Below are 46,023 nucleotides of genomic sequence, written 5' to 3'. Positions count from 1 at the left end.
GGATTCCGATGCGCGCGTATCCGCAGAACGAAGCGGTGGACTTCGCGATCGTCGGCACGGGCGCGGGCGGCGGCACCCTTGCCTGCCGTCTTGCGGAGAAAGGGTTTAAGGTCGTCGCGTTCGATGCCGGCGCGTGGTGGCGTCCGCTCGAAGAGTTCGCATCGGACGAGACGCATCAGGGCAAGCTCTTCTGGACCGACGAGCGCATTTGCGACGGCGATAATCCGCTCAAGCTCGGCAACAACAACAGCGGCAAGTCCGTGGGCGGCAGCACCGTGCACTTCGCGATGGTCTCGCTGCGCTTCCGGCCGCAATGGTTCAAGTCGCGCACGCTGCTCGGCTACGGCGCGGACTGGCCGATCGACTGGCGCGAGATGTGGCGTTATTACGGCGAAGTCGAGGAGGCGCTGAAGATCGCCGGGCCGGTAAGCTACCCGTGGGGACCGAAGCGGCCGCGCTATCCGTATCGCGCGCATGAGCTGAACGCGGCGGCGCTCGTGCTGGCGCGCGGCTGCGAAGCGCTCGGCATCGACTGGGCGCCGACGCCGCTCGCCACGGTCTCCGCGCCGCGCGGCGAGGCGCATCCGTGCGTCTATCGCGGATTTTGCGTGTCGGGTTGCGCGACGAACGCGAAGCAAAGCGCGCTCGTCACGTGGATACCGCGCGCGGTGCGCGCCGGCGCGGAGATTCGCGATCTCGCGATGGTCGGCCGCATCGTCATGGGCGACAACGGGCGCGCGACCGGCGTCGAATATTTCCGCGAAGGACGCTGGCAGTTTCAGCGCGCACGCAACGTCGTGGTCGCGGGATACGCGATCGAAACGCCGCGCCTGTTGCTCAACTCGGCAACGGACCGTCATCCCGATGGCCTCGCCAACCGTTCCGGTCTCGTCGGCAAGAACCTGATGGTGCAGACCAATCAGGCCGCGTGGGGCACGATGGATGAAGAAGTGCGCTGGTACAAGGGGCCGCCCTCGCTTGCGCTGACCGAGCACTGGAATTACGAGGACAAGGGCAAGGACTTCTTCGGCGGCTATTGCTACATGAGCCAGGGACCGCTGCCGGTGGCGTGGGCATCGACGCAGAACGGGCGAGGTCTCTGGGGCCAGCAGCTACTCGACGAGATGCAGAAGTACAACCATCAGGCGGGGTTAAAGATAGTGGGCGAGACAATGCCGCAGGAGCGCAACCGCGTGACGCTCGCCGACGAGAAGGATCAGTACGGCCTGCCCGTCGCGCGCGTGACCTATTCGCTGTGCGATAACGACAAGCGGCTCGTGGCGCATTCGCTTGATTTCATGAGCCTCGCACTCGAAGCGGCCGGCGCGCGCGATGTCTGGCGCGAAACCGACGACACCTGCCACCTCAACGGCACCGCGCGCATGGGCGGCGACCCCGCAACGAGCGTGGTCAATGCCGATTGCCGAAGCTGGGACATCGACAACTTGTGGATCTGCGATGGCTCCGTCTTTCCGACCGTCGGCGGCGTGAACCCGTCGCTGACCATCCAGGCGATTGCGCTGCGCACCGCCGACCGGATCGAGGCGCTCGCCGCGCGGGGAGATCTTTGATGTGTGAGACACGGAAAATCGTCGTCATCACCGGCGCGGGCGCAGGTGTCGGGCGTGCGGCGGCCGACGAGTTCGCCCGCCACGGCTATGACGTCGCACTGTTGTCGCGCGATGCTGAACGACTCGCGCGAGCCACCGCGCAGATCGAGGCGCGCTTCGGCGTGCGTGCGCTCGCCATACCCACTGACGTCGCCGATGCGCGCGCCGTCGATGCGGCGGCATCGCAAGTAGAGGACACGCTCGGCCCGATCGATGTGTGGGTCAACGTCGCGATGGCGACCGCGTTTGCGCCCGTCTCCGCGCTCACAGCCGAAGAAATCGAGCGCGGCACACGCGTCACATATCTCGGTCAGGTCCACGGCATGATGGCGGCGCTCTCGCGCATGCGCACACGCAATCGCGGAACGATCGTCAATGTCGGCTCAGCGCTGGCGTACCGCTCCGTGCCGCTGCAATCGGTGTATTGCGGTGCGAAGTTCGCCATTCGCGGCTTCACGGATTCGCTGCGCTCCGAGATCATCCACGACAAGCTTGACGTTCACCTGACAGTAGTCGAGCTTCCGGCGATGAACACGCCGCAGTTCGACTGGGCGATGAACAAGACCGGCAAACGCGCCCGGCCAGTCGCGCCGATCTTCCAGCCGGAGGTCGCCGCGCGCGCAATCTTCTTCGCGGCGACGCATCGCCGGCGCGAGGTGTGGCTTGGCTTCTCAACCGTGAAGGCGATTCTCGCCAATCGCATCGCGCCCGCGCTCATCGACCGGTATCTAGCACGCGCGGGCTATGCAGGCCAACTCACCGAGGAGCCGCCTGAAGGCAATGCCGCAGGCAATCTTTTCGATCCCGTGCCCGGCGACTATGGTGCGCATGGCCGGTTCGATGATGAAGCGCGGAGTCATAGCTGGGAGATGTTCACCGACCGCCATCGCTCGGTTTTCTGGGGACTCGCGGGCCTTGGCGCGGTGGGCCTGCTGCGCTTCGTCTCTAAAAAACGGAGCTGAGCCAAATGAGCCGGCCCATCGACGACTATGCGCTCTTAGGCGACGGCCAGACCGCCGCGCTGCTCAGCCGCAACGGCTCTATCGACTGGCTGTGCTGGCCGCGCTTCGACGACGACGCGTGCTTCGCCGCACTTCTCGGCACGTCGGACAACGGCTGCTGGACGCTGACACCGGTCATGCACATCGAACGCAACGTGCGTCGTTACCAGCCCGACACGCTGATCATCGAAAGTGACTTCGAGGTCGGCGAAGGCGCGGTACGCGTGACCGACTTTATGCCCGTCGGCGACGGCCCGAGTTCGGTCGTGCGCATCGTGACAGGCTTGCGCGGCCTCGTCGAGATGCGCTCGGATTTGCGGCTGCGCTTCAACTACGGCGAACTCAAGCCGCTGATCGAATGCGTGGACGGCGCAATGCAGGTGCGTATTGGGACTGACCGCGTCGTGCTTCGCGCGAACGTCGAGATGACGGTTCACGATGGAGCGATTCTCGCCACGTTCACCGTCGCAGCGGGCGAATCCGTGACGTTCGCGATGAGCTATGGCCATGCGCACGAACCGCTACCCCAAGCGTTCGACGTCGACATCGCGCTGCGTTCGACGCAACGTTTCTGGCGAGACTGGATTAGCACGTTCGACGACAACCGCACGGCCTGGCCGGTGCAGACCCGTCGTTCGCTTCTGACTCTCAAGGCGCTTATCCATCGCCGCACCGGCGCGATCGTCGCAGCACCGACGACATCCCTACCTGAAGCGCCCGGCGGAAGGCTCAATTGGGACTACCGCTACGCGTGGCTGCGCGACACCAGTTTTGCGATGGTTGCGCTGCTCAACGCCGGCTACTACGAAGAAGCCGGCGCGTGGCGCGACTGGCTGCTGCGCGCCATCGCGTGCTCGCCGGAGCGCAGCCGAATCATGTACCGTGTGGACGGCGGACGTCATTTACGCGAATGGAACGTCGACTGGCTACCGGGTCATCGTTATGCGAAGCCCGTGCGAGTCGGTAATGCAGCGGCACATCAGCATCAGCTCGACGTGTTGGGGGAAGTGATCGATTGCCTCGATGTCGCGCGACGCGGGGGCCTCGAATCGTCCGACAAGGAAGAAGTTATTGAGACGCACATTGTCGAACATCTCGAAAAGATATGGCACTTGCCCGGCGCGGGCATCTGGGAATCGCGCGGTGAACCCCGTCACTACACCTATTCGCGCGTAATGGTCTGGGTGGCGCTCGATCGATTCGTAAAGCATTGCACAGCGGAGAGCGCCCTTTCGCCACTCGTGGAACGCATGGCTTCGTTGCGCGAACACATTCGTGAAGAAGTGCTTCGCGAAGGCTGGAACGAAGGGTTCGGCAGCTTCACGCAGTACTACGGCAGCGACGCGTTGGACGCGAGCCTCTTGTTGTTGCCGCTGGTCGGCTTCCTGCGCGCCGATGATCCGCGCATGGCCTCGACGATTGCACGCATCCGCCGCGACCTCTGCGAGGACGGCTTGATTCGACGCAACGAGCGGCAAGCCGGGAACGCTAACGAAGGCGCTTTCCTCGCATGCTCATGCTGGATGGCCGATTGCCTGAACCTTCAGGGACGCACAGAAGAAGCGCGGCAGCAGTTCGAACGCGTGCTCGCCACGGCAAACGATGTTGGGCTGATGTCCGAACAGTACAATGCCCAGCGCCATGAACTCGCCGGTAATTTCCCGCAGGCGCTTAGCCATCTTGCCCTCGTCAATACGGCGCTCGGCTTATGCGGGCCGACGTTGCAACGAGGCGGCGGCTAAGCGCATCGTTAAACTCCCACAGAAGGCGATTCGACGAGAGAATGCAACATGTCGATCAATGATGCATTGTGGACGCTCGCTTTGCCTTGGGCACTGCGTCCTTGCGCACGCTTGGTTTAGTGCTCGACACGGTTCAGGATTTTTGCGCCGCTGCTCGACAACCGCAAGTCGCTGCGCGCTTCTTTTGCAAGTCTCTCGTAATGCTTCCGAAACTCAGCGAGTTCTTTCTGATCCAGTTGATCGAAATCGAGCAGCGCGTTGTGCGCGGTATCTATCGCTCGGATGATCTCATCGAGCTTGATCTGCATGGCCGCCGTGTCTCGGTTCTGAGCATCGTGAATCAGAAATACCATGAGAAACGAAACAATCGTGGTCGACGTATTGATCACCAGTTGCCAAGTATCGCTGAAGTGAAACAGCGGGCCTGATGCTGCCCAACCAAACACGAGGCTTGCAGCAGTGACGAACGTCCAGGAGCGCCCGGCAAGTCGAGCGAGTTTAATTCGAGGAGCAAAGGAACCAGGAAGTCTTCATCTCGAGTCCCCACCAACCTGTAGACCAAGAACCGTGCATTGGCGTTCAACGTTCCGCGCCGTCAAGTGTCAGTCGCTGCCAAATGCGACCGTGGTCAACAAAGCCAGCTCCGATTGCCGCGAATCGAGGCGAGCGTGCTGAATGACCACAGGTACATCCGATTCGAAGTAGCTCGCGTACTCAGTCCCAGTTGGTATTCTCTCGGGTTCGCAGAGATCATTGAAGCGCATATGCCACGTCCGCCTGGCTGGCACGGTGATGCGATATGGCCCGGCGGGTGCGCGATCCTTGAAGAAGATCGTAACTTCGATATGCGCGTCTTCCTCACCCGCGTTGAGGATGCACGCCGCCTCGTGGCTCTGCAGATCCGCACCGTCGCCATTGCTATACGGCGGCAGATAGCCTTCAGCGATCGCCCATCTGCTTTTTCCTATCGCGCTCATGCAGCCTCCTCATTCATCGCCGTACGTCAACGATGATTAAGCAAAAACCGCTCCCTTCGTCGCTTGCATACATCACATTATGATATATATTTCACAATAGCACGACGCGGGAGGAGCCATGTTGATCAACAACGACTTCGAGATCGGATATGTCATCGCCGTCTTCTCGCTGCTGGGGATCATCTTCGTCGGAGCGCTGTTCGCGAGGCTGCACCTTGAGCGCTGGCATCCGCGGATAGTCGGCGCGGTGCTGGGCGCGCTGATCGGCTTTGCGCTGATTGAAGCTGTGCCGATCATTTCTTAGTGTTGGTCACTTTCGATGACGCTTTGGCGCCAGGCGGCACCAAAGATGCGGTTGGTTTACTCCGCACGAGGCGCCACTAGTCTCGATTTTCCGGCGCTGCAGATGATGTCCGCGTCATTGCGCCCAGCCTCCCGCAACATATCGAGGAACGGAAGCGCCCGCGATTGGAGACCCAACCCGGTCCGCGCGGCAGCATGCGACAGCGGATGATAAATTGCACCATGCTCGTAAGCGATGCATTCGTCTTCCTTCAGGACCTTCTCAAAGCGATCATTCGCGGTGTCAAACTCGCTCGGCAGTATGACGTCTCGAGACCGATACGCTTATCAATCACGCCAAAGCCTGCGAGGTCGCGCAACATGAGGACATCGGGCGTGGCCTTCGAACGAAATTTGACTATCTTCGTCATACTCCTTTGCACGAGCGTTTGAGTTCGGACGAACGGCGCGGGCCTTTCTAATGCGTCTTCAGCTCCTGCGGCTCCATAATCACAAGTACGCTGCAGGACACTTGATCGAGCAACCGGCTCTCGTCTTGACCGGTCCACCAACGGTAGAACCGACCGCTCCGGTGATGTCCGATGACGATTAGATCGATGTCGAGCGCTTTCGCGAAAGCGGAAATTTCCATCATCGGATTCCCGACCGCCAGATGGCGCTGCGCCACGACGCCGAGATCCGCCAGCTCGTCCACGCCTTCATGCAGCAAGTCCTTGGCGGTTCGCTCTTGAAGTTCAAACGACACTGCAGGAATGACGGGAACGCCGCGCGTCCACTCCGTGTCATCGACGACCGCTAGCAGATGCGTTTCCCCGTGAAGATCGCGGGCGAGATGAGCGCCAAGACGAAGCGTGCGACGCCCCACGGCCGTGGCGTCATAGCACAACAGAATTCGCTGATAGCTGCTCACGGGTCCTCCGCATCGTCAGCGCCGTTAGCTCATATTGTGATATATTTTTCAGGACGTAGCCAGCGGACTCGCGAATAGCTCCTATCGCCGGGTCGGAATCGTCCACTTCGAACGCGATCGAGCTAAGCGAGCGTGTCGACGACCGCGCCATTCGCGCGCTATGTCGATGTCTTTCGGATTAAACGCCTTCATGCCTGATTCGCGGTGCAACGTTTGCAGGCGAGCTCGAATCCTGAGGCCTTTGATGGACAAAATGATGTTCTCGGAAAAGAAGTTGGTCCCGTTGGCCGACAACGTGCGCAAGCAAACCAACGTTCCGACTCGCATGACGCTGGACAATGGTGAGACGCGCGATCTGGCTACGTTCCAGCGGCCGGGCGTCACGCTGCATCCGAAGTCAGCCGCGGCCGTAGTGCTTTTGCTGTCGCGCTCACCGCATGGCGGCTCCATCGCGGCGTGTCTCTCGCGCCCTCGGGGCGCTAAACAGTACGAGGCCCGGCAATATCAAGCAGACGGAGGAAGCGTTGCAAATGCGCAGCCGGACGATCGACCATGCGTCCGAGCTCGACGTGCGCAAGCGGGGCAGCTTCTACGGCCCGTCAGCTTACCTCCACCCGCGCAACGGCGGCGGGCCGCACTGGCATGACCGCCATGAACGCCCGCTATGATCTTATTACCGTTGATCACTATGTCTGCGTGATCGACCGTGACGAAGTGGGCTGTCGGTCAGTGAAAAATGACATCGAGCGGATCATCGTCGAGGACGTCGCTTCACTGCTCACGCCTGAGCAACGCCTCGTGTATCGCGACAGCCAAGGGGACTGGGGCGAGGTGCTGCTGACCTTTGGCGATGGTATGCCGCACTTCGGCGGCTTTCGCCCACTGTCGCCTGAGGAAAATTTGCGCCAAGCGCTCGACATGCTGACCCCTGCGTTTGTCGGCGATCCGACCGACCATCACCTTCTCAAGATGGGATACCGCCGACCGTTCAAGCTGCTGGACGATGGCCGAATCGCAGCGATCCTAACGCATCACAGCAGGCAGCATGCGCTCGCCGCAGGCATCCACGCCTTCGGGCATGACGATACGTTCTACTATGAGACCTATGACTCCGCGGCGAGCGCCCTGAAACAATGGAACGGTGTCGGCGATCCGGACGGCTGGTTTTTTCATCCGCGGTCGGGACGGCGCCGCGAGGACGGCGACTCGGCCAAAGAATAGTCTGAACGTTAAGCCCGTTCGCGAAGTCGAAGCAGAACGAAGCGCAGTGCCACAGCAGTACCACTTCGCACCGCAACCGTTCATGGGCTCGCCGACAACCTGCGCGGCGACACCGACGAATCGTCGATCGGTTTACTGACCGCACCGGCCCTCGCGCAGACCGTCGTCGCAGATGCGGCGCTGGCGTTGCATCCGAACGTGAAGCGCTCGGTGCGCTCTGCTTGCTCGGCGACCGCGATCTCCGATATCGCGCTGACGAAGCCGCGCGCCGTTCAACTGAACTCCCGACTCCCGAGCGATGACTTTTCCGACCTTCGACCCTTCGCGCGGCATGGCGGTTGTGCCGCACTCGAGGCCTCGCAGGGCGTGCTCGCCGTGCTGCGGGAAGGCGGCCATGCCGTCGAAGCGATGATTGCCGCCACCATCGCGGTCGGCTATCGACGACGGCTTCTGACTGATCTTGCCGCCGGGCGCCGAACCCGTCGGAATGGAGGCGTGCAGCGCGGCTGCGTCGACGGCGACGATCAAGCGGTATTGCTCGCTCGGGCCTAATCACATTCTGCACCGCGGGCCGCTTGCCGCGAATCTGGTCGTGGGCACGGCGTTGGGCTGGCATGCGGCGTTCGAGTGGCCGCGCACGACGTCACGCCTTCCATTGGCCACTCGAGGCCTTCGCCGTCACACTCGCCTCCGCAGCTTAATCCCATGGCTATAACCAGCAAAACCGCTGTTGCGCTCAAGCTTGAAACCGCCTCGGGATCTTTCAGACCACCTTCCGGCAAACCCGCCGAGCTCATTTGTTGGAGGCGGTCCCAGTTCCTCTTTGCCAAGAATAGGCAGTTGCGCCAACGCAAGGGGATTCGCCCTAGTAGCAGGGCGGAGCGCGGCGGGTAAATATGGAGTGCTCCCTACACGGACTCGATTATGCGCGGCTTCTATCAAGAAACCCTCAGTCAATTGGCCGACCGCTGGACTGTTTTGATGACCGAGTTAAATCGATACAGCGCGGGGCCTTATCCGGAGTTGCTTTGCATAGACGTGCTTCGATTCATCCGCGAGGTCGAACGGGTCGTGATTCCCGATCCGTTCGAAGAGGAGATTCTTATCACGGCCCGTAGGTTAGCTGAACACGCGGACCCCAAGATAGCGATGTTCAAAGTGCAGGAGGTTCTGAGCGGGCGATTGCGGTGAATCGGCGAGTAGCGACGAAGCAAAGCCCGCTGACAGGAGCGGGCGAATAGCAGATACGAGGGAATAGAACTACGCAACAACACACGTCACCCCGGACGTATTTCTTGCTTAGTCCTTGTCTTGCGGTTTCAATCTGAACAAAGCCCCCGCAAGAAAATATGTTGCGCTGGTTAGATGGCTGACAGTTCTTTGCCGTGCTGCGCCCAGCCAAGCATCAGTAGCGTGGTGCCTCCTCGCCCATTCGTTGGTGCCTGAATCCTCCAGTGGCCCGCACTGCCCCGCCTAACGCTATCAAGTGCCACGCCTGACCGGAGGAACGTCATTGGGTGGCCGACATTGCTGGAGAAAGAGCGACTTGAAGCGCTCGACGAGGCATTAGTCGCGGTGTATGGCCCGTGACATTGCGCAGCCGAAGTCCGACACTCGTGGCGCAGCGACTCGTCAACATGTCGCATCTCTTGGTGGACTGCCGACCGTCAGCAAGAACTTCTGCTAACGCATACTGTCACAAAGCGGATGCGTTTCCATAGGCCGCCATAGGCCGGAAGGCGTCGGGGAACGAATTGGACGCACGGCCGACGATCGATCTTTGTACCCGCTCGATGATGGGATGCCAACATGACTCCGCAGTGCAAGAAGTTCTACACCCGCGACGTCTTTCAGGGAACGCTGTGGTCCGGTCTGGCAGCGGGCATTCTTGCCGCCTCGCTCGAAGAAGTTCATCGCATTTTTTCCGCGGGCGTTTCTCGACTTCCCGCTTGGGCGATCCCCGTCCGCATGACCCACCCTGGAAAAACCTCATGTCATTGGAGAACCATGGAGGCGAACCATCAATCCGATCCGGAACACTAAAGGAGAACGGCGATAACGAAGATCAGGTCGAGGACGTCAGCGAAAAAGTCAAATGCAAAGCATAAACGCAGGCGTTGGCAAAGCGACGGACGTGGTCGTTCGCTAGTCCTCGACACTCCGTCACCCGGTTTCTATCTTTAGATCCTCGAACTCGTCTGGCGGCATGTCGTCGGCAGCGACGTGCAACCTGCGCCGGTTGTAACACTGCGCGCCGACTCGCGCGATACTTCGTTTTTGCTGGCCATCGGCAAGAGGCACCGGAACACTGCACTGCGGCGCTCAGCGAGCTTGAGCTTCTCTGCAGTGCAGTCGCCGCGACCGGTTCGATAGGCGAATCGAAGGACGAAGCTATCGCCCGAGACAAAGCTATTCGCCCCACGTTGGCGGTCATGCGTTCATGCGCCGACGTCCTGGTCTCCGCTCCTCTTGTGAAACGAAAAGTGCCAGTGACCAGCGGTGTCTTTTACCGCGAGCGCGCCGTGGTCGCACATCACTGCGATCGCGACATCGTGCGTCATCGTGTCGGATAACTTGGCCACCAACAAGGTTCGCTCGCGGGGATAAGCTCGTAGTTGGCCGGCGGCGAAGTCGGGCGTAGCGAGTTGCCAATTCGGCCCGCTAAACCGCCGCGCACCGCTCACGACCCCAAGGTGCTCTCCGTGAGCTGCGTACTCGGCCCGATCACGGGCCCGCATTTCGGGAAGCGGTCCGACGCGATGTGCACCGGTGCGACCGTGACCCGCCCGCGCATACAGTTGACCGTCGTCGCAGCGAAGACCCCGTACCTGGAGCTCTCGAAGCGCTTCATCTGCGTCGCCGTATGACGAGAACAACCCGATAATGACGTGTGCGCCTTCCATGTTGCGGTGCGTCCGTAAGTCCATGGACTTTCCATGCGGCGATCGCGCGCGGTCAATGCTGCGCCAGCAGGGCAGAGCCGCTTTTCCCGTGGCCCCGCTCACTCTGAGATGCCGATTAGTTGCTCGATATCATTCTCGATGCGTCGGCGCGCTTCCGATATTGCGTCGTCGAAGTGGGTCGAGACGAGAGGTAACACAATTCCCTTCCCTTTGAAAGATCCTTCGTGGTGCACCCACGATTCGTAGGCGTATATGCCCGACGGCAGCCTTGTAACATTTAACGTCACTTTGTAGGTTCGTCTCAGACCTTGGTTGCGTTGATATCGAAAGTCAATCACGTGCGATGTGTTCATGCCTTGCTCCGGGCCGACCACGATCGAAGCGCCCCAACTCCGGCGCTCACTGCGTTGCTTACCGTTGATCTTTTTTGATCTCTTCCTTGGCGTCGCCGATTTGCTTCCGGGCGTCTCCCGCCCCCTGTTGCACTTGGCCCTTCACCTGTTGATTCGCCGCTCATCTTGCCGACGCCCGCATTCAGCTTGCATTTTGCCTTCTCGGCTGTGCCCTTCACCTGGTCTCGTTCATAGTCAGCCTCCGTCTGCTGTGTGAACAATTCCCAGCCTCACTGACGCAAACAGCGGACCAGAAAAAAAGGAGGGTCTATGCTAGTCTGCCGAGCCAGCTGCGCGTGTAGAGGTCTATAGCGCCAGCAACTCGAACCCCGTTGAGGCTTGAGCTCAGCCGTGCCGCGGCGAGCCGCTTCACACGTGCAGTCGGCCGAGCCAGCGAGACGCCTCCTCGTGAAGCGAGCGCGTCGCGGCCGCAATGATGTTCCCTTCGAAGCTTTCGTCGACAGGCTCGCCTGCCCATGTCGTAACGATGCCACCGGCACCCTGGATCACGGGAACGATTGCCATGACATCGTGGATCTGCAGACCGTCTTCGACGATGAGGTCGACATGACCGGAAGCGAGCATTGCATACCCGTAGCAATCCGTACCGAACCGGGTGACGCGCACTTCGCGCGCGATCCTCGCGAATGCTCGTTCCGCTTCGCCAGAAAACATCCGAGGATCGGTCGAGCACAGCCGCGCGTCGCGCAGATGGGCGCACGCGCTGACCGTGCACGGCTCGCCGTTACGCGACGCATGACCGACGCCGCCGATCCATCGCTCGCTCATGGCCGGCACCTCGATCATGCCGCACACCGGCCGTCGATTCTCGACCATCGCGACGAGCGTCCCGAAGAGAGGCAGGCCCGTCACGAAGCTCTTCGTGCCATCGATCGGATCGATGATCCAACTTACGCCATCGGCGACGCGCCCGCCCCCTTCCTCGCCTACGAGCACATGCGATGGAAAACGCGATGCAATCAGTTCCCGCATCCGTTGCTCGATCGCGCGATCCGCAGTCGTAACAGGCGTCGCATCGGGCTTCGTTTCGACGTCGATCCGCGTGCGGAAGTACTGCATTGCAATCGCGCGCGCTTCGTCGCCGAGTTGATCCAGGAATCGTTCGATGTCGGTGAGCGTCATGGCAATTCTCCGGTTGCTTGCACGAAACCCACGCGCAAAATCCTCGCCACGCCGAACGGCGAGCGGTCTGGACGAAGTCAGCGGACGGGCGCAAGGGATGTCGCTTGAACCGTCGCAAGCGCGCGGCGCAGGGCTCCCAATCGACAGGAACGATGAAGCAGTCACCCAGCCGTTGAACACTGGTCGGACCGAATCGCGCGGCATAGTCCGACCTCAACTCAATGTTTTCGACGTCCCCGCCGCTTGGACAGATCGTTTCTTGCCATTAACGGGGGGCATAGCCATTCATGCGCCACGCCTTCTGCGCGCCGATAGGCTCCCTCGCAGCATCCTGGTGCTTCCTGCGGGGTGACGGTCGTGCCACTCTTCAACGGTCCAGTCCGGCGCGGACAGCGGCTGATGATCGATCTGTGCCATACCGTACTGAAAGGCAAACCGCAGCGCCTCTATTGGGCAGGGGAAATCGCCAAGGATGCCGGTGGTCTGCTGTTTGCCATCGGGCGAGCGGATGGTGAGCTCGGGGGCATACATCCCGTCGTCTTCGGCAAGTCCCGGCGTAAAGACGAATCCCTTATAGCGCATCTCGGGCCATTGCATGATGCGATTCCTGAGCGAACGGTACGGCAGCTGCCACAAGCTCAATATTAGGCGTCGCACGCTCCGTTCGCCGGAATTGTGGTCCCTCGTCAGCGGCTAATCAACGCGAAGAACAAGCCATGATACGCAGGCCGGATCCTGCCGCTCCGGAAGCGCGCTGCGTTGCCGCAAGATCCGGGAAATCGGCACGACAGTTGCGTAGACGAAAGGAGACAGTCTGCCATCTACCGCCATGCCTCACAGCGTTACTTCGATATCCGGCGTATGGGCCACTCGTGACTTCGATGCCGTCATGCCCCCTGTCGCGGTGCTGCTTGTCGATGACGACGCAGCCGTGGCAGAGGCGCTTGCTGCGGCCTTGATAGCCTATGGCTGTCGCGCACTTGTTGCCCCCGGTGGTTGGGCAGCTCTTGCCATTACAGAATCATGGGTACCGCAGGTGGTCGTCCTAGACATTGAAATGCCGGACATTGACGGCTTCGCCGTGGCGAGAGCCATGCGCGGCTCGACCCGGTTTGCAACGGTGCCCATCCTCGCGCACAGTTCGCTTGCCGAAGCGGAAATTGTGGAGCGCGGCGTCGATGTCGGAATCGATGCCTTCTACCGGAAAGGTGAATCGTTGCACGGCCTGTTCCAAATGATTGAGTACTTGGCGCCCGTGCGGTACTTGTGACAGCCCCAGGCCCGGCTGCCGAGCGAGATTCTAGACCTGTTGACATATGCGACCTACCGGCGACACCGGCGAAGTCGAAGGTGGTTGTCGGCGGCCGACTTTCTCCGAGGCTCGACAAACTCAACCTACGTTATAGAACTTAGCTGAAACGGCGCGAGAGTTATGCACGCGCTTCTCCAAGAAATCTGCCAATAAAAATAAGGCCGCCGCCGACCGGGGGCGCGTCCACTCAAGCAGCGCATGAAACGGGCTTCGTTGCACAGCCGAATTCCTGAGTCGCCGAGAACGCGTCTGGAGCCACAACCACCCGTTGCGCCGGGTTCGGCTCGGTGCGATTGGATGCGCCGAAGAAACACAATGCCTCGCGCTTCTCGACTACAGCGAAAAGAGAAGGTAGGCGGGTCCCACACTCTCCTTCAACAACGTTCATCGACTTCAAAAAGGAGCAAACAATACTTCAGTATCCCGGCTATTTCGTTTGCCAGATTCCGTCCCTCGCGCGCCAACGTGCAAGCCTTTCTCGTGCAGAGCATCACCGATTACGCCATCTACATGCTCAATGTCGACGGCGTTATCACGAGCTGGAATGCCGGCGTGCAGAAGGTCATAGGCTATGCGGCCAATGACATTATCGGCCGTACCTTCTCGTGCTTCTATTCGGTCGAGGAACGTCTCGACGACCACCGTGCGCGCGACGAGCAGGTTCGAAGTCGAAGGTCGGCGTCTGCGCAAGGACCGTACGCGCTTCTGGGCGCATGTCGTCATCGGCGCGTTGCGCGACGATCGCGGCAATCTCTTCGGCTTCGCCAAGATCCCGCGATTACACCGAGCACCGGCGCGTACGTGAAGGCGTGCGGCGCTGGACCTGGACAACGGTCTGCTCGCACTCGCTGAACAGGCTGAAACGCCCCGGTCCGATTAAGACCGTCCTTCAACACTACGTGGATTCGAACCGTTGAAAACAGAGCCAATCACACATCGAGAACACGACATCCGTATTTAGCCGGCGGTACGACATTTTAATTTTGCTTTGACAATGCAAACATCGACACGACGGTGTTATGTAAAGCAGGGGCGGTAAGCGACCGATCCAATTTTTGCCTGCTCGTTGACCTGCCGACCGCCACACGCTCATTGAGCTCACATACGCAAGTCATATAACAACGCCTTTCGGTGTTAAAGTTTAATAATCTCGTCCCAAAGCAAAGGTGTTCTCGGTCCTCCGTGTCGCAGGTGTGCCGATTATTACCAACTTCAACGACGAGGGCGCTCAGATGATCCACGTACACCAGTGCGTTAATCCTGTGGGGCACGGTACATTTTTGACCGGCATGGTCTACGACGATGACTGCCCCGAAAAAAGCTTCAGCTGGGTTTACGACTGCGGTTCCAAGCGCACCAAGAGAATCAAGGAGGGAATCAATGACTTGCACCGCTGGGAGATGTGGCCCGAAAGAGTTGATCTTCTTATCCTTTCCCATTTCGATGATGATCACGTCAACGGCGTTGAGCAGTTCTTAAACAAGCACCCGGTGGCGGTAGCCGCGGACCTGCGCCGTGGCCGGGAACCAACTACGAATGGGTCTTCACGACCCGAATCAGCCACTCACGAACGTCTCAAGCGGTCGTTCAATGCAGCGAACAAATCGGTGGCATGCCTCGCGATTCTTGTTGAAACCTTGACCTGCACGACCGCCTCCCGGTCAAGCAAGATAGTAACTGACACGATAGTCAAAGCAGAAAGCCCCAACCCAGCGAGTACGTCTGCGAGATAATGTCCTCCCTGCGTCGGCGTGGAAGCAATCATGAGCACATCAAGAATGACCGCCGGCCAGAACAAGAACCGGATTCGGCGGAGCGAGTAAGCGAAAATGACAGCCAACGCCGTGTGAAACGACGGCAGCGACACAAGCCCCTGTGTTCGTTGCAAGTCAAATGTTCTCATCGATCCATTTCGCAGCACCGGGAAGTCTGATACGCTCGACAACGCATCAGTATCTGAAACTCTGAAATGCTCAAATGCGCTTGTGGCCGGGAACGGCGTGGAAACTACGAGAAGGTAGATGCTCGAAAGGGCTAGCAAGAAGAAAAACATTGACAAGTCTTCGCGGCGCCCCGATAGACCCAAAGCCGCCGGAATCGCAACCAATTGCCAAAATCCGCTGGCGTATGCGAACCCGAGGATCTGGCGCACGGCGGGGTGCGATTGAACCCAACCATACACTGCTGGCCAATCGAAACCGACTATCTGATCGAAACGAAGTAGATTGTTTTCTACGAGTGGCATATCCGTAGTAATGCACAGGTAAAACAAAATGCTCGTCGCTCGGATAAAAACAATCAAAAGGACGAACCATGCCACCGTGTTTGCGACTTCGTAATAGCGCAGCTTAAGGCAGATCTGCCTGTAGCGCGGGATATGCTGAATTCCGTACAAAACCGCGCAACCACACATTACTGCCAGGAGGACATTGCCTTTTACTTTCAGTTCGTCTGGAAACACTACCGAGTAGCGTCCCAGTTGAAGCCAGAGAACATCGACGAGCAGGACGATGCCAACGATTGCCCATCCATAAAAGTATCGTTTGCGGTTGGACGATTGTGGTTTTCCAGTGCTCAGCGTTGGTTTTTCAAACATAACGAAGCCCCGACGATCCGACTTTATCAAAGGATAAATCCCATCAGCGCGACGTCGATCCGTGATGTGGACGAAGTTGCCGTGTCGCTATTTATAACGGCAAAAAGACATGGAACTGTAGGGCGATCGAGTAAAGGGGAGAATGAAGCGATTGTCAACGATGTCGTCTGCTGTACTGATTGGCCGCTTCTGGCCGTCATCGACCTTAGTTGACGCGTTTCGGATACTTGGGCTCGCCCGTCGTAGGCTCGCGCAGCCACCAACGCCGAATCGTGTTTCTCGAGAGCCCCGTCTGTCTCGCGATGTCCCGAATCGGGAAGCCGTCGCGGAAATGCATCCGCCGAATCTTGGCCAATATGCTCACGGTAATCACTCCGCTCTCCTGCTTGGCGACCACGCAGGAAGTCGAACATGTGGGTCAATTTTCGATGCAAATTTGTAGCGGAAGTGAGGGTGCAGACGAGAATTTGGACTACCTAGAGGTAGTTCATGTACTCATACGAGGACCGTCTGCGAGCGGTTCAGCTCTATTTGAAGCTGGGCAAGCGCATCAGGGCGACGATCCGGAAACTCGGCTACCCGACGAAGAATTCCCTCATTTCCTAGCATCGAAAGTATCAGCGGTGTCATGATTTACGGGCCGGGTATGTGCGTCGCACAGGTGCTCAAGGCGGATCACCCGCCGCTGGCCGACAAGTTGCGCGCGGAACCCCCCCACTGGATGCGACACTCCCACGCATCGCTCGCGCTGTCCAAGGGTGCCGAACTCAAGTCGGTTCGAGGCAATCTTAGGCATGCCTCGGTGGCGACGACGTCGATTCACTTGCACTCGGACGATGTGAAACGTGCGCGTCAAAACGGGCGAAGCCTTTGGCGCGAAGTCGTCAATCGAGAAGTAGTGCATAACCCGAGAGCCACGCGAGAGCGGAAGGTCGCAAACTCATAGCCGAATCGCTTTGCCTCTCAAGAATTAAGCTTTCGCTGTGCATCCTTTTGTAAAGCACATTCGCCTTCTTAGTAAAAAACTCATTCGGCAACGACGCTGGTCAATGTACCGCGACATGTCTTTTGCTGGCCTGATGTGGCATAGTGCGACGATGACCAATAAGGGGAAATCGATGGCTACGCTCAAAGCACTGCAAGATAAGATCGCCAAGCTTCAGGCTCAAGCCGAAGCGATCGCGAAGAAAGAGTCGTCGGCCGTCATCGGAAAAATCCGTGACTTGATGGAGAAGCACGGCCTGACGCCGGACGATATCGCCGCGCATTTCCGTAAGCCGGCCGCGAGTCGCAAATCCTCGGCCGCAACGAAATCCGCGAAGCCGGGGGCGGCTAAATACCTTGACCCGAAGACCGGAGCGACATGGACCGGACATGGTCGCGCGCCGGCATGGATCGCCAATTCGAAGAATCGCGACAAGTTTCTCGCCACGGGAAACAGTACGCCGACGGCAGTCGCTGACAAGAGGCCGAAAGCGGGCAACTACGTGCGCGGCCCGCAAGCGCCGAAGTATCGCGATCCGATGAGCGGCGAGACATGGAGCGGTCGCGGTCGTGCGCCGGCCTGGTTAGCGACGGCCAAGGATCGGACGCAATTTCTGATCGAAAAGCCAGAGGTTGCGTCAGCAAGATCTGAATCGGCACCGGCCAAAAAAGCGACGAAGAACGTTGCCGTGAAGAAAGCGGCGAAGAAGACAGCAACCAAGGCGGCGGCAGTGAAGAAAGCGCCAACCGCCAAGTCAGCAAAAGAGGCAGTGAGCAAAGCATCCTCGGCTGCAAAGAAGGCCAAGCCTGTCACAAAGAAGGCGGCTGCTAAAAAGGCTACCGTTAGGAAAGCGGCGACGAAACAGGTTTCGGCGAGAAAGTCGACGGTTGTCGAAGCGCCCTCTCCTGCGGTTGAACCGAATGTAACAAGCGCGGTGACGTCGGCGTAACCGACTACTGCAAATCTTCGTTCTCGACGAAATGCGGTGTCCTACTGAGCCCTGCTTTCACTCAGATGTGCTGGGTCGCGCAGGGTCTACTCGGGGTAAGACGACTATCCGCGCGAAATCTAGCGGTTGACGGGGCACCGAGCCACCTGCAGCAAGGCTCGGTCGCCGATGGTATCCCGCGCAATCTGTGAAAACGCCCGTCCACGATATCTCAGCCGTTTTCTGATCTAACCGCCATTTTTTTCACGGATCAAACGAAGCCCCAATCGTCACGCGGTGGCCTCGATCAATAACCAAAGCTCGCCGTTCAACGACGATCATCAAGCTTTGATTCGCGTGGGCGTACGGCATCCGTTCGGATCGGTCGAGCCAGCACGCGTCATGGCATGAAGCAGAGCACGTAATAGATGGGCGCGTGATCGGCGAGATCGCGCACCACCACATTGCCGGTTTTCCACGCGTAATGCAGCAGCTAATCCACACTCGCCGCAGAGCGATCGTCACGCACGAAGGCTTCATCGTTCGAGGAAGTCAGCACGCCTTCGCGCGTGAGGTAAGCGGCCTCGCCGGCGTGAACATAACCGCCGACTTCCGGCGGAAATCTGGTGACGACATCGCATCAATCGACCAGCCGCATCATGTCGATACCGGCAAGCGTCGCGCTGAACGCGGCATCGCCCACGCGCGGCGAGCCGATCGTGATGAGCCTGCCCGATGCGATCAGACTTGCATACAGCGTCGCGATGGCCGCGTCGAGGCGATGGCCGGTCACGATCAAGCGCTTGAGGGCGGCTTGCGTGTGCTCCAGCCACCGCTCGAGCTCGGGCAAGACGCTGCGCGCCGCGCCCGCGAATCCCTTATGCACGCGGCCCGCCTTTTCGGTCCTATCCGTCAGTGTGAAGGCCAGATCAGCACCGAGATCGGTAAGCTGAGTCGGTTCCGTGCCGCGAAACTCGAGCACGCACAGGCCGTCCGACGATCGCGATGCGCCGAAGCCTTGCGTGCCCGTGGCGGCGTCCTCGAAGATAGTGCGGTTATCGAAGCGTATGCGGCCGGGCACTTCTTTTCGGCGCGCAAGTCCGGCGTCGTGATCCTCCTAGTGCACCTAGGCGATTCGCGCGAGTTCGACGGACAACCCCACTTCGTTGTACTCCGCGCGAGGCACGAATGCAGTGTCCCGAAGTTGCGGCAAGTCGAGCGCGACGCGGCTAGGGTCATAAGGAATGCTCGACATGACGGCTTCCACGATCGACATGAACATCAGGACGCGGACGCTTCGCTCGCCGGGAGGATTCTCGCGCACACCTTGGATCCGTAGAGCATAACCAAGTGACCCGTGGTGGCCGAACACGGAAGTCAAATCGAGAGACGGGTCCAGAGCAGAGTGCGTCAGCGATTGCAAAAACAGCACCGCGAGATTCGCTCAAGCTCGACGATTTTCCTCACAGTCGTCCCAGTACCGCAGTGGGTCGCGATGGTCCGGATAACGTAAGTCAAGCCACGCTGCGAGCTTCGTCCAATCTGGATGGTGGGTTCCTGTTCGCGCCGACCAGTTCGACGATCGCTCGAGAATTCGACCCGTCCCGCGATCGCGAACAAGCACGCTGCCGAGACCGCTCGAAGTGTTTGCCTGTGATTCGATTAGGTAACGTGGCAGGAGCCTGAGTTCAGCATCCTTGGCCCATCCGTATAACCCGCGAACTACACCAGCAGCGTCTCGCAATTCGGTGGGGCCGCTTTCCGGGCGAACCGCTGTCCACCCTTCAGGAAACTCCGCGACAACCTCGTCCTTGCCTTCTCTCACCCATTTCACACGTAAAGCCCGCGTCATCGCTTCGCGCATTCGAGCCACCGATAGGTACCCCGGCGGCAGTTCGATCGACACCGGCAGCGCGATCAGGCTGTCTTTCCAGAGAGCGGATTCGCCCTCAACGCGCTTGACGACATCGGACACGTCTGGCCCGAACGGATTCTCGGGGCGGCTCGACACGCTCGCCTTTGCCGACGGCAACCCCTCGAAGAGGCGCTCAGCGTCCTGACGGGTCAGTTTCGACTTTCCTTTATTCATGCTCTCTCAGTGCCAAGTTTCGATCGGATCGAACGCGCAAGTGCCCTTCACTGCAAAGCGGTCTAGCCGAGGGACGACGATAGCGCATATGATCTCACGCTCTCAAGCTCGCGTTCTTCGTCGCCGCTAACCTGTTGACCCTGGGCCGACGCCGCGGGGCGCGAAGAAAACGACAGTCACAGTGTGTGGCGCTCGCTCGCTTGCAAATCTTGGCGCCAACCGGATCGGGCGAAAAAGTCGTCAGCAAGGGTGACGGTCACGATGCTTGGCCGCGTCCAAAGAACTGAACTTGCAGCAACAAGGGCATTCGTAAAACCTTACCGCAGGCGGCTCGGGAGTCGGCTGCCGCCAGATTCGCATGTCGTCGAGAGGACATGAATGCCATCAACCGGAGCGCCACTGGTCGCGATTGGCGCCTATCAGTTTCTCGGTGGTCTCGGCGGTCTCCGACGTGCCGCTCGATGCCTTTCGGCCCGCTGCTTGCGGGCGCCGCGCACCTAAACACCGCGGACATAAAAAAGCCCGGTGCGCTGCACCGGGCAAGCCATCGATTCGATCGGTGGCGGAGGTTCCAAAATGCAAACCGGCCGTCTATCGCTCCCGACAGCGGCCAGCATGTTTTACTTGAAGACTAGGCCTTCGCAGGGGAATTGATCCTCCCGGTGGCAACTGCCGCGCCAAACCACTTCAATCAGCCCCCGACCGAGATTAATGACCGAAGTAGACCGGGGCCACGCTATTGCCCGTGTGTGCCGGAGCACCGCCCGAGGCCGATGAGCCGTCTGCCACACCACCGTAGCTTTGGCCGTTTTGGGCGGCAACCTTAGCTTCCGCCGCTTGGATCTCGGCCGGATAAGTCGTCCGATCCATACTAGGGTTGTAGCCAGCGCGTTCAAGTTGCACGAGTTGCGCCTTCGCTTCAGCGCGGGTCACGGGTTGGTTCGATTGTGCGAACGAGGAAACTGCCGGGATTGCGAGCGCAGCGGCGACGATGATAGATGTGAGTTTCATAATGGTTACCTCCGGATCTTTGTTTTCGCAAACAGCCCTGTTTGCGTTTCAGTGATTCCAGTCTAAGCAAACCGACCTCTAGGGTTAACCACTAATGCGACAAAGCATTATTGTCGGTTTGCGCAATAAAGCCCCTACCGGCACCACGCTGTCGCGTACTTGGCACCCCCTTCAGGCAAATATCTCTGTCTGAGCGGCGCACCTCTCGGTCACGCGCCCAAGTACGCGACCGCCCCAGAGGCGGGACTTGCGCGAGATCGCGTACCCCCCCGCGGTCCCGCGCTCCGTGCATCCCAACGCTGAAAACTCGCGCGCCGAGCACTAACCGCGAACGGAGCCGCCGAGTACATTGCACACAGTCGCGACCCATTCCGTCCCGAAGCAACGCCTCGTTAGGTTGTTCGGACCGGCCACCTACGAACGGCTTGATTCCCGATCAAGGTGCTCAGTACGATGTCGTGGATGCGAGCTGATGTTCGACCAAACTGGAGAGGAAGAGTCATGACGCCATCCGATACGGCAAGCGAATGGCGACGAGCGAACGGCTATGTCGGCCGCGGCGGCGTGGTCATTGTGTTTCGGGGCAATGTGCAGAGCTGGGTGAACAGTCTTCGCCATCCCGAACACTGGCAGCCGGGATGCATCGCAGTCGATGAAGAGGGTTACACGTGGACGACCGTCGCTGGCGACGAACGCAAAGGCGCGCTGCTGTGGCTTCCGAATGATCCGCTGTGACGCTGCATCGCGCGTGAAAGACTTCTATGAAGCGAGTCGATTTCGTCACACGGTCGGTCGCGAGCATTGCGCCCAAAGCGAGTGCTTGCCAATGCCCGGCTATTCGTGATCGCGAAGGTTGGAGAGCGCATCTTCGGGGACTTCTGCTGCCTCGAAGTGAAGGTCGACGCCGGCGTCATCGAGCGGTTCACCGGACGGCATGCGCCGACATTCTGCCGAGTCGCGCAGAACGTTGATCGCCGCGCGTAGTGCAAGTGCGGTCGTCAGTTCGGTTATGCAAGTTCCTCGTTGTTTCGTTCTGTGCAACCGGAGCACGAACACCTTCCGCTCATGCGCGTCTATGCAGCAAGTCGATGCTCATAATATGGCCGGTCTCGATCATCGAGAATGGCGTACAAGGCATCGAGATTAAGTGCATCGGGGTTCAACCACGCTTCGACGTTCTCCGGCTTGATCGGAATGATGCATCGATCATGTCCCGCGGCCTCGATCTCTGGCGGAGGCTCGTCCGTGATTGCGGCGAAAGAAAGCAAGTCGGGTTGGCCCGGTGCGCTCCAGTGCGACCACAGACACGCGACGTACATCAGCTGACCGTTGCTCGGGCGAAACTCCAGGACGAGGTTTTCGTCTTGCTCGTGCGTCTCAAGAGGTGTGTTCTCGTACCGTGCTCGCTTGACATTCTCGTAGAAGACGTCGACCAGCATCAAACCATGCGACACGCCAAAGCATGGCTTCCAAAAGCCCTCGAGATTGTCGCGTCGCGCGTTGTAGGTGCCAGGAAACCGCGTGTCATAGTTGGCGGGCTTTCCTGCAATGCGGCACTGATAGCGCATCGGCTTCACCACGTACTTGCCACCTTCAACGACAAGCACCGGCGCGTAATGCCCAGGAAAGATCCGCGAGTCGCGATCCTTGGGTGCCGTTCGACGCAGATCGTCGAGTCGACGCATAGCGGAGTCGATCTTGTCGGTGGCGATGCGCCGACTTTCGGTCGCGGCTTTTGTCACCTTCGTCTGCAGCGCGCGCTCGGCGTCAGCGAGGCGCTTGCGCTGCTTAAAGAGATCCTGTTCGAGTGTGTTCGCCTGCTCGGCGTTGAACCGATCAGTGAATTCCTTGATCTGGCGATCGTCATCGTTTTGGGGCTCAAGGAACGGGGCGTCCATCGCCTTCGGAATCTTCGCCTTGCTGCCTTCTGCGCGCTCCCAGTACAGACGCGCGAATTCGCGAATGTCCATCTGTGCGCCGAACATCTTGACGTATTTCCGATAGTCCGCCTGGATCTGCGCCGAGTAACACACTGCCGCCCCCTTGCTTTGTGATCGTTCCGCTCAGTCGCCCGGATTTGTCACCCGAATCATCTCCGGTTTCAATCGCTTAGATCAGCAACTAGCTCGCCGTGCCGGTCGCCTCGCGACACAACTTCATCATCTTCTGGACCACCGTGCTCGCATGGTTCAGTCCCATCTCGCCAGTGAAGAGCACCTGCACGTCCGACTGGCGCACGGCGATGCCCGCGCCCTTCAGGTCGCGGCGCGCGATTTTGAGCGCCAACTGGCCGGTGAGAATGCGGTCCAGCCAGTTCATCGTCACGAGATTGCGCTTGAGCCATATGCGGCAGCTCTCAACGACGTGATCGACGCGCCACTCCTGCGTAAGCGCGTAAGACGCCGCCACCGTCGCCACCAGATAGCACAGTAGATCGGCCCGCGCACCTGTCAGTTCGTCGATATTCGGTTTCTCCATCTCGCTCCCTGCGTGTTTCTCTTCTGCACCGATTGCACCCAACATACTAACCACCTGCTGGGTAGGCGGCTTCAATGAAGGTGTGGACGCTCCCAGGACTTTCAACGTTAGAGGTTCAACGTTCGCTCGCTGCAGCGCAGCCCTCTGCCCACGCATGAACCGTCGCAGCCCGGGCAGTAGTGCCTATCGGGCACGCTCTTGTCAGCCTGCCAGCGATTGAACTCGTCCACGGACTTCGTGCCGACTGTCCGGCCATTTTCCTGGGCAAAGAACGTCGGCTCGCCCGCTTTTCCGCGCGCAACGGCTTCGTCGATCGTCACATCGCCAAACGCCTCACGCAACTTGGCGACGAAGGCGGCGAACTCAGGCATCGGGTGTCGTGCAAGCATATTGATCAGATATTTGAGTTGCCAGCTAAAAGGGAGCAATTCACTGGTTCAGTTTTGCGCTAAGATGAGTACTGTATATTTATACAGTGTTTGACGGAACCCCTTTCCCGGAATCTTTTCCCGACCATGGCCGCCCTGCCTCAACACATCGAGTCAATCCACCCGTCGCTGTGGCGAGGGTCGGCGTTGGCTCGCGCGTACGGCAAGACAATCGACACCGGCTACGCGGCCCTGTCCGCGGAGTTGCCCGGTGGCGGCTGGCCGATTGGCGCGCTGGTCGAGCTACTCGTTCAGCAACCAGGGATCGGTGAGATGCGGCTACTCAAACCCGCGCTTGTCGCGGCGAGCAAGCGGCCGGTTGCACTACTCCAGGCGCCGCACGTGCCGAACAGCCTGGCGTTCGCCTACCTGGGCGTACCGCTGGACAAACTGATGCTACTGCGGGCGTCGAAGACGGCGGATGCGCTCTGGTGCGCCGAGCGCGTGCTGAACGCCCGAAGTTGCGGCGCGCTGCTCTTCTGGCAGCAGCACATCCGCTCTGAGGCGCTACGGCGATTGCACCTGGCGGCTCAAGCGACCGAAACATTGCTGATTCTGGTTCGACCGCTCGCTGCCGCCCAGGATTCGTCGCCCGCAACGTTACGGCTGGGTGTGCGGCCCGCCGACGGCGGCATCGTCGTCGATGTCATCAAGCGACGAGGGCCCACCCGAACCGACCAACTATCCATCCACCTCCAACCGTCTCCGATTCTGCTCAGCCCTCATGGCCGTGTTCGTCGCCATCTTCCTGCCCCGGCTTTCGCTGGAGGTCTTCCGTCCGAGATGGTCATCTCCGACTGAACACGGCTGCGTGGTGCTCGAACGTGACAAGGTGATCGTGCTGGATCAGGCAGCAAGAGACGCAGGGGTGATGGTTGGCATGAGGCGCGGTGGCGTCACGACACTGACGGCCGACGCATTGATGTATGACCGCAGCCCCGCGCGCGAGCTCGATGTGCAACGCGAAGTCGCCTTCGCACTGCTGCGCTTCTCGCCTCAGGTCGCCGTGCGTGAGGAACAAACCATCGTCGTTGATGTAACGGCGAGTCTTCGACTGTTCGGCGGCATCGTGCATGTCTGTCGACAGATCTGCGAGACCGTCAAAGCCATCGGCGTCACCGCCCGCATGAGCGTCGCGCCCACGGGGCAAGGCGCATGGCTGCTTGCCAAACGCGGTCGCCGGCGCGTGCTGAAAATGACATCGCTCGAACGCTTGCTGGGCGAGCTGCCTTTCATGGTCGTCCCGGAAGTTCGCTCATTCGGCGACTGGTTCAACGGACTCGGTTGTCGAGTGCTCAACGATATTCGACGCCTGCCGCGTGCGGGTCTCAAAAAGAGGTGCGGTGTGGATTTACTGGATTCTCTTGACCGCGCCTACGGCCTGTCGCCCGAACTGTACGAATGGCTGGAGTTGCCGCCCTCTTTCAGCGCGCGCACGGAACTGCCCGATCGCGTCGAGCATGCTGAGGCGATCCTCTTTTCCGCGCGACGCCTGTTCGTGCAACTGTGCGGGTGGTTGAGTGCGCAGCAACTCGCACTAACGCAGGCGACCATCACGCTCGAGCACGAGCGCGGCCGCCAGGCGATCGAGCCGACGGTTATCGAGATTGCACTCGCCGAACCCACATGGCACGAGGAACACCTTGTCCGCCTGCTCAAGGAGCGGCTCGGCCGCGTCGAGCTCGAAGCGGCCGTCATCGCGGTTCGACTCACGGCGTCGAAAGTCCAGCCCGCCGAGCCGCCGAGCGATTCGCTCTTCCCCGATCCGGGCGGATCGGCACAGGATCACAACCGCCTGCTCGAGCTGCTGGTCGCCCGCCTGGGCGCCCAGAATGTCTTGCGGCCGGCCCCGACCTCCGATCATCGGCCCGAACATGCGAATCAATGGGTGCCCGTGCAGGCCACGACCAAGGCATGCCCGCCCCCCGCCGATCTCCCGCGTCCCGCGTGGTTGTTGGACAGGCCCGTACGGCTGATGATCAAGCATCATCGTCCGTTCTACGGCTCGCCCCTGAAACTTGTCTCGACGGGTGAACGCATCGAAGCGGGTTGGCACGACGGTCAGTTGGTGACGCGCGACTATTACGTCGCAGAAGCGACCGATAAGAGCTGCTACTGGATCTACCGTGAACGACCGAGCGTGAAGACCGAAGAGGTCCGCTGGTTCCTTCATGGGCTGTTTGGCTAATCGGTGTCGCCGTGGATCTGTTCTCGTCGGCGCTGCCCGATTACGCGGAGCTCTTTGCGTTTACCAACTTTTCGTTCCTGCACGGCGCATCGCACGGCGAAGAACTCGTGCTGCGCGCATCGCAACTCGGCTACTCGGGCCTCGCGATCACGGATGAATGCTCGCTTGCAGGCGTCGTGCGCGCCCACGTCCAGGCGAAGGAAGAAAAGCTGCCGCTCATCATTGGCTCGTATTTCCTCCTCGTTCATGCCGACAAAAGTCCGGCGTTCAGCTTGATCCTTCTCGCGCAAAATCGCAACGGCTACGGCAACCTGTCCGAGCTGATCACGCTCGGTCGCATGAGGGCAGCGAAAGGCTCTTACCTGCTCACGCCGCACGACCTGTCGAAGCCCGAGAAAGAGTTCGCGCATCTGCGCGGCATGCCCGGTTGCCTGGCGATCCTGGTGCCGGATTTTCCCGCGAAGGAAGACGCACTCTCCGCGCAGGTCGAATGGCTCAATGAGACGTTTCCGGCTCGCGCCTGGGTCGGCCTCATCCTGCATCAACGCGCGATGGATGACATTCATCGCGGCAGCGTCGAATATATTGCCGAACAGCACCGCGTGCCTGTTGTCGCGCTTGGCAATGTCGTGATGCATGTGCGGTCGAGAAAGCCGCTGCAAGACACCATGACGGCGATCCGCATCGGCAAGCCGGTGGCCGAATGCGGTTACGACCTCGCGCCCAACGCCGAGCAGCACCTTCGTTCCCGGCTGCGCCTCGCCAATCTGTACCCTGCGCACGCGCTCGCTCAAACGCTGAACATCCTCGAGCGCTGCACGTTCTCGTTGGATGAACTGCGCTACGAATATCCCAATGAGCTCGTGCCCGACGGCTTCACGCATGAGGCATATCTGCGGCAGGAGACCTACGTCGGCGCCCACAAGCGTTTTCCCGCCGGCATCCCGCATGACGTGCAGCAGCAGATCGAGCATGAACTGCAGTTGATCCGCGAGATGCGCTATGAAGCGTACTTCCTCACCGTCTATGACATCGTGCGCTTCGCACGAAGCCAACACATCCTGTGTCAGGGACGCGGGTCCGCGGCGAATAGCGCGGTCTGTTACTGCCTGGGCGTGACCGAAGTCGATCCCTCGCGCGGTAACATGCTCTTCGAGCGATTCATCAGCAAGGAACGCGGCGAGCCGCCCGATATCGACGTGGACTTCGAGCATCAGCGGCGTGAGGAGGTGATCCAGTACATCTATCGCAAGTACGGCAGAGATCGCGCTGCCATCGCCGCTGCGGTGTCGACCTACCGGCCACGAGGCGCGCTACGCGAGACAGGTAAAGCGCTCGGCATCGATCCGCAGATCGTCGACAAGGTCGCGAAGAGCCACCAGTGGTTCGATCATTCTCAGGACCTGTTGCGTCGCTTCGAGGAGTCGGGGCTCGACCCGGCGAACCCGCTCATCACGATGTGGGCGAAGCTCGCTGCAGAGATATTGAACTTCCCACGACATCTGTCGCAGCACTCGGGTGGCTTCGTCATTAGCCGAGGCAAGCTCACGCGACTCGTGCCTGTCGAAAATGCTGCGATGGCCGACCGCAGCGCCATCCAGTGGGACAAGGACGACCTTGAAGCGCTCGGTCTTTTGAAGATCGACGTCCTGGCGCTCGGGATGCTCTCGGCGATCCGCCGCACGCTCGATATCGTCTCCGAGCAGCGCGGCGAGCGCTTCGAGATGCAAGACATTCCGGCAGAAGATCCTGAGACATACGAGATGATCTCGCAGGCGGACACTGTCGGGGTTTTTCAGATCGAGTCACGTGCGCAGATGAGCATGTTGCCGCGCATGCAGCCGAGGACCTTCTACGACCTCGTGATCGAAGTCGCCATCGTGCGTCCAGGTCCGATTCAGGGCGGTGCTGTTCATCCGTATCTGCGGCGACGCCAGAAGATCGAACCCGTGAGCTATCCGAGTGCGGAACTGGAGACGGCGCTCGGTCGTACGCTTGGCGTGCCGATCTTTCAGGAGCAGGTGATGCAGGTAGCAATCCTGGCTGCGGGCTTCACCCCGGGCGAGGCGGATCAACTGCGACGCGCGATGGCTGCGTGGAAACGCAAGGGCGGCCTACAGCAGTATTACGATCGCATCGTCAACGGGATGCGAGAGCGCGGCTACGAACTCGCATTTGCCGAAGCAATTTTCGAGCAGATCAAGGGCTTCGGTGAATACGGTTTTCCGGAAAGTCATGCGGCGAGTTTTGCGCTGCTGGTGTATGCAAGCAGTTGGCTCAAGTGTCACGAACCGTCCGCTTTCCTCGCGGCGATGCTCAATTCACAGCCAATGGGTTTTTATTCGCCTTCACAGTTGGTGCAGGATGCGAAGCGTCATGGCGTCGAGGTAGCGCCGATCGACGTCACCATCAGCGGCTGGGACTCGGCGCTTGAGCAACGTAATGATCGTGCGAAGCCGGTTGTTCGTCTCGGCCTGTCGCTGCTCAAAGGCATGCGTGACGGCGCCGCCGAGCGCATTGAGAACGCGCGCGCGGTCACGTCCTTTGCCAGCGTGAGCGATTTAGCGCGACGCGCTCAGCTCGACCGGCACGATTTGCAGGTATTGGCGGGTGCCAACGCGCTGCAGTCACTTGCCGGCAATCGACGCGAAGCGCTTTGGCAATCTGTTGCGGCCGTGCCCGATCGTGACATCCTCGCCGACAGCCGCATTGATGACGAGACGCCCGCGCTCGGCGCGCCGTCTGAGGCCGAAGACATCGTCAGCGACTACAACGCGGCAGGCTTAACGTTGGGGCGCCATCCTCTTTCGCTCTTACGCCCGACGCTGCTCGGACAACGACTGATGCCCGCCGCTACCTTGCGCACCTATCGAAACGGACGACTCGCGCGCGGCTGCGGGCTCGTCACCGTGCGGCAAAGGCCGGGCACCGCCAAGGGCGTCATGTTCGTGACGCTCGAGGACGAGACGGGGAACGTCAACGTGATCATCTGGCAGTCGCTCCTTGAGAAGCAACGAAAGGAAGCATTGGGTGCCGCGCTGCTTGCCGTGTATGGCACATGGCAATGCGAAGGAGAGGTCCGCCACCTCGTCGCTCAGCGCCTCGTCGACATGTCGCATCTGCTGGGCGGCCTCACGACGGTGAGCCGGAATTTCTGTTGAAAGCAAGCTTCGGGCGCAACGCTCTACAGCGCTCGAAATCGATCGTCTATTCGGCGGGACGCTGCGTCGAGACCGTCGACTCCGCGGACGCTGTCTTGCGACGCTTCTTCGGTCGTGCGGGTACTGGCGGCGTCGTTTCGCTTTCGCTGACCTCACTCCCTTTCCTGGCAGTCTTCGATTTCTTCGCTGCAGTCTTGGGCTCAACGACGGCTTCAAGTGCTTGACCAAAGGCTTTCGTTGCGGCCTTCTTGCTGCCTTTCGCGCTGACTTTGGCCTTCGCTTTGTCGTCCGCCTCAGCGGTATTCTTTGCAACCTTCTTGGCTGCGTTCGACGTCTTCTGGGTTTTTTCGACCGCGACTACTTCGGACTCCGCGGACGAACTCAGCGATGGCTGGATGCTTTCCGCCTGAAGCTGAGCGACGGCTTCGCACCAGTAGTGATCGTCGCGGCCGTGCGCGCGGCCGCCGGCTTCCCACAAGAGATAGGCGCGGGTTCGAACGTTCTCTTCGGTGAAAGCGTGATTCGTGGCTGGCATTCCGACTCCATGGACTTAAGCATCAGCGCGACCTTATCAGGTTGGCACCTGACGCTCAACTCGCCATTTTCCGAATGACGCTGATCAGCTGCTCAGTCTGCGGTATGCGCTCAGATGTCGAATGAGGCCACGCCGGTCTCCGCGTTTGTCCAGAAGAATAGCCAAATTATGGTGCGCGTCGGCGTAGTCTGGATTGATGGCAAGGCATCGCTCGTAGCCTTGTTTGGCCTCGTCGAACCGATCGAGCATGTCCAGGGCGACAGCCCGATTGAAGTGCAGAGCAGCATCGTCAGGGAAATGCGACAGCGCTTCTTCGAAGACAGTCAACGCGTCAAGACATTGCCCTTCCATCTCGCACAGAAGCGCCCCCAGGTCGACATACGCAGAGTAGAACGGCTCCGGCGACAACTCGATCGCGCGTCGATATCCGTGTTCCGCCCCGGTGGGATCGCTTTTTATCAACTGCTCAGCCAACACGTACCACTCTTGCGCTTGTGCAGCAGCGGCACTCTTGCGTTCCGGCGTCGCGTCGAACACAACGACATCGCCCCTCACCTCCGCGACCTCGAAATCCAGCAGCATCTGGCCCGTCACCGCATCCCAGCGCGATGGCCCGGTTTTGACGACAATCGAATCGCCTTCTGCCGCGACGCGGATTCCCGATAGCGGGAGCGTATCGGGCAACTCGCGCTTGAGTCGAGCGAGCGCCTCGCGGATCTTGCGAGGCGAGGCGCGCGACGATCGCAGTTGGAGCGCCGTGCGAAGCATCACGACGTCCTGAAACGAAAAGCGCATCTCATTGCGTGAGCCGCGAGCCGGGGTAACCAGTCCAGCTTCGATCAGCCCTTCGACGACGCGTCGGGACACGCCCAGCATGGATTGGAGCTTCGACAGCGTCACGTCGTGCGAAAGAGTTCGCTTCACTTGCGAGCGCGCACCTTAGCCGGTGCTTCCGTCGCAGCTACCTTGGGAGCACGCGCGGCAGGTTTTCTCGTCTTGGGAACGCTCACTACCTCTGCGACTTCTTCAGCAGGCTTGGCGACGGCCTTTCGTTTGGCGGCCGCAGGCTTCGCCGCTTTCGCGCTAGTCTTGGTGAGACTCGCCCGCAGCGCTTCCATCAGGTCGATGACTTCGCCACCCGCTTCGGCTTCCGGCGCCTCAGGCGCAACGATTTCCTTGCCCTCGATCTTGCGGTCGATCGCCGCGAGAACGCGCTTCTTCTCTTCGTCCTCATAGCCCGATGCGTCGTAGTTGTCCTCCGCACCCTGCTCGATTATCTGAATCGCGAGCTTTAACTCCGAGTCTGAGACTGCCACATGCTCGATGTTGAGTTCCTTGAGCGAGCGCACTTCGTCGGCGAAGAGCAACTGCTGAAAGACCATGCCGTCCTCGGCTGGCCGCACCTGAACGATCCGCGTACGCCCTTTGTACGACCACTTGGCAAGCGCACATCGTCCGGTTTGAGCAAGCGCCTCTTGCAGGAGGCTATACGGCTTTCCGCCTCTCTTGTCCGGTGCAATGAAGTAGGCCTTGTCATAGAAGACCGGGTCGACTGACTTCTGGGGCACGAAGGAGACGATCTCAACCACGTGACTGGCGCTCTCCTCGAGCGCCTTCAGCTCGTCCGCGGTGAAGACGACGTACTTGTCCCGCTCGAACTGATAGCCCTTTTGCATGGAGGCGCGCTCCACCACCTTGCCGGTAGCCTCCGACACGTATTGCTGCTTGACGCGCGAGCCGTCGGGCCCAAGCATATTGAAGCGGACGTCAGAGGCGCTTTCGGTCGCCGAATAGAGCTTGACTGGAATCGAGACCAGACCAAACGACAGCGAAAGCGAGGCGATCGAGCGGGCCGGCATGAGGCTTCTCCTTGGCGGCAACGACCGCAGCCAGTGAAATCAGCTTATCAATGCGTTCGCCCGTCTAACCGACAAGCGACAGGGCCAGAGCGATTGACGAGCAAGATGCAGGATAGCACCGCGCGCAACACGTGTAGTCGCCCGGCCGAAAGCAGACGGATTGCCTATTCTGGAGGATATCGGGCTGGTACGTGCTTTGCACGATGCCTTGATCTACGGAGGCCCTATGCCACTCGCTGCAATATTCGACATCGACGGGACGCTGGTCGACTCGGTCGATCTTCATGCGTTGGCCTGGCATGAGGCCTTCGCTCACTTCGGGCATGACGTCAGCTTCGAACAGGCGCGTAGTCAAATCGGTAAGGGCGGGGATAATCTGATGCCTGTCTTTCTGTCCGAAGCCCAACTGCGAGACCATGGCGAACAGCTCGAATCCTGGAGGGGACAGCACTTCAAGGCACAGTACCTACCGATGGTGCGGCCTTTCGCAGCGGTGCCAGAACTTCTCGGAAAACTACGCGGTGCGGGCGTGAAACTCGCCGTGGCATCGTCGGCGAAAAGGGAGGACCTTGAGGTGTATCTCGATATCGCCGCGATCAAGGATTTACTCGATGCGACGGTCTCTTCGGAGGACGTCGAGCAGTCGAAACCTGCACCGGACGTGTTCGAAGTCGCCCTGCAAAAGCTCGAAGTGCCGCCCGACGCCGCGATCGTGATTGGCGACTCGCCGTACGACGCCGAGGCTGCGGGGAAGACGGGCTTACGTACAATCGGTCTTCTTTCCGGTGCCTTTCCCGAGCAGTCGTTGCGAGATGCCGGCTGCATTGCCGTTTATCCTGGGCCTGCCGGATTGCTCGCGAATCTCGTCCGTTCGCCGTTACTAGATTGACCGACGCAGCTCGGACGGGACCCCGAACGTCTTCTCTATTCGACTTAAGTGCGCCTGGGAAGACAACCAATCAGCCCCAATCGCTTCGCGATATCGTGAACAAATCTTATAGGCATCGGATAGCACTTTCCGTGTTGGTTCTTCTCACCGGCTGTGTCATCGGCGGTGGCATGCCGAACACTGGTGGCCATCTGAATCCGGCGGAGTGCCGTGATCTGGCTGCGCTCCGAAGCAACGCGTCTCCGACGATGGCGCAACACCAAAGCGAACTAGGAGCGCTGCGCAAAGCAGGCTACGACCCGTCACCGTGGTATGACGATCCGTACTATCCGGATGATTTGCAAGCGGCGCAACGACTCGTCGACTATTGGTTCCAAACGGAATGCCCGCAAATACTGTCGAAGTAACAGAAGGGATATTAGCTGGACGTTTTCAGTCTGCACGGAAGTCGCTTTAATCTGCGCCATCCGAGCTTTCTCGAATTCGATGCAGCTTGCGACGGACCTGCGAAGATTCGCTACCGGACACCGCGACGGCGGAATACTACGGCACGGTCGCTACCCCCCCGTTCCGCACGTAGCTCTATTTCGATAATCGATCTTATTGAAATAGCGGAGCGCCCTGTGAAAACTGCGTCGCGCCGAACCTTGTCTGAGCCTCAGACCGCCATGTAACAGTTTCAAAGGTTACGGTTGATCTGCATGATGCCAACGTCAAAGTCCGACCGACCGTTGCTAATCAGATAGCGCGGGCGCGACACACATTCGGGTGTTGGTTGTTATGCGTGCCAAGACGAATGCTGCCTCGCGACCCTTCTCAGTCATCCAACACACACAACAGCGGATGGCCGGAAGGGAACGAGGCTGTGTAAAAACGTGTTGATTGCCTATAGTTAGTCAACACGTCTTTCGATGGTGGCCCATGAAGCGATTTATTGAAAGCGCGGCACGAGATCAAGTCGCACTGCTACCTGAGTGTCTCGACGACTACGTCGATGCTGATAACACCGTACGAGTGGTGGACGTCTTTGTCGACGAGCTTGATCTAGTAGGTCTTGGCTTCGAGCGGGCCACGCCCTCCTTGGTGGGCAGGCCGGCATATCACCCATCGACGTTGCTCAAGCTTTACATCTACGGATACTTGAATCGAATTCAATCGAGTCGCCGTCTCGAACGGAAAGCACGACGGAATCTCGAATTGATCTGGCTGACAGGCCGGCTGACACCGGATTTCAAGACCATCGCTGACTTTCGGAAGGACAACGGCGTTGCGATTCGCAAAGTTTGCCGCGAGTTTGTGTTGCTTTGCCGCCGGTTGAAACTATTCGCAGACGCTACCGTCGCGATCGACGGCAGCAAATTTAAGGCCGTCAACAACCGTGACAAGAACTTCACTGACCGCAAGCTTCAGGCTCGAATGGAGCAACTTGAACAAAGCATTGCCCGCTATATGGATGAACTAGACCGGGCCGATCGAGAGCCGACGAGCTTGCCGGATGAACGCATCCCCCATTTGAAAGAGAAGATCGAGAGTCTCAAGGCGCAAGTGCAGAAGCTCGGCGAGATTGAAGTGCGAATGCGCGCGGCGCCCGATGGCCAAATCTCGCTAACGGATCCGGACGCTCGCTCAATGGCTACCAGTGGGCGCGGCACGGGAATGGTCGGCTATAACGTACAAACGGCTGTAGACCTTAAGAACCACATGATCGTTGCACATGACGTCGTCAACATTGGACATGATCGAACGCAGTTGGCGAGAATGGCAGAGATGGCGCGAGACGCAATCGGCAAAAAGAAATTGACGGCGCTTGCCGATCGGGGCTACTACAAGAGCGATGAAATTCTGCGCTGCGAAAAGCAAGGGATCAAGACGCTAGTTCCCAAACCGCTGACATCGAACAGCAAAGCAGAGGGCCGTTTCGACAAGAGAGATTTTGTTTACATTGAGGCTGAAGATGCGTACCGGTGCCCGGCAGGAGAAAAAGCGATTTGGCGCTTCAAGACGGTCGAGGCAGGATTGACAATTCACAAGTATTGGCCGTCAGCATGTCCAAGTTGCAAACTCAAGCCGCAATGCACTCAGAGCCCCTATCGAAGGATAGCGAGATGGGAACATGAGAAGGTACTTGAGGACATGCAGCGTCGCCTTGATAAGAATCCAAATACTGCAAGACTGCGACGACAGACGGTCGAACACCCATTCGGTACGCTCAAGTTCTGGATGGGATCCGCGCACTTCTTGATGAAGACCCTCCCGCGCGTGCGAACCGAGATGAGCCTTCACGTCTTAGCGTACAACCTGAAGCGAGCAATCAGTATTCTAGGCGCGTCGTCGTTGATCGAAGCGATGAAGATATGAAAGCAAGCGGCGAGTCGCCTTGATCGAAAGCGAGGCGGAATTTTCTTTGGCGACCGCACCTATCCGACCGCTCGTCGATTGACCAGGTCCGTCCGTCTGCCTCGCCGAGATGCCTGACTTGTTTTCGCACAGCCTCGAACATAAGCGGCCCTCTGAAGGCAAGACGCACGCGCGCAGCGCCGAATGTCGACATGCTCACGGAGCAACGAAAGGGGCCAAAGTCAATGTAAGCTATTTGCTATATTGGGCGTCGCACGATCATCGGAGGTGAACAACCGCAGGCCGCTCCGATTGTGCGCATGACCAAATCGGCTCGCCAACTTTCGGAGTTGATACGTTCGCGAAAAGACCGTGTCCATGCGAGCGAGCGCTTCGTTCAACCACAGCCGAATAGGTCGCAGAGGATGATTGGCCGGAACGAAGTCATCCAGCTTGGACATCGTGAACATCGATTCGGTGTAGCCGTGCGCTCCGCGCATCGTCTCGGTCTCAGTGGTGTTCGATTCTTTGATTCAACGTTTCTCTCTCGCGCAAGGATGACTCGCGGCGAGGGTGTTTCAACAGCCTGTTAGACCCTGCTCCTCGGTTCGCCGAAGGATTTCGCGCCGAAAAACTCGCTTTATAGCTCTTCTGCATGCGAGCGCGAGAGCGACCGCATCGCATGGATCCGCAGCGGGCTCAGAAGCGCCCAGTCAAATCTGGCTGCACGGACTGCGTCCGGATCCGCCTTTCTAGCTCAATGGCTGCGAGTATTTGTTGCCTGTTCTGAGATATGGTCAATTCAGTCTCCCGAATTAGAGCCAGCAGATAGAGCGCCATCGAGGTGTCCCCGCCGCGCTCTTGCATGTCCTTGATGAGCTCCTCCTGAACTCGAATCAGTCTTCCCATCCTCGCCAGATTGTCGTTCGCCTGCGCCAGAAGTAACTCCTCGAACTCGTTCTCCATAGTAACCTCCTGGCTGCCTCAGTAAAATCGTCTCGAGATTCTTCGCAGCTTGGTGAGTAGAGCCCTGGCGTCCGTGCTCGCATTTTTCGTTTGAGCAGGATGGTTGTGCCTGAATCGCCGCGCTTCTGCCTCGCAGCCAAATTCAAGCTTGTCAAACTTCCCACTTCGGCCGATGTCGCTCCAGCGAAATCGCGGACAAGAGGTAGGCCAATGGAAAGAGGCGAGCACCTCTGCGACTTCCGTGACCAGCACTGATTCGAACAAGTCGACGCGAAGCTCACAGCAGCCTTACGATGAAATAGCCATTGCTCACTAGAATAGAACAACTTTCTTGCTGTGCCATGCGAACCGGTTCCTCGCCTCTTTCGCTTTATGTTGCGTCCCGGAAACGTTATACCGACTCTCGCGGCGCTGAGATACCACCACCTAGCTGGAGCGGAAGCCGTTTCTGCTCTGCCGACAAGCGAGAACTCTTGACGTGTGACGATGATGGCGGACCAGTCGCCTTTGGTGGACTGTGATCCCACGCAGCTCATGTTGCGATGCGAGCAGTTTGCGCCCGTGTCCAGCAGAGAGTGCTTGGCGCACGCCGTCCACACCGCCGTGGCGCTCTCAGGGTTGTACCGCCTTCGCGCTGCTTCGGCGTATCATGGAAACGCTCGGCTTCCCAATGATGCCGCTAATGTTCGAAGGCCTCGTGCGTGTGCCTTCGGCCGCCGAGCGTCAGTTGAATTGGATGAAATTGTTCAATGGAGGATGCGTGGCTCAGGAGGCGAAGCAAGACCGGACTGGCAAGGGTCCCGACTTTCCAGTCGTATGTATCGGCGCCTCAGCCGGTGGAGTAGAGGCGCTGCTACGCCTTTTCGAGACTGCGCCGCTCTCAAGCGGCGTCGCGTTCGTCGTGGTGTTGCACCTGTCGCCCGACCACACAAGCCATGCGGATTCCGTCATTCAGTCCGTGACTCGTCTGCCCGTCAGACAGATCACCGCGTCAACCCTGCTCGAGAAGGATGCGATCTATGTGATTCCACCGGGCCGGTCGCTTTCTATGGTGGACGGCTACCTGCGTCTGAGCGAACCGGAATCGCCACGTTCGCCTCCAACGTCTATCGATGTCTTCTTTCGCAGCTTGGCCGACGCTCATGGCTCGCGCTCCTTCGCGGTCGTTCTTTCCGGGGCTGGTTCGGACGGGTCCGTGGGTATTGCTCGTGTGAGAGAACGCGGCGGCGTGACCATCGCTCAACGCCCCGACGAGGCCCAGTATGGCGAGATGCCACGTAACGCCATCGCGACTGGGGACGTCGACCTGGTTCTATCCGTCAGCGATATCATCCCGCGACTGCTGGAGTTGGCCCGCAATGCCGCGCGGATCGAACTGCCCGCTCCTTCGGATCCGGAGCAATCCGGCGGCACGGAGAACGGGCTTCCGGAGACGAGCGCCATCGATGACGTCTTGCAGACGCTGCGCGCCCGGACACGCCACGATTTCTCGAACTATAAGCGCGGCACGGTTGTGCGTCGCATCGAGCGGCGTATGCAGGTCAATGGCTTGCCGACGGTGGTGTCCTATCGCGATTTCCTTGGCACGCATGTCGAAGAGACGCCAAAGCTGCTGGCCGATATGCTGATCGGAGTGACGAATTTCTTCCGGGATCCAGACGCCTTCAATACGCTCGAAAGCATCGTACACGCGGAACTCGCGAAAACCTTGAAGGGGCGAGAGGAACTTCGCGCTTGGGTGCCCGCATGCGCCACCGGCGAGGAAGCCTACTCCATCGCGATGATTCTCGACGAAGCGTCCCGACGCCTGCCGCAGCGACCACGTGTGGTCGTGTATGCCAGCGATATCGATGAACGGGCGGTGTCCATCGCCCGCTCCGCCAGCTATCCGGCAGCAATTGAAAACGACATTTCGCCTGGGAGGCTTAGCCAATATTTCAACAAGGAAGGCAATCGCTATAGGCTCGTCAAATCATTACGCGATACAGTCATCTTCGCAGCACATAACCTCCTGCGCGACCCGCCTTTCTCGCGGATCGATATCGTTTCATGTCGCAACTTTTTGATTTACCTGGACCGCCGGGCGCAAACCCGGGTATTGGAAAGCATCCACTTCTCTCTACGGCCGCATGAAGGCCTTCTGTTCCTCGGAACGGCTGAGTCGGCCGACTTCGCGAGCGATCTGTTCACGCCAATTCAAAAACAGCAGAAAATCTACCGCGCTCTACCGAACGCGACCGTGAACAGCCTGCTTCCCTTGGGTCCTGTTCCTACCCCGCTCTTGGGCGCGCAAACCTTCTTTGCCATGCCCGCCGGCGTTAAACCCGGCGATGCTCTGTTGCCCAGCCAGATACGCGGCCTCGATCTTTTCGGCCCGCCGACTATCATCATGCGTTCAGACGGCACGATTATGCACCGCTCGGCCAATGCAAACCGACTAACCGAGGACATCAGGCAACATAGGGTTGCAAACTTGTTCGACATCGTGCGTAGTGATGCGCAGGGCGCAGTTCGACGCGCCGTGCAGCGGTGCATGACGCAAGCACGTCGGGAAGACGAAAACGCGGTGCCGTTCATCACGGCTTCCGGCGAAACTTCCGTCGACCTGTCGCTACGACCGTATCGGGATGCGGCGCGTGGTGAATACCTCATGTGCGTGACGTGCGACCTGCTCACCCCGCTACCCGATTCGGCGCCGCCTCTGGTCGCGTCGGCGGACAATGAAACGGTGGATTCTCTCAAGCAAGCGTTAGCAGGCAGTGAAGAGCGATTGTTTGATTCTTTGGCGCATGAGCAGTCGTCGTCCGAAGCGCTTAGGGCGTCAAATGAAGAACTCCAAGCGATGAATGAGGAGTTGCGCTCGGCGACCGAAGAACTGGAGGCGAGTCGCGAGGAATTGCAATCGCTCAACGAAGAGCTAGTGACGGTGAACTCCGAACTCCTGGCGAAAGTGCAGGAGTCGGCGCGCGTCAGCGATGACCTGCAGAATCTGATTTCGCTGGTCGGCGTGGCCACGGTATTCGTCGACCGCTCGTTCAAAATCAAACGCTACACCTCGCCAGCGGACACGCTCTTTAATATTCTGCCCAGCGATATAGGCCGACCGCTGCAAGATCTCACGCACAAGCTCGACTATCCCCGCATGGTCGACGATCTTCGCGTGGCGTTCGAATCGCTCAAGATGTCAGAGACAGATGTGAGAAGCAAGGACGGGCGGACGTTTCTTGCCCGCGTGCTTCCGTATCGGACGGATGACGATCGCATCGACGGCGCGGTGCTCGCCCTGATCGACATTAGCGAGCAGCGTGCCGCACAACATGAAGCGCGGGCGAGCGAAGAGAAACTCAAACTCGCCGCTCGTGACACTCATGACTTCGCCATTGTCGTATTGGATCGCGACGGAACGATCGTTAGCTGGAACGTCGGCGCAACCCGGATCTTTGGTTTCAGCCCTGAAGAGATGCTGGGCCAGCCCTTGGCCGCAATTTTTACATCAGAAGATATCGCCAACGGCATACCTGAACTCGAACGCGAGAAAGCAAGCAAGTACGGACGGGCTGAAGACGATCGCTGGCATGCCACGAAGAGTGGCAAACCCGTCTTCTGCAGCGGCCTGCTCAGCCGCATCGAATCCCCCGGTTTTTCCGGGTTCACCAAGATCGTTCACGATGCGACCCGCCGCAAACTGGCCGACAGCAAAAAGCAGGAAGTTCTCGAGCGCGAGCGCGCGCAGAACAGTGAAATTGTCAAGCTAAGCCGCCTGAAAGACGAATTCATTGCGGTCCTTTCGCATGAACTGAAGAATCCATTGAATCTCATCCACATGAAAGCGGAGATGCTCGCGCGCATGCCCGAAGCGCGAAACATCAGCCGCGTTCAGGAGGTCTCCGACGCGATCCAAAAGTCGGTTCTCGCTCAGGCACAGCTCATCGACGATCTGCTCGACTTCTCTCGCATCCAGACGGGCAAGCTCTCGCTGCGTTTCTCCCCCACAGACGTTGCAGACACGGCCCGCACGATTGCCAGCGCGATGAAAGAAGATTTTGACGCGGCCGGCGTCCAACTGCAGGTCGATATCCCCGAAGCCGTTGCGTTGATTCGAGGCGACACGGTGAGGATAGAGCAGATTGTTTGGAATTTGCTGAGCAATGCGCTGAAGTTCACTCCGCACGGCGGACAGGTGAATCTGCACGTCCGGCAGCAGGAAGGGAAAGTTCGCCTGGAAGTGGCGGATACGGGATGTGGCATTCCACGGGATTCGCTGGAATCGGTATTCGAGATGTTCCATCAAGTACCCAGCACCACGCATCGTACAAGAACGTCCGGACTTGGCATCGGGCTATCGCTGGTTCGGCAACTCGCCCAACTTCATGGAGGAGCAGTCGAAGCACTCTCGGACGGCGAAAACCAGGGAGCGCGCTTCGTTGTGTGGTTGCCGGCTGATGCCTCCGCGCGTCGGCAAGCAGGAGACTCAGTCGCCGATCTTTCGGTCCTCCGCAACGTGGACGTCCTGCTGGTGGAAGATGCTGAGGAGTCGCTTAACGCAATGAAAGAGCTTCTGTCGCTCTACGACGCGAGAGTGACAACAGCCACGGACGCAACAGAGGCTTTGAAGCTGGCGGAGCGCAATCCGCCTGCGATTGTTGTAACGGATATTAACTTGCCTGACATGGACGGCTTCGAACTCGTGTGTCACCTACGCCAACTTCCTCATTGCTCCGACATTCCAATCGTGGCGCTGACGGGGCGCCCTATTGTCCAGGACGAGGCGCGGGCACGCGGGGCGGGTTGCAGTGCCTGGCTCTCGAAGCCTTTTGATCTGCAGGCGTTTGCCGAGATTGTTCGCCGGTTTCGATCAGGCGAATGAGGGACGCATAATGGGAAAAGAGCGCAGCGGAGGGCATCCTTTTCGAACGCGGCTGGCCCTTCTACTCCGCTGAAATCGCGGTCAGAATGGGATCACTGACCGGAGAAAAAAAATGGAACGAAGTCCCGGCGTTTCGGCGCAGCGCCTATCGCAACTGGAGGCCAGGATAGAGATGACAATCGAGCTGATCCATGCGCAAGAGGCGCGGTTAAATGCAGGGTGTCGCGCGGTTCAGCCAACTTCGATCGAACTGTTGGCGACATTAAGGTCGAGCTTGGAGGTACTCCAGGACTTTCGCCGAGTTATTCTGAAGGCGACTGCATCTCGCCGCCGTTAGGGATATGGCGAGCGAGGAACGAGTGAAGAACGCGGTGAGCGCATTCTCTGCCGCTGCCCACAGCAAACGATCCCCCATCCCGGAGCGACATTAGCGGCGCAGTTCAGCACCCGGGAGTCGACAAGACAATCTTTCTTGCTGTTCGCTGCAGGTTTCACAACCGCCTCTCCTGAAAAATAGGGATCAATTCATTCGATACGGTAAGACGGGTATAGACCCCGCACATTGATCAGACGGAGGATTTCCGCGTCTCGATGAAATGTCACACATCGAGGGCCAGCAAGATGCCCCGGGCGCCGGAAATAAGCACCGTAGCCGTTAGCAAATGCCATAGCGAAGTTAGTCGGCGTGTCTTCACCTGTCGTGGCGTCCGTTCAGAAGCTTCGAACCTCTTTCTAAGTTATCCGAATTACTGCGCTCGTCACGCCGACACAGCGTGATCGCTGCAATGTCTTCCGCCATACAACAAAAACTTGAGTTCAAAGACGGCACCTCCGACGCTTAGCCGCCAGCGGCGTTGCACGGGACCGAAGACCATTGACCCAATACCAATGCAAAATCTCCTGTAGACGATTGGCCGATGCTGGGATCAATCGAGTCATTGCGGTGACTGCGCTTTCGAGCAACGGGACGACCGCTTCTGGCCGACCGCCGCCGGCCAAGAGGCAGTGGCCCTCGCAAGTGACAAAGTCATTTCGCAGTCGTCGGCGCCTTGTTGGGCGGGGCCGAACGACTTCCTGGGGCCGGCCGCGCATGTGAGTGACACTTTTACCGTCGCAGCGGTGACAGATTCAATACGGTCTACGGTACTGACATCTCAATCCGTAGCCCCAGGCTCCCTTGTGCTAATCATCCAATGGCGCGAGAAACCATCGCTCGCGTCCATCTCGACAGATCTTTACTCGCTCGCACGCCAACTCGCCTTGAAGCGCATCAGGAAGCGAGCCCGTGCAAATGAATCATGCGAGCTCGAAGCGATCCAAAAACTCATCCAACGATATTTCGATCGCTTCGCGCCGTGCATGCCGAAGTAACGCATCGTCTCTCGCCACTTTTCCTCATCAATATGTTCCCTATGCGATCGGCAGGGCCCAAAGTTCTTGGAGGTTGACATCGTCACTGCTTGGGCGATGCTGTTTCAGAAGCGGATCGATCTTGAGAATCATGGGCAGGTCGAAAGCCGTTCCGGTGACGACGCAACAGCCTTTCGCCAAGGTTGGGATGAGAGCCTTGGAGTTGGTGTCCAGCGTGCTGATGGTGTTATCCAACAGCATGAGGTCGCGTTCATTCACCAGCCGGTGAATGAAGAAATTGTGTATTTGCGACACAATCGTGGGCGAGATGTCGGCCGGCCGTTGACTGGAGAGGGTCAAGTAAACGCCGTATTTACGGCCCTCCTTAATGATCTCCTCAAACAGCTCAAGCCGATAGTCCTTCCAGATCTCGTGTTCACGGGTGGACTGCTCTGATAGGATGTTGTGGGCTTCGTCAATGATGAGGTGCAGCGTACTGGTAGGGGGGCTTTTTAGGTTTTCCGAGTCCTTGTGATTGGTGTAGAAATTCTTCGCTATTAGCAGCGGCAGAATCTTCTTGATCTCGTTTTTACACCTTTTCAGAGAGATCACATGCAGAAGGTGCGGAGGCGGCGGAACATCCACGATCTCGAGGACATTGCGCAGCGCAGCGATTGAGGACTTCGCTCTTGCTAGCACGGGTTGAATATGTTCGTACTGCGCGTAGCCGAAGACCACGTCCGAACAAAGTTGCAGATAGCATCTTAAGATCAGCTCGCTAAACTGATCGATCGCATTTAAGTTCACATGCTCGTCAATGAGCGGCTTAATGCTTTGCTCAAATCCTGTTCCATTTGAATTGTAATACGTGCTGTTACCGTGTTTGAAATACTTATCCTTGGTGAAGTATACGATGCCCTTGAGATGATCTTCCAAAGGATCGCAGTCGATCATTCTCGCAATCTCACGGCTCAGATCCAACGCATCTGACTTCGCTTCACCTGTGCTAAATACTCTCTCAAACACTTTCTCCACGTACCGTTTGAGGGGCACATCTTTGAATCTTTCTTTTCCAGACAAAACGCGGCGCAGAAATGGTTGCTGTGTATTGGTCGTGGCCTGAAAAAGGAGGCTGAGGGTCTCCACATCCCAGAAGTGTGCCGCTTCAATAAGAAATTTGTCTTTGCCTTTCTTTGAGTCGAGGACGGTGATCTGCTTGTCCGCGGCCGGAAGAATCTGGTCCTCGGTGTACTCGCCATTAAAATCAATGATCACAAACTTGCTCTTCTCCTTCAGCGCCTGATACTTCTCATCGAAGAGGGTCGTGTAAAGCTTCGCCAAGGTGTTGGACTTGCCGCTTCCGGTGTTTCCGAAGATACCAAGATGGCTATTGAAAATGCGCGCCCAAGGCAGATTGATCGGAACGTTCTCTTTCAGCATCGTGCCAATGCAAAAGCTGGTCTTTCCTTCGGTCCCATAGATCTTGCCGACCATACGCTCGCTGATCAGGGACGCCTTGTCCCTGATCATCGGCATGTACTTCACGCCCTCGAAAAACTTGTTATCCACTATGTAGCCGATGGGGCGAACATCCACCTTGCGGATGTACTGAGTGGATTCGGCCTCCGCTTCCAGCTTCTTCTCATCCAAGAACTCGCCTTCGACCAAGCAGACAATGTCGATAAACCCGCGTTGGATGGAAATGTGCTCCCTGATCGACACGCCTCTGTACTTCACACCTTCGTAAAAGATGGTTTCCTGGCTCGAGTCTTCAAAGATTCGAAGCGAAATGCGAATACCCGTAACCGCGATGACTTCGCCTACAACGATGCTCATAGCACGTCCTCCTGCTTGACGGGAGGTTCGTATTTCTGCGCTTGCAGCGAGAAAACATACCGGTTGAAGTGAGTAAAATCCAGCTTGACGTCGTCCGGGGGACCAATTACCTTGACGTTCTTCCAGGTCTTGAACTCCTCGCGTATGGCCTTCGCGCTGCCTTGGCTGTAGCAGCAAATAAAAGTCTGAAGTTGCGGATTTGAGAGGGAGCGTTGGATCAGTTTCAGGATGTGCTCGTCGGCGAACGAGAAGCCGAAGGTGATGAGAATCGAGTTCGGCTTCTCAAGCTCGTAGCTCAAGAGCCTGAGCATCTGGTAGTAGTGCTCCTCAAAAACGGTTTCGTGAAACTTCCACTTAGTCGGGTTGACGATCGGAAGTTTGTTGTACTCACCCCAGAAATTGTCGATCTGCTTGGCATTAAAGGCCAATGGGGGAATGTCTTCTGTCAACGCATACTCGTTGGCGAGCATCGCCGAGAATTTTTCGAGCTTGGCGATGCTCTGATTGGTCAGCAAATTCTTGAAGTCGTTGGTGTACTTGACTTCAATCTTGTCGCCGCTTTTCGACCAGTAGACCGAGCCATGGAGATGAATCAGATTGAGCTGCGGCACGCCGTAGTTGCTCCGCTCGAAGATCCCGGTTTGGCATTGATAGGTGTTGAAATTCTTGGAATGCAAGTGCCTCCGATGGAAGCCCGACGTGCCATCATTCACTACAAATTCATGCGCGCCCTTGGTCAGCAGACCATCGGCCGCGTATGCCAGACACCCGTCATAATTCGTGGTGAAAAGGTTGATCTTTCGATTGACGCCTTTTCTGCGATCCAGCAAGCCCAACAGCGTCGTCAGGAAAGTCTTGTAGTTCTCGAGATTGACGATACCGTCAAAAGAAGTCACGGCATCCGGCGTAAAAGTCTGAACAGGGTAGATGCAGGTGTTGTAGTAGTGCATAAACAAGGCTGTCCGCTTCTCCGGCGACGCCTCGAATTTGGTCGCAAGTGTCTCGATCGTCTCCCGCTTTCCGTTCGCGCCTTTGATATCGAGCTGAAGCGTTGGGAACAAGTCCGCCGACGCGCCTGATCCGATCAAGATATTGATGTTCTTGTTATAGATGTCCAGTGGCTCAATAAATTCAAACACCTTCGCTCCTCTTCTTCTTTTGCTTGGTAAAGATGGCATGCGCAATGCTAAGCGTGCATGCCATCTTGGCCCTCTATGGCTCTTGAAACGCTGGCGGCCTGGCAGGTCGCTATGGTTGACGCTATGACGTTTGTCGTAGCGCTTCCTTTTGCTTCATGAAGAAACCGCTCCATGTGCTTCGGATCACGCCGCCAAAATCTCACCGCGCGCGAAATGATATCGAAACCGATCTCATATACCGCCGCGAGCGCGACGTCCGCGGTAGGGAAGATACACGCCTCTTCATCAGCAGCACCGTGCTCTCACGCATGACCGCAACAAGTGACTGCGATTGCCGACCTCCAGAAGCAGGATGGTCCATCCGTTGGCCACCCGTTGCAGCATGAAGTCGTTGATGAGGCCTGCAGCAGGCTGGGCGCGTGCATCGGCGATAGAAATTGTGCGTAGCTTCGTCGTCATGCGCTCCTTCGTAATGTTCTTGGATGAAGGTCTGTCGGCCCCACCTCCCTGGTCGCGAGCGAACCTGCCCTCCGTCGAACTGACGCGACCTAGTGCTTGAGTTCGATCAAATACGCCTTGAGGGCCGTCGGGTCGCGATGGCCCAATCTGTCCCTCGCATTGGCATAGGTGTGCTCGGCTCTTAAGAAGAACTCCGTCGGACTGGCGAGCGTTGGCACACGGCCAAAAGCCGCGAGCAACGCCGTTAGAACCGACTTCAAGTACGCCTCGAGATTGGCGCAGAGCAACGCGATATTGAGCATGCGTCCCGCACTATGAACAATGTCGCAGCGCGCACGGTAGATGCGCTGAAGGTGCCACCTCAGGCCCTGCTCCACGCGACCGAGAAATACCTGCATGTCGGCGGGC

At 58.7% G+C, this 46,023-nt stretch carries 39 protein-coding genes and 4 pseudogenes; 20 read left to right on the top strand and 23 right to left on the bottom strand.

Annotated features, from left to right (window positions below):
- Nucleotides 1–2 precede the first annotated feature (2 nt).
- From BG60_RS32245 to BG60_RS32235, 3 genes are read left to right on the top strand one after another with little or no spacing between them, the layout of a single operon-like run.
- Nucleotides 3–1,571, top strand: coding sequence for a GMC family oxidoreductase (locus BG60_RS32245; RefSeq protein WP_241484915.1), 1,569 nt, complete (start codon nucleotides 3–5; stop codon nucleotides 1,569–1,571).
- Entirely contained in the window at nucleotides 1,571–2,572 is a 1,002-nt protein-coding gene (locus tag BG60_RS32240; protein WP_008345207.1) for an SDR family oxidoreductase, read from the top strand. Before BG60_RS32245 ends, BG60_RS32240 begins: the two co-directional genes overlap by 1 nt.
- A gap of 5 nt (nucleotides 2,573–2,577) precedes the next feature.
- Complete coding sequence (locus BG60_RS32235) at nucleotides 2,578–4,353, top strand: glycoside hydrolase family 15 protein (RefSeq protein WP_008345209.1); 1,776 nt, start codon at nucleotides 2,578–2,580, stop codon at nucleotides 4,351–4,353.
- Nucleotides 4,354–4,469: 116 nt separating this feature from the next.
- Here the strand turns inward: BG60_RS32235 and BG60_RS32230 are convergent.
- Together BG60_RS32230 and BG60_RS32225 are read right to left on the bottom strand one after the other, a co-directional pair.
- Nucleotides 4,470–4,887: pseudogene (locus BG60_RS32230) on the bottom strand (low affinity iron permease family protein).
- A gap of 68 nt (nucleotides 4,888–4,955) precedes the next feature.
- The gene (locus tag BG60_RS32225; protein ID WP_008345212.1) at nucleotides 4,956–5,330 is read right to left on the bottom strand and encodes a sensory rhodopsin transducer; all 375 of its coding nucleotides are present in this window, start codon (nucleotides 5,328–5,330) and stop codon (nucleotides 4,956–4,958) included.
- A gap of 118 nt (nucleotides 5,331–5,448) precedes the next feature.
- On the opposite strand from BG60_RS32225, the gene BG60_RS32220 reads away from it, so the two are divergent.
- Entirely contained in the window at nucleotides 5,449–5,634 is a 186-nt protein-coding gene (locus BG60_RS32220; protein WP_008345214.1) for a hypothetical protein, read from the top strand.
- Between the two features lie 456 nt (nucleotides 5,635–6,090).
- On the opposite strand, the gene BG60_RS32210 is transcribed toward BG60_RS32220, so the two are convergent.
- Complete coding sequence (locus BG60_RS32210; RefSeq protein ID WP_008345219.1) at nucleotides 6,091–6,543, bottom strand: universal stress protein; 453 nt, start codon at nucleotides 6,541–6,543, stop codon at nucleotides 6,091–6,093.
- A 642-nt stretch (nucleotides 6,544–7,185) separates the two neighbouring features.
- Here BG60_RS32210 and BG60_RS32205 point away from each other — a divergent pair.
- From BG60_RS32205 to BG60_RS38440, 4 genes are all read left to right on the top strand, one after another.
- The gene (locus tag BG60_RS32205; protein WP_008345220.1) at nucleotides 7,186–7,764 is read left to right on the top strand and encodes a hypothetical protein; all 579 of its coding nucleotides are present in this window, start codon (nucleotides 7,186–7,188) and stop codon (nucleotides 7,762–7,764) included.
- Nucleotides 7,765–7,950: 186 nt separating this feature from the next.
- Nucleotides 7,951–8,316 (top strand): hypothetical protein, encoded by a 366-nt coding sequence (locus BG60_RS40240; RefSeq protein ID WP_008345221.1) that lies wholly within the window; start codon nucleotides 7,951–7,953, stop codon nucleotides 8,314–8,316.
- A 372-nt stretch (nucleotides 8,317–8,688) separates the two neighbouring features.
- Nucleotides 8,689–8,955, top strand: a complete 267-nt coding sequence (locus BG60_RS32195; protein ID WP_008345222.1) for a hypothetical protein — start codon at nucleotides 8,689–8,691, stop codon at nucleotides 8,953–8,955.
- 618 nt (nucleotides 8,956–9,573) lie between these two features.
- Nucleotides 9,574–9,807: a hypothetical protein gene (locus tag BG60_RS38440; RefSeq protein ID WP_144403645.1), complete on the top strand. Its 234-nt coding sequence runs from the start codon at nucleotides 9,574–9,576 to the stop codon at nucleotides 9,805–9,807.
- Nucleotides 9,808–10,765: 958 nt separating this feature from the next.
- Here BG60_RS38440 and BG60_RS32185 read toward each other — a convergent pair.
- From BG60_RS32185 to BG60_RS32175, 3 genes are all read right to left on the bottom strand, one after another.
- Nucleotides 10,766–11,020 (bottom strand): hypothetical protein, encoded by a 255-nt coding sequence (locus BG60_RS32185; RefSeq protein WP_008345224.1) that lies wholly within the window; start codon nucleotides 11,018–11,020, stop codon nucleotides 10,766–10,768.
- A 408-nt stretch (nucleotides 11,021–11,428) separates the two neighbouring features.
- Nucleotides 11,429–12,202, bottom strand: coding sequence for a histidinol-phosphatase (gene hisN, locus BG60_RS32180; protein ID WP_008345225.1), 774 nt, complete (start codon nucleotides 12,200–12,202; stop codon nucleotides 11,429–11,431).
- Between the two features lie 285 nt (nucleotides 12,203–12,487).
- Entirely contained in the window at nucleotides 12,488–12,799 is a 312-nt protein-coding gene (locus tag BG60_RS32175; RefSeq protein ID WP_008345226.1) for a hypothetical protein, read from the bottom strand.
- Between the two features lie 292 nt (nucleotides 12,800–13,091).
- Here BG60_RS32175 and BG60_RS32170 point away from each other — a divergent pair, with 292 nt between their 5' ends.
- The 3 genes and pseudogenes from BG60_RS32170 to BG60_RS40235 all read left to right on the top strand — a co-directional run.
- Nucleotides 13,092–13,472: a response regulator gene (locus tag BG60_RS32170; protein ID WP_051078938.1), complete on the top strand. Its 381-nt coding sequence runs from the start codon at nucleotides 13,092–13,094 to the stop codon at nucleotides 13,470–13,472.
- Between the two features lie 507 nt (nucleotides 13,473–13,979).
- The gene (locus BG60_RS37480; protein ID WP_075583606.1) at nucleotides 13,980–14,366 is read left to right on the top strand and encodes a PAS domain S-box protein; all 387 of its coding nucleotides are present in this window, start codon (nucleotides 13,980–13,982) and stop codon (nucleotides 14,364–14,366) included.
- A gap of 380 nt (nucleotides 14,367–14,746) precedes the next feature.
- Nucleotides 14,747–15,067: pseudogene (locus BG60_RS40235) on the top strand (MBL fold metallo-hydrolase); the annotation flags it as partial.
- Between the two features lie 11 nt (nucleotides 15,068–15,078).
- On the opposite strand, the gene BG60_RS32160 reads toward BG60_RS40235, so the two are convergent.
- Entirely contained in the window at nucleotides 15,079–16,110 is a 1,032-nt protein-coding gene (locus BG60_RS32160) for a phosphatase PAP2 family protein (RefSeq protein WP_051078939.1), read from the bottom strand.
- 208 nt (nucleotides 16,111–16,318) lie between these two features.
- A pseudogene (locus BG60_RS32155) lies at nucleotides 16,319–16,474 on the bottom strand (helix-turn-helix domain-containing protein); the annotation flags it as partial.
- 685 nt (nucleotides 16,475–17,159) lie between these two features.
- On the opposite strand from BG60_RS32155, the gene BG60_RS32150 reads away from it, so the two are divergent.
- On the top strand, nucleotides 17,160–18,044 hold the full coding sequence (locus BG60_RS32150) for an H-NS family nucleoid-associated regulatory protein (protein ID WP_008345232.1): 885 nt from the start codon (nucleotides 17,160–17,162) through the stop codon (nucleotides 18,042–18,044).
- A 619-nt stretch (nucleotides 18,045–18,663) separates the two neighbouring features.
- Here BG60_RS32150 and BG60_RS32145 read toward each other — a convergent pair.
- From BG60_RS32145 to BG60_RS32130, 4 genes are all read right to left on the bottom strand, one after another.
- Nucleotides 18,664–19,104, bottom strand: a complete 441-nt coding sequence (locus BG60_RS32145) for a lipase family protein (protein ID WP_008345233.1) — start codon at nucleotides 19,102–19,104, stop codon at nucleotides 18,664–18,666.
- Nucleotides 19,105–19,149: 45 nt separating this feature from the next.
- Nucleotides 19,150–19,347, bottom strand: coding sequence for a hypothetical protein (locus BG60_RS38435; RefSeq protein WP_008345234.1), 198 nt, complete (start codon nucleotides 19,345–19,347; stop codon nucleotides 19,150–19,152).
- Nucleotides 19,348–19,467: 120 nt separating this feature from the next.
- Entirely contained in the window at nucleotides 19,468–20,112 is a 645-nt protein-coding gene (locus BG60_RS32135; RefSeq protein WP_008345235.1) for a hypothetical protein, read from the bottom strand.
- Nucleotides 20,113–20,820: 708 nt separating this feature from the next.
- The gene (locus BG60_RS32130) at nucleotides 20,821–21,123 is read right to left on the bottom strand and encodes a DUF4148 domain-containing protein (protein WP_008345236.1); all 303 of its coding nucleotides are present in this window, start codon (nucleotides 21,121–21,123) and stop codon (nucleotides 20,821–20,823) included.
- A gap of 501 nt (nucleotides 21,124–21,624) precedes the next feature.
- Between BG60_RS32130 and BG60_RS32125 the strand changes: the two genes are divergently transcribed.
- Nucleotides 21,625–21,858 carry a hypothetical protein gene (locus tag BG60_RS32125; protein ID WP_008345237.1) on the top strand — a complete coding sequence of 78 codons (234 nt, stop codon included), beginning with the start codon at nucleotides 21,625–21,627 and terminating at the stop codon, nucleotides 21,856–21,858.
- A 338-nt stretch (nucleotides 21,859–22,196) separates the two neighbouring features.
- Here BG60_RS32125 and BG60_RS32120 read toward each other — a convergent pair whose 3' ends face one another.
- From BG60_RS32120 to BG60_RS32110, 3 genes are all read right to left on the bottom strand, one after another.
- The gene (locus BG60_RS32120; protein ID WP_008345238.1) at nucleotides 22,197–23,156 is read right to left on the bottom strand and encodes an SOS response-associated peptidase family protein; all 960 of its coding nucleotides are present in this window, start codon (nucleotides 23,154–23,156) and stop codon (nucleotides 22,197–22,199) included.
- Between the two features lie 88 nt (nucleotides 23,157–23,244).
- Nucleotides 23,245–23,601: a hypothetical protein gene (locus BG60_RS32115; RefSeq protein WP_008345239.1), complete on the bottom strand. Its 357-nt coding sequence runs from the start codon at nucleotides 23,599–23,601 to the stop codon at nucleotides 23,245–23,247.
- Nucleotides 23,602–23,708: 107 nt separating this feature from the next.
- Nucleotides 23,709–23,972, bottom strand: a complete 264-nt coding sequence (locus tag BG60_RS32110; RefSeq protein WP_008345240.1) for a hypothetical protein — start codon at nucleotides 23,970–23,972, stop codon at nucleotides 23,709–23,711.
- 144 nt (nucleotides 23,973–24,116) lie between these two features.
- On the opposite strand from BG60_RS32110, the gene imuA reads away from it, so the two are divergent.
- From imuA to BG60_RS32095, 3 genes are read left to right on the top strand one after another with little or no spacing between them, the layout of a single operon-like run.
- Complete coding sequence (gene imuA, locus BG60_RS32105) at nucleotides 24,117–24,830, top strand: translesion DNA synthesis-associated protein ImuA (RefSeq protein WP_008345241.1); 714 nt, start codon at nucleotides 24,117–24,119, stop codon at nucleotides 24,828–24,830.
- Nucleotides 24,754–26,217, top strand: a complete 1,464-nt coding sequence (locus BG60_RS32100) for a Y-family DNA polymerase (protein WP_075583603.1) — start codon at nucleotides 24,754–24,756, stop codon at nucleotides 26,215–26,217. Before imuA ends, BG60_RS32100 begins: the two co-directional genes overlap by 77 nt.
- A gap of 11 nt (nucleotides 26,218–26,228) precedes the next feature.
- Nucleotides 26,229–29,378: an error-prone DNA polymerase gene (locus tag BG60_RS32095; RefSeq protein ID WP_008345243.1), complete on the top strand. Its 3,150-nt coding sequence runs from the start codon at nucleotides 26,229–26,231 to the stop codon at nucleotides 29,376–29,378.
- 46 nt (nucleotides 29,379–29,424) lie between these two features.
- Here the strand turns inward: BG60_RS32095 and BG60_RS32090 are convergent, their stop codons facing one another.
- From BG60_RS32090 to ku, 3 genes are all read right to left on the bottom strand, one after another.
- Nucleotides 29,425–29,913, bottom strand: coding sequence for a DUF2934 domain-containing protein (locus BG60_RS32090; RefSeq protein ID WP_008345244.1), 489 nt, complete (start codon nucleotides 29,911–29,913; stop codon nucleotides 29,425–29,427).
- Nucleotides 29,914–29,997: 84 nt separating this feature from the next.
- On the bottom strand, nucleotides 29,998–30,837 hold the full coding sequence (locus tag BG60_RS32085) for a tetratricopeptide repeat protein (protein WP_008345245.1): 840 nt from the start codon (nucleotides 30,835–30,837) through the stop codon (nucleotides 29,998–30,000).
- Nucleotides 30,834–31,772 carry a non-homologous end joining protein Ku gene (gene ku / locus BG60_RS32080; protein ID WP_008345246.1) on the bottom strand — a complete coding sequence of 313 codons (939 nt, stop codon included), beginning with the start codon at nucleotides 31,770–31,772 and terminating at the stop codon, nucleotides 30,834–30,836. Before ku ends, BG60_RS32085 begins: the two co-directional genes overlap by 4 nt.
- A gap of 226 nt (nucleotides 31,773–31,998) precedes the next feature.
- Between ku and BG60_RS32075 the strand changes: the two genes are divergently transcribed.
- The 3 genes from BG60_RS32075 (at nucleotide 31,999) to BG60_RS32070 (ending at nucleotide 35,019) form a co-directional block, all read left to right on the top strand.
- Nucleotides 31,999–32,661 carry an HAD family hydrolase gene (locus BG60_RS32075; protein WP_008345247.1) on the top strand — a complete coding sequence of 221 codons (663 nt, stop codon included), beginning with the start codon at nucleotides 31,999–32,001 and terminating at the stop codon, nucleotides 32,659–32,661.
- 131 nt (nucleotides 32,662–32,792) lie between these two features.
- On the top strand, nucleotides 32,793–33,068 hold the full coding sequence (locus BG60_RS37460) for a DUF4148 domain-containing protein (protein ID WP_412135176.1): 276 nt from the start codon (nucleotides 32,793–32,795) through the stop codon (nucleotides 33,066–33,068).
- A 514-nt stretch (nucleotides 33,069–33,582) separates the two neighbouring features.
- Nucleotides 33,583–35,019, top strand: a complete 1,437-nt coding sequence (locus BG60_RS32070; RefSeq protein WP_008345249.1) for an IS1182 family transposase — start codon at nucleotides 33,583–33,585, stop codon at nucleotides 35,017–35,019.
- Between the two features lie 329 nt (nucleotides 35,020–35,348).
- Here the strand turns inward: BG60_RS32070 and BG60_RS38430 are convergent.
- Together BG60_RS38430 and BG60_RS32065 are read right to left on the bottom strand one after the other, a co-directional pair.
- Nucleotides 35,349–35,498: pseudogene (locus BG60_RS38430) on the bottom strand (IS5/IS1182 family transposase); the annotation flags it as partial.
- 199 nt (nucleotides 35,499–35,697) lie between these two features.
- Nucleotides 35,698–35,964, bottom strand: a complete 267-nt coding sequence (locus tag BG60_RS32065; protein WP_008345250.1) for a hypothetical protein — start codon at nucleotides 35,962–35,964, stop codon at nucleotides 35,698–35,700.
- Between the two features lie 649 nt (nucleotides 35,965–36,613).
- Here BG60_RS32065 and BG60_RS32060 point away from each other — a divergent pair.
- Complete coding sequence (locus BG60_RS32060; RefSeq protein ID WP_235366193.1) at nucleotides 36,614–40,831, top strand: chemotaxis protein CheB; 4,218 nt, start codon at nucleotides 36,614–36,616, stop codon at nucleotides 40,829–40,831.
- A gap of 1,410 nt (nucleotides 40,832–42,241) precedes the next feature.
- Here BG60_RS32060 and BG60_RS32055 read toward each other — a convergent pair.
- The 3 genes from BG60_RS32055 to BG60_RS38855 form a co-directional block, all read right to left on the bottom strand.
- Nucleotides 42,242–44,017: an ATP-binding protein gene (locus BG60_RS32055; protein ID WP_008345253.1), complete on the bottom strand. Its 1,776-nt coding sequence runs from the start codon at nucleotides 44,015–44,017 to the stop codon at nucleotides 42,242–42,244.
- Nucleotides 44,014–45,156, bottom strand: a complete 1,143-nt coding sequence (locus BG60_RS32050) for an SIR2 family protein (RefSeq protein ID WP_008345254.1) — start codon at nucleotides 45,154–45,156, stop codon at nucleotides 44,014–44,016. Before BG60_RS32050 ends, BG60_RS32055 begins: the two co-directional genes overlap by 4 nt.
- 548 nt (nucleotides 45,157–45,704) lie before the next feature.
- Nucleotides 45,705–46,023 (bottom strand): hypothetical protein (locus tag BG60_RS38855; protein ID WP_034473968.1); only part of this gene is annotated, 319 nt, incomplete at its 5' end.

The sequence above is a fragment of the Caballeronia zhejiangensis genome, assembly GCF_000698575.1.
In the GTDB taxonomy this organism is placed as follows: domain Bacteria; phylum Pseudomonadota; class Gammaproteobacteria; order Burkholderiales; family Burkholderiaceae; genus Caballeronia; species Caballeronia zhejiangensis.
The sequence above is the reverse complement of the archived record's forward strand: the minus strand, read 5'-3'. Positions and strand labels throughout refer to the sequence as shown.

Excerpts from the sequence above, each read along its gene's own strand:
- BG60_RS32170 (WP_051078938.1), top strand. The coding sequence starts at position 13,092 with ATGCCCCCTGTCGCGGTGCTGCTTGTCGATGACGACGCAGCCGTGGCA.
- BG60_RS32115 (WP_008345239.1), bottom strand. The coding sequence starts at position 23,601 with ATGGAGAAACCGAATATCGACGAACTGACAGGTGCGCGGGCCGATCTA.
- BG60_RS32175 (WP_008345226.1), bottom strand. The coding sequence starts at position 12,799 with ATGCAATGGCCCGAGATGCGCTATAAGGGATTCGTCTTTACGCCGGGA.
- BG60_RS32130 (WP_008345236.1), bottom strand. The coding sequence starts at position 21,123 with ATGAAACTCACATCTATCATCGTCGCCGCTGCGCTCGCAATCCCGGCA.
- hisN (WP_008345225.1), bottom strand. The coding sequence starts at position 12,202 with ATGACGCTCACCGACATCGAACGATTCCTGGATCAACTCGGCGACGAA.
- BG60_RS32225 (WP_008345212.1), bottom strand. The coding sequence starts at position 5,330 with ATGAGCGCGATAGGAAAAAGCAGATGGGCGATCGCTGAAGGCTATCTG.
- BG60_RS32060 (WP_235366193.1), top strand. The coding sequence starts at position 36,614 with ATGGAAACGCTCGGCTTCCCAATGATGCCGCTAATGTTCGAAGGCCTC.
- BG60_RS32055 (WP_008345253.1), bottom strand. The coding sequence starts at position 44,017 with ATGAGCATCGTTGTAGGCGAAGTCATCGCGGTTACGGGTATTCGCATT.
- BG60_RS32195 (WP_008345222.1), top strand. The coding sequence starts at position 8,689 with ATGCGCGGCTTCTATCAAGAAACCCTCAGTCAATTGGCCGACCGCTGG.
- BG60_RS32125 (WP_008345237.1), top strand. The coding sequence starts at position 21,625 with ATGACGCCATCCGATACGGCAAGCGAATGGCGACGAGCGAACGGCTAT.
- BG60_RS32110 (WP_008345240.1), bottom strand. The coding sequence starts at position 23,972 with ATGCCTGAGTTCGCCGCCTTCGTCGCCAAGTTGCGTGAGGCGTTTGGC.
- BG60_RS32150 (WP_008345232.1), top strand. The coding sequence starts at position 17,160 with ATGTACCGCGACATGTCTTTTGCTGGCCTGATGTGGCATAGTGCGACG.
- BG60_RS32070 (WP_008345249.1), top strand. The coding sequence starts at position 33,583 with ATGAAGCGATTTATTGAAAGCGCGGCACGAGATCAAGTCGCACTGCTA.
- ku (WP_008345246.1), bottom strand. The coding sequence starts at position 31,772 with ATGCCGGCCCGCTCGATCGCCTCGCTTTCGCTGTCGTTTGGTCTGGTC.
- BG60_RS32160 (WP_051078939.1), bottom strand. The coding sequence starts at position 16,110 with ATGTTTGAAAAACCAACGCTGAGCACTGGAAAACCACAATCGTCCAAC.
- BG60_RS32065 (WP_008345250.1), bottom strand. The coding sequence starts at position 35,964 with ATGGAGAACGAGTTCGAGGAGTTACTTCTGGCGCAGGCGAACGACAAT.
- BG60_RS32185 (WP_008345224.1), bottom strand. The coding sequence starts at position 11,020 with ATGAACACATCGCACGTGATTGACTTTCGATATCAACGCAACCAAGGT.
- imuA (WP_008345241.1), top strand. The coding sequence starts at position 24,117 with ATGGCCGCCCTGCCTCAACACATCGAGTCAATCCACCCGTCGCTGTGG.
- BG60_RS38440 (WP_144403645.1), top strand. The coding sequence starts at position 9,574 with ATGACTCCGCAGTGCAAGAAGTTCTACACCCGCGACGTCTTTCAGGGA.
- BG60_RS32075 (WP_008345247.1), top strand. The coding sequence starts at position 31,999 with ATGCCACTCGCTGCAATATTCGACATCGACGGGACGCTGGTCGACTCG.
- BG60_RS32135 (WP_008345235.1), bottom strand. The coding sequence starts at position 20,112 with ATGAATAAAGGAAAGTCGAAACTGACCCGTCAGGACGCTGAGCGCCTC.
- BG60_RS32090 (WP_008345244.1), bottom strand. The coding sequence starts at position 29,913 with ATGCCAGCCACGAATCACGCTTTCACCGAAGAGAACGTTCGAACCCGC.
- BG60_RS32220 (WP_008345214.1), top strand. The coding sequence starts at position 5,449 with ATGTTGATCAACAACGACTTCGAGATCGGATATGTCATCGCCGTCTTC.
- BG60_RS32205 (WP_008345220.1), top strand. The coding sequence starts at position 7,186 with ATGACCGCCATGAACGCCCGCTATGATCTTATTACCGTTGATCACTAT.
- BG60_RS32240 (WP_008345207.1), top strand. The coding sequence starts at position 1,571 with ATGTGTGAGACACGGAAAATCGTCGTCATCACCGGCGCGGGCGCAGGT.
- BG60_RS32235 (WP_008345209.1), top strand. The coding sequence starts at position 2,578 with ATGAGCCGGCCCATCGACGACTATGCGCTCTTAGGCGACGGCCAGACC.
- BG60_RS32100 (WP_075583603.1), top strand. The coding sequence starts at position 24,754 with ATGGCCGTGTTCGTCGCCATCTTCCTGCCCCGGCTTTCGCTGGAGGTC.